Source organism: Vibrio sp. LQ2 (assembly GCF_023920125.1).
Classification (GTDB): Bacteria; Pseudomonadota; Gammaproteobacteria; order Enterobacterales; family Vibrionaceae; genus Vibrio; species Vibrio fluvialis.
In genome coordinates this window covers 2,934,393-2,991,800 of sequence record NZ_CP085308.1, presented here as the reverse complement: position 1 = coordinate 2,991,800, position 57,408 = coordinate 2,934,393, and the positions used below count along the sequence as shown (strand labels likewise).

At 50.3% G+C, this 57,408-nt stretch carries 57 protein-coding genes (2 of these 57 running past the window's edge); 32 read left to right on the top strand and 25 right to left on the bottom strand.

Features of this window, described 5'->3' with window-relative positions; translation table 11 throughout:
* Both LGV68_RS14015 and LGV68_RS14010 read left to right on the top strand, forming a co-directional pair.
* On the top strand, positions 1-1,626 hold the 3' portion of the coding sequence (locus tag LGV68_RS14015; RefSeq protein WP_252535494.1) for a VIT and VWA domain-containing protein. It extends 444 nt beyond the left edge of the window; 1,626 of the gene's 2,070 nt are visible here — the last part of the coding sequence; its start codon lies off the left edge, out of view; its stop codon occupies positions 1,624-1,626.
* A gap of 98 nt (positions 1,627-1,724) precedes the next feature.
* On the top strand, positions 1,725-2,348 hold the full coding sequence (locus LGV68_RS14010; RefSeq protein WP_222751974.1) for a triacylglycerol lipase: 624 nt from the start codon (positions 1,725-1,727) through the stop codon (positions 2,346-2,348).
* 89 nt (positions 2,349-2,437) lie between these two features.
* Here LGV68_RS14010 and LGV68_RS14005 read toward each other — a convergent pair whose 3' ends face one another.
* The 3 genes from LGV68_RS14005 to LGV68_RS13995 all read right to left on the bottom strand — a co-directional run bounded on the left by LGV68_RS14005 (position 2,438) and on the right by LGV68_RS13995 (position 5,019).
* Positions 2,438-3,160 carry a methyl-accepting chemotaxis protein gene (locus LGV68_RS14005; RefSeq protein ID WP_252535492.1) on the bottom strand — a complete coding sequence of 241 codons (723 nt, stop codon included), beginning with the start codon at positions 3,158-3,160 and terminating at the stop codon, positions 2,438-2,440.
* Positions 3,144-4,061 carry an MCP four helix bundle domain-containing protein gene (locus LGV68_RS14000; protein WP_252535490.1) on the bottom strand — a complete coding sequence of 306 codons (918 nt, stop codon included), beginning with the start codon at positions 4,059-4,061 and terminating at the stop codon, positions 3,144-3,146. Before LGV68_RS14000 ends, LGV68_RS14005 begins: the two co-directional genes overlap by 17 nt.
* A gap of 148 nt (positions 4,062-4,209) precedes the next feature.
* A complete protein-coding gene (locus LGV68_RS13995; RefSeq protein WP_024375029.1) occupies positions 4,210-5,019 on the bottom strand; it encodes a class III extradiol ring-cleavage dioxygenase in 810 nt (269 codons plus the stop codon).
* Positions 5,020-5,152: 133 nt separating this feature from the next.
* Between LGV68_RS13995 and LGV68_RS13990 the strand changes: the two genes are divergently transcribed.
* Positions 5,153-6,049, top strand: a complete 897-nt coding sequence (locus tag LGV68_RS13990) for a LysR family transcriptional regulator (protein ID WP_252535488.1) — start codon at positions 5,153-5,155, stop codon at positions 6,047-6,049.
* A 122-nt stretch (positions 6,050-6,171) separates the two neighbouring features.
* Positions 6,172-6,783 (top strand): outer membrane beta-barrel protein, encoded by a 612-nt coding sequence (locus tag LGV68_RS13985; protein WP_172558394.1) that lies wholly within the window; start codon positions 6,172-6,174, stop codon positions 6,781-6,783.
* A gap of 53 nt (positions 6,784-6,836) precedes the next feature.
* On the opposite strand, the gene LGV68_RS13980 is transcribed toward LGV68_RS13985, so the two are convergent.
* The 3 genes from LGV68_RS13980 to LGV68_RS13970 all read right to left on the bottom strand — a co-directional run bounded on the left by LGV68_RS13980 (position 6,837) and on the right by LGV68_RS13970 (position 8,987).
* Positions 6,837-7,136: a DUF134 domain-containing protein gene (locus LGV68_RS13980; RefSeq protein ID WP_047461499.1), complete on the bottom strand. Its 300-nt coding sequence runs from the start codon at positions 7,134-7,136 to the stop codon at positions 6,837-6,839.
* Positions 7,137-7,231: 95 nt separating this feature from the next.
* Positions 7,232-8,011, bottom strand: coding sequence for a nitroreductase family protein (locus LGV68_RS13975; protein ID WP_100268200.1), 780 nt, complete (start codon positions 8,009-8,011; stop codon positions 7,232-7,234).
* 88 nt (positions 8,012-8,099) lie between these two features.
* Positions 8,100-8,987, bottom strand: coding sequence for a LysR substrate-binding domain-containing protein (locus LGV68_RS13970; protein WP_024375024.1), 888 nt, complete (start codon positions 8,985-8,987; stop codon positions 8,100-8,102).
* 183 nt (positions 8,988-9,170) lie between these two features.
* Here LGV68_RS13970 and hisC point away from each other — a divergent pair, with 183 nt between their 5' ends.
* From hisC to LGV68_RS13950, 4 genes are all read left to right on the top strand, one after another.
* Positions 9,171-10,244, top strand: coding sequence for a histidinol-phosphate transaminase (gene hisC / locus LGV68_RS13965; protein ID WP_252535486.1), 1,074 nt, complete (start codon positions 9,171-9,173; stop codon positions 10,242-10,244).
* A gap of 23 nt (positions 10,245-10,267) precedes the next feature.
* Complete coding sequence (locus LGV68_RS13960; RefSeq protein ID WP_024375022.1) at positions 10,268-11,041, top strand: ABC transporter substrate-binding protein; 774 nt, start codon at positions 10,268-10,270, stop codon at positions 11,039-11,041.
* Positions 11,042-11,550: 509 nt separating this feature from the next.
* Positions 11,551-12,447 (top strand): DMT family transporter, encoded by an 897-nt coding sequence (locus LGV68_RS13955; RefSeq protein WP_024375499.1) that lies wholly within the window; start codon positions 11,551-11,553, stop codon positions 12,445-12,447.
* A 42-nt stretch (positions 12,448-12,489) separates the two neighbouring features.
* Entirely contained in the window at positions 12,490-13,104 is a 615-nt protein-coding gene (locus LGV68_RS13950; RefSeq protein ID WP_202660168.1) for a glutaredoxin, read from the top strand.
* Positions 13,105-13,170: 66 nt separating this feature from the next.
* On the opposite strand, the gene LGV68_RS21465 is transcribed toward LGV68_RS13950, so the two are convergent.
* The 3 genes from LGV68_RS21465 to LGV68_RS13940 form a co-directional block, all read right to left on the bottom strand.
* A complete protein-coding gene (locus tag LGV68_RS21465) occupies positions 13,171-13,305 on the bottom strand; it encodes a hypothetical protein (protein WP_260678492.1) in 135 nt (44 codons plus the stop codon).
* Between the two features lie 109 nt (positions 13,306-13,414).
* Positions 13,415-13,765: a hypothetical protein gene (locus LGV68_RS13945; protein WP_020329660.1), complete on the bottom strand. Its 351-nt coding sequence runs from the start codon at positions 13,763-13,765 to the stop codon at positions 13,415-13,417.
* 90 nt (positions 13,766-13,855) lie between these two features.
* A complete protein-coding gene (locus LGV68_RS13940) occupies positions 13,856-15,061 on the bottom strand; it encodes a multidrug effflux MFS transporter (protein ID WP_024375497.1) in 1,206 nt (401 codons plus the stop codon).
* A gap of 87 nt (positions 15,062-15,148) precedes the next feature.
* On the opposite strand from LGV68_RS13940, the gene LGV68_RS13935 reads away from it, so the two are divergent.
* Both LGV68_RS13935 and LGV68_RS13930 read left to right on the top strand, forming a co-directional pair.
* The gene (locus tag LGV68_RS13935; RefSeq protein ID WP_020329658.1) at positions 15,149-16,042 is read left to right on the top strand and encodes a LysR family transcriptional regulator; all 894 of its coding nucleotides are present in this window, start codon (positions 15,149-15,151) and stop codon (positions 16,040-16,042) included.
* A gap of 212 nt (positions 16,043-16,254) precedes the next feature.
* Positions 16,255-18,087: an EAL domain-containing protein gene (locus tag LGV68_RS13930; RefSeq protein ID WP_024375496.1), complete on the top strand. Its 1,833-nt coding sequence runs from the start codon at positions 16,255-16,257 to the stop codon at positions 18,085-18,087.
* 30 nt (positions 18,088-18,117) lie between these two features.
* Here LGV68_RS13930 and LGV68_RS13925 read toward each other — a convergent pair whose 3' ends face one another.
* The 3 genes from LGV68_RS13925 to LGV68_RS13915 form a co-directional block, all read right to left on the bottom strand.
* Positions 18,118-19,431: a peptidoglycan DD-metalloendopeptidase family protein gene (locus LGV68_RS13925; RefSeq protein ID WP_024375495.1), complete on the bottom strand. Its 1,314-nt coding sequence runs from the start codon at positions 19,429-19,431 to the stop codon at positions 18,118-18,120.
* Between the two features lie 176 nt (positions 19,432-19,607).
* Positions 19,608-19,907 (bottom strand): isoamylase early set domain-containing protein, encoded by a 300-nt coding sequence (locus LGV68_RS13920; RefSeq protein ID WP_024375494.1) that lies wholly within the window; start codon positions 19,905-19,907, stop codon positions 19,608-19,610.
* 151 nt (positions 19,908-20,058) lie between these two features.
* A complete protein-coding gene (locus LGV68_RS13915; protein WP_252535485.1) occupies positions 20,059-20,685 on the bottom strand; it encodes a hypothetical protein in 627 nt (208 codons plus the stop codon).
* Positions 20,686-21,004: 319 nt separating this feature from the next.
* Between LGV68_RS13915 and LGV68_RS13910 the strand changes: the two genes are divergently transcribed.
* From LGV68_RS13910 to LGV68_RS13895, 4 genes are all read left to right on the top strand, one after another.
* Entirely contained in the window at positions 21,005-22,681 is a 1,677-nt protein-coding gene (locus LGV68_RS13910; RefSeq protein ID WP_158125993.1) for a SulP family inorganic anion transporter, read from the top strand.
* A gap of 377 nt (positions 22,682-23,058) precedes the next feature.
* On the top strand, positions 23,059-24,438 hold the full coding sequence (locus LGV68_RS13905; protein WP_158129531.1) for a YjiH family protein: 1,380 nt from the start codon (positions 23,059-23,061) through the stop codon (positions 24,436-24,438).
* Between the two features lie 188 nt (positions 24,439-24,626).
* Complete coding sequence (locus LGV68_RS13900; RefSeq protein ID WP_020329651.1) at positions 24,627-25,094, top strand: hypothetical protein; 468 nt, start codon at positions 24,627-24,629, stop codon at positions 25,092-25,094.
* Complete coding sequence (locus tag LGV68_RS13895; RefSeq protein ID WP_038156739.1) at positions 25,091-26,188, top strand: GGDEF domain-containing protein; 1,098 nt, start codon at positions 25,091-25,093, stop codon at positions 26,186-26,188. The genes LGV68_RS13900 and LGV68_RS13895 overlap by 4 nt, the downstream gene beginning before the upstream one ends.
* A gap of 50 nt (positions 26,189-26,238) precedes the next feature.
* Here the strand turns inward: LGV68_RS13895 and pstB are convergent, their stop codons facing one another.
* The 4 genes from pstB to LGV68_RS13875 form a co-directional block, all read right to left on the bottom strand.
* The gene (gene pstB, locus LGV68_RS13890) at positions 26,239-26,988 is read right to left on the bottom strand and encodes a phosphate ABC transporter ATP-binding protein PstB (RefSeq protein WP_020329649.1); all 750 of its coding nucleotides are present in this window, start codon (positions 26,986-26,988) and stop codon (positions 26,239-26,241) included.
* A 36-nt stretch (positions 26,989-27,024) separates the two neighbouring features.
* Positions 27,025-27,888 carry a phosphate ABC transporter permease PstA gene (pstA, locus tag LGV68_RS13885; protein ID WP_020329648.1) on the bottom strand — a complete coding sequence of 288 codons (864 nt, stop codon included), beginning with the start codon at positions 27,886-27,888 and terminating at the stop codon, positions 27,025-27,027.
* 5 nt (positions 27,889-27,893) lie between these two features.
* Positions 27,894-28,826 carry a phosphate ABC transporter permease subunit PstC gene (gene pstC / locus LGV68_RS13880; RefSeq protein WP_024375556.1) on the bottom strand — a complete coding sequence of 311 codons (933 nt, stop codon included), beginning with the start codon at positions 28,824-28,826 and terminating at the stop codon, positions 27,894-27,896.
* 89 nt (positions 28,827-28,915) lie between these two features.
* Positions 28,916-29,737, bottom strand: coding sequence for a phosphate ABC transporter substrate-binding protein (locus tag LGV68_RS13875; protein WP_020329646.1), 822 nt, complete (start codon positions 29,735-29,737; stop codon positions 28,916-28,918).
* A 379-nt stretch (positions 29,738-30,116) separates the two neighbouring features.
* Between LGV68_RS13875 and LGV68_RS13870 the strand changes: the two genes are divergently transcribed.
* The gene (locus tag LGV68_RS13870; RefSeq protein WP_020329644.1) at positions 30,117-31,760 is read left to right on the top strand and encodes a methyl-accepting chemotaxis protein; all 1,644 of its coding nucleotides are present in this window, start codon (positions 30,117-30,119) and stop codon (positions 31,758-31,760) included.
* Between the two features lie 62 nt (positions 31,761-31,822).
* Here LGV68_RS13870 and LGV68_RS13865 read toward each other — a convergent pair whose 3' ends face one another.
* Positions 31,823-33,163 carry a DEAD/DEAH box helicase gene (locus tag LGV68_RS13865; protein WP_081035126.1) on the bottom strand — a complete coding sequence of 447 codons (1,341 nt, stop codon included), beginning with the start codon at positions 33,161-33,163 and terminating at the stop codon, positions 31,823-31,825.
* A gap of 314 nt (positions 33,164-33,477) precedes the next feature.
* Between LGV68_RS13865 and LGV68_RS13860 the strand changes: the two genes are divergently transcribed.
* A complete protein-coding gene (locus LGV68_RS13860; protein ID WP_020329642.1) occupies positions 33,478-33,747 on the top strand; it encodes an Lpp/OprI family alanine-zipper lipoprotein in 270 nt (89 codons plus the stop codon).
* A 67-nt stretch (positions 33,748-33,814) separates the two neighbouring features.
* Here the strand turns inward: LGV68_RS13860 and LGV68_RS13855 are convergent, their stop codons facing one another.
* Genes LGV68_RS13855 through LGV68_RS13840 form a run of 4 tightly spaced genes read right to left on the bottom strand, consistent with a single transcriptional unit; the run spans position 33,815 to position 37,911 of the window.
* A complete protein-coding gene (locus tag LGV68_RS13855) occupies positions 33,815-34,741 on the bottom strand; it encodes a L,D-transpeptidase family protein (RefSeq protein ID WP_020329641.1) in 927 nt (308 codons plus the stop codon).
* The gene (gene phrB / locus LGV68_RS13850) at positions 34,731-36,158 is read right to left on the bottom strand and encodes a deoxyribodipyrimidine photo-lyase (protein WP_252535483.1); all 1,428 of its coding nucleotides are present in this window, start codon (positions 36,156-36,158) and stop codon (positions 34,731-34,733) included. The genes LGV68_RS13855 and phrB overlap by 11 nt, the downstream gene beginning before the upstream one ends.
* 9 nt (positions 36,159-36,167) lie before the next feature.
* The gene (locus tag LGV68_RS13845; RefSeq protein ID WP_020329639.1) at positions 36,168-36,968 is read right to left on the bottom strand and encodes a MerR family transcriptional regulator; all 801 of its coding nucleotides are present in this window, start codon (positions 36,966-36,968) and stop codon (positions 36,168-36,170) included.
* Positions 36,958-37,911: a DUF523 and DUF1722 domain-containing protein gene (locus tag LGV68_RS13840; RefSeq protein WP_020329638.1), complete on the bottom strand. Its 954-nt coding sequence runs from the start codon at positions 37,909-37,911 to the stop codon at positions 36,958-36,960. Before LGV68_RS13840 ends, LGV68_RS13845 begins: the two co-directional genes overlap by 11 nt.
* A gap of 316 nt (positions 37,912-38,227) precedes the next feature.
* On the opposite strand from LGV68_RS13840, the gene deoD reads away from it, so the two are divergent.
* The 6 genes from deoD (at position 38,228) to LGV68_RS13810 (ending at position 45,396) form a co-directional block, all read left to right on the top strand.
* Positions 38,228-38,938: a purine-nucleoside phosphorylase gene (gene deoD, locus LGV68_RS13835; RefSeq protein WP_020329637.1), complete on the top strand. Its 711-nt coding sequence runs from the start codon at positions 38,228-38,230 to the stop codon at positions 38,936-38,938.
* 67 nt (positions 38,939-39,005) lie between these two features.
* Positions 39,006-40,475, top strand: coding sequence for a hypothetical protein (locus LGV68_RS13830; RefSeq protein ID WP_020329636.1), 1,470 nt, complete (start codon positions 39,006-39,008; stop codon positions 40,473-40,475).
* A 161-nt stretch (positions 40,476-40,636) separates the two neighbouring features.
* Positions 40,637-42,124: a hypothetical protein gene (locus tag LGV68_RS13825; RefSeq protein ID WP_024375442.1), complete on the top strand. Its 1,488-nt coding sequence runs from the start codon at positions 40,637-40,639 to the stop codon at positions 42,122-42,124.
* A complete protein-coding gene (locus LGV68_RS13820; RefSeq protein ID WP_024375441.1) occupies positions 42,105-43,685 on the top strand; it encodes a GGDEF domain-containing protein in 1,581 nt (526 codons plus the stop codon). The genes LGV68_RS13825 and LGV68_RS13820 overlap by 20 nt, the downstream gene beginning before the upstream one ends.
* A 203-nt stretch (positions 43,686-43,888) precedes the next feature.
* Positions 43,889-44,266, top strand: a complete 378-nt coding sequence (locus tag LGV68_RS13815) for a DUF3302 domain-containing protein (protein WP_212572147.1) — start codon at positions 43,889-43,891, stop codon at positions 44,264-44,266.
* Entirely contained in the window at positions 44,266-45,396 is a 1,131-nt protein-coding gene (locus LGV68_RS13810) for an HlyD family secretion protein (RefSeq protein WP_055452272.1), read from the top strand. The genes LGV68_RS13815 and LGV68_RS13810 overlap by 1 nt, the downstream gene beginning before the upstream one ends.
* A 57-nt stretch (positions 45,397-45,453) precedes the next feature.
* Here the strand turns inward: LGV68_RS13810 and LGV68_RS13805 are convergent, their stop codons facing one another.
* On the bottom strand, positions 45,454-46,629 hold the full coding sequence (locus tag LGV68_RS13805) for an MFS transporter (protein ID WP_020329631.1): 1,176 nt from the start codon (positions 46,627-46,629) through the stop codon (positions 45,454-45,456).
* Between the two features lie 143 nt (positions 46,630-46,772).
* Here LGV68_RS13805 and LGV68_RS13800 point away from each other — a divergent pair, with 143 nt between their 5' ends.
* The 3 genes from LGV68_RS13800 to LGV68_RS13790 all read left to right on the top strand — a co-directional run bounded on the left by LGV68_RS13800 (position 46,773) and on the right by LGV68_RS13790 (position 48,565).
* The gene (locus LGV68_RS13800; protein WP_222748137.1) at positions 46,773-47,735 is read left to right on the top strand and encodes an endonuclease/exonuclease/phosphatase family protein; all 963 of its coding nucleotides are present in this window, start codon (positions 46,773-46,775) and stop codon (positions 47,733-47,735) included.
* 83 nt (positions 47,736-47,818) lie between these two features.
* Positions 47,819-48,310 (top strand): GNAT family N-acetyltransferase, encoded by a 492-nt coding sequence (locus tag LGV68_RS13795; protein WP_020329629.1) that lies wholly within the window; start codon positions 47,819-47,821, stop codon positions 48,308-48,310.
* 69 nt (positions 48,311-48,379) lie between these two features.
* The gene (locus LGV68_RS13790) at positions 48,380-48,565 is read left to right on the top strand and encodes a hypothetical protein (RefSeq protein ID WP_202643335.1); all 186 of its coding nucleotides are present in this window, start codon (positions 48,380-48,382) and stop codon (positions 48,563-48,565) included.
* On the opposite strand, the gene LGV68_RS13785 is transcribed toward LGV68_RS13790, so the two are convergent.
* Entirely contained in the window at positions 48,553-48,837 is a 285-nt protein-coding gene (locus LGV68_RS13785; RefSeq protein WP_222751966.1) for a GNAT family N-acetyltransferase, read from the bottom strand. The genes LGV68_RS13790 and LGV68_RS13785 overlap by 13 nt on opposite strands.
* A 235-nt stretch (positions 48,838-49,072) precedes the next feature.
* Here LGV68_RS13785 and LGV68_RS13780 point away from each other — a divergent pair, with 235 nt between their 5' ends.
* On the top strand, positions 49,073-49,720 hold the full coding sequence (locus tag LGV68_RS13780) for a flagellar brake protein (RefSeq protein WP_020430156.1): 648 nt from the start codon (positions 49,073-49,075) through the stop codon (positions 49,718-49,720).
* Positions 49,721-49,773: 53 nt separating this feature from the next.
* On the opposite strand, the gene gltS is transcribed toward LGV68_RS13780, so the two are convergent.
* Positions 49,774-51,000 (bottom strand): sodium/glutamate symporter, encoded by a 1,227-nt coding sequence (gene gltS, locus LGV68_RS13775; RefSeq protein WP_020329625.1) that lies wholly within the window; start codon positions 50,998-51,000, stop codon positions 49,774-49,776.
* Positions 51,001-51,583: 583 nt separating this feature from the next.
* Between gltS and LGV68_RS13770 the strand changes: the two genes are divergently transcribed.
* The 6 genes from LGV68_RS13770 to sstT all read left to right on the top strand — a co-directional run bounded on the left by LGV68_RS13770 (position 51,584) and on the right by sstT (position 56,977).
* A complete protein-coding gene (locus tag LGV68_RS13770; protein ID WP_252535480.1) occupies positions 51,584-52,504 on the top strand; it encodes a DUF368 domain-containing protein in 921 nt (306 codons plus the stop codon).
* 208 nt (positions 52,505-52,712) lie between these two features.
* Positions 52,713-53,141, top strand: coding sequence for a hypothetical protein (locus LGV68_RS13765; RefSeq protein ID WP_020329623.1), 429 nt, complete (start codon positions 52,713-52,715; stop codon positions 53,139-53,141).
* Positions 53,138-53,734, top strand: a complete 597-nt coding sequence (locus LGV68_RS13760) for an SCO family protein (protein WP_252535479.1) — start codon at positions 53,138-53,140, stop codon at positions 53,732-53,734. The genes LGV68_RS13765 and LGV68_RS13760 overlap by 4 nt, the downstream gene beginning before the upstream one ends.
* 4 nt (positions 53,735-53,738) lie before the next feature.
* The gene (locus tag LGV68_RS13755) at positions 53,739-54,179 is read left to right on the top strand and encodes a copper chaperone PCu(A)C (protein ID WP_024375488.1); all 441 of its coding nucleotides are present in this window, start codon (positions 53,739-53,741) and stop codon (positions 54,177-54,179) included.
* Positions 54,180-54,480: 301 nt separating this feature from the next.
* Entirely contained in the window at positions 54,481-55,524 is a 1,044-nt protein-coding gene (gene rsgA / locus LGV68_RS13750) for a ribosome small subunit-dependent GTPase A (protein WP_172571538.1), read from the top strand.
* Between the two features lie 235 nt (positions 55,525-55,759).
* Complete coding sequence (gene sstT / locus LGV68_RS13745) at positions 55,760-56,977, top strand: serine/threonine transporter SstT (RefSeq protein ID WP_020329619.1); 1,218 nt, start codon at positions 55,760-55,762, stop codon at positions 56,975-56,977.
* A 59-nt stretch (positions 56,978-57,036) separates the two neighbouring features.
* On the opposite strand, the gene LGV68_RS13740 is transcribed toward sstT, so the two are convergent.
* Positions 57,037-57,408 carry the 3' portion of a tetratricopeptide repeat protein gene (locus tag LGV68_RS13740; protein ID WP_172571539.1) on the bottom strand. The gene runs 798 nt beyond the window's last position, so 372 of the gene's 1,170 nt are visible here — the last part of the coding sequence; its start codon lies off the right edge, out of view; it ends in the stop codon at positions 57,037-57,039.

The following is a 57,408-nucleotide window of genomic DNA, read 5'->3' as shown; positions in this document are numbered from 1 at the left end:
GTGAAAATTCGACTGGTTTACTTACAGGATGCTCTGCTTGACCACGGCGTCGGTCGCTACGTCTATCCGATGGAAGAGGGTGGCGTCGATGAGCAAGCGCAGTCTTTCTGGCAGCGCAACGATGTGGTTGAGCAGGCTTTCTCTTTCAATCTGGATCTCAAATCGTCCTATCCGGTTGACCGCGTTCGCCTGCCCGCGCATCCACAAGCCACGCTGACTCAGCGGGATACATCGCAATGGCAGGCATCACTGACATCGCAGACAACACAACTGGTCTCTGGCGACGAATCCGATGGCAGTACGACCGCTGTTACCACTGGCTTTAAACTCAATCAGGACGTAGTGTTCTACTGGCGTCTTCAGGATGGTTTACCCGGCCGAGTCGACATGGTGAGCTATCGCGATCCGACTCGCAGTGAGCGCGGGACATTTAAACTAACGTTTACCCCCGGCGATGATTTGGCGGCCGTCACACAGGGACGCGATTGGGTCTTCGTGCTGGACAAATCAGGATCGATGCGCGGCAAGTTCGCCACGCTGGTTGAAGGAATGCGCATGGGACTGAACAAACTGCCCGCCAGTGACCGCTTTCGTATTGTGCTGTTTAACAGCAATGCGTATGAGCTGACCAACGGCTATATCAGCGCCTCACCAGACAATATTCAACGTGTGATGGATCAACTGGCCAACATTCAACCCGATCAAGGTACCAATCTCTATGAGGGTCTGGACACTGGCCTGCGCCAGCTCGATAGCGACCGCACCACCGGGTTGGTGCTGGTCACTGACGGCGTGGCAAACGTAGGACTGACGGCGAAAAAAGAGTTTCTTGATCTGATTCGCCGCTTCGATGTGCGTCTCTACACCTTTATTCTCGGCAACAGCGCCAACCTGCCGCTGCTTGAACCGATGACTCAGGTCTCAGGCGGATTTTCTGCTGCTGTTTCCAACGCAGACGATCTGATGGGACACCTGATGAACATCGGCAGCAAACTTACCCACCAGGCGTATCGTGACATTGAACTCGATATCGATGGCGTCAAGGTGGCCGACCTGACGCCGCAGCAGTTCATCAGCCTGTATCGCGGCGAACAATTGGCGGTGTTTGGCCACTATTTCAAACCCGGTGAAGCCAAAGTTACGCTGAAGATGAAAGTTGACGGTGAAACACGCCGCTATCACACCACCGTCACGCTGCCAGCGCAGGCTGATAGGAATCCGGAACTGGAACGTCTGTGGGCCTTTTCCGCCATTCGTGATCTTGAAAACCAGATGGATTATCTGGAAAGCAAAGATGCCGACAGCGAACAGGCGATTGAGTCACTGGCGTTGGAATACGGCTTGCTGACCGATTACACCTCGCTGATTGTGACCGAAGAGGGTGTGCTGGAAGGCATGGGGTTCAGCCGCAACAATCAGCAACGGGTCGAACGCGAACAACAAGCGCGTGAACAGCGCCAGCAGCAAATCGCGCTGCGCCCAACCCGCGTCGACAACAGCCAGCCGATGTTCAATAGTCCATCACCAAGTCACAGTCGCGGCAGTGGTGGCGGCAGCCTCAACTTGTGGCTGGTTAGCCTGCTGCTCGGTTGCGCGGTTTGGCGACACCGTTCACGCCGTTCCTAAATAGAAACCAGATGGCTTGCAATGAGCCATCTTTGCATTTTGGCCACAGATGAGTAGATTAGCAGTTAGAGCACTCACTCCAATCGTTCAGGAGTTCCATGAAAATTATCATCCTCCACGGTCTGTATATGCACGGTTTTGTAATGCAGCCACTGGGGCAACGTTTGAGCAAACTGGGCTACGATACCGAAGTACTGAGCTACAACACCGTGGCGATCAAAGACGAAAAGGTATTTCGTGCCATTGACGAAGCGTTGGCTGCAGACCAGCCAAATGTGTTGGTCGGCCACAGCCTCGGCGGTTTAATGATCAAACACTATCTGGCATCACGCCACCCGAGTGCAGCGCAAATCTCCCATGTGGTGACCATCGGCTCACCGCTCAAAGGCGCGTCGATCGTGGGAAAAATTCAGCAAATGGGTTTCGGCGCGATACTGGGGAATTCCACCCAATTCGGTCTGGAAACTCATGAGGACGAATGGCAGTTTGAACAGAAACTGGGCAGCATTGCCGGCACCGTTGCCTTTGGCATGCGCCGGGTATTAATGGGCAACCAGCTGATGTCGGATGGCACAGTGACGGTCGATGAAACCAAAATCGCCGGCATGACGGATCATCTGGAAACGCGCACCACGCATACCAGCATGATTTATAGCACTTATGTTGCCCGCCAAATTGACCATTTCATTCGCCATGATCAGTTCGAACATCAGGCCACCTGAGCCCAAAACGAAAAAGCCCGAGTAAGCGCGCATGGAAACAGGGAACGCTTACTCGGGAACCAGGTGAATAAGTGGATAAAAGTCGGGAATTAGACGCTAAAAGCACCGATATACTGTTTTAAATGTTCAGTTTGTGTTTGTAGCGCATGATAAGTCTGCGTGGTGTCGCTCGCTGTGGATTCAATCTCCTGCGACGAATCGGCAATGGCATCAATGCTGTCGCGAACATGGCTCGACAACTCTTGCTGAGACTGTGCTAATGCGGCAATCCGGCTGTCCATTTCTGCAATCGCTTCTGACGCATGCACAATGTGGTGATACGCCTCGCCCGCCTCTTCGACCTGCTGAAGATTCTCGCCAATTTGAGACTGGCATTGCGCCATCATCCCTTGGGCACTGGACGCCTGTGTTTGCAGGTTGTTAATGATGCCACCAATTTCATCAATGCTGCTTTGGGTTTGCTGCGCCAACTCTCGGACCTGATCCGCCACCACCGCAAAACCGCGCCCTGCCTCTCCAGCGCGTGCTGCCTCAATCGCGGCATTGAGCGCCAGCAGGTTGGTCTGTTTGGTGATGTTGCTGATGACATCCGAAATCAAGCCGATGTCGGAGCTGCGCTGATACAGCGCATCGATGACCTGCCCGGTATCGCCAATCAGTTGCGACATAGTCTGAGTGCGCGCAATCGAACTGACGATGCTCTGCTCGCCAATTTGCGCTTGTTGTTTGGCCTGTGCGCTTTTCTGCGACGCTTGTTCGGTCACCGCATCGATGTGCTGGGTGTTGTCCACCAGCTCACGGGAGGCCCCCACAATCTGACCGATTTCCAGCTTCTGCGCGTCGACACTTTGCTGTGTGCGCCACTTTGGCGGCCAGTTCTTCAGAGGCAAGATCCAAGGAGTGCACACTCTCTTTCACCGTCAGGATCAACTGGGTCAGATTGTTCTGCATCTGCATAAAGGCTTGTGCCGCCTGACCAAACTCATCTTGCTTAAACTCTTTGACGGCCAGTGGCGTCTGCAGATTCCCCTGCCCCACAACCGACATATGTGCTTTGAGACGATTGAGTGGCAGCAGTACACGGCGAGCCGTAAGATAACCACTCGCGAGCAGCAGCAATACCACCACCACGGCGGATGCGACCGTCCACTGAATGGCACGCTCGATCTCCGCCTGCTTGTCATCTTTCAGACGAATCGCTTCCTGCTGTAAGTTATGCTGAAACTCGGTCAGACGCTCAACAATAGTGTTGAACGGCGCGAGCATCGGTCCGAGCATCTCGCGACGCGCCGCATCAATTTGCCCGGCATCAATCAGGGTCAGATAATGGCGCTGCATCGCGCGATATTCTTCAATGCGGTGCTCAAAATCAAATACCGCAGACTGAATCTCAGCGCTATCTGCCAGCGATTTCATGCGCTGCAACGTGTTGGCAACCGCCTCATCGTTGAATTCGATTGTACGTTGAATCGTCAGATGCTCCTGACTGTCTGTGGTGAGGCCGTAATCCAAGGCAAAACGTCGGTAAGTCACCGTGTAATAACGCATATCGGAAATGGTGGTCAGCAGTTGTACATTACGATCGACCACCATCCCGAATTGCTGTTGCACACGGGTTAAGGTAACAATCAGATAAAAGCTCAGTGCAATAATCGCGGCCACAGCCAATATGGCATTGGCGCGCACGAGGCGAGTGATAGAAAGTGAACGCATGAAAAGATAGCCCGTCCGGTTGGTGAGTCTATGTGCCACTTTACCCAACGCAAGGTAGCAAGGCAGGCTGCTTTTCCCTATTTGATTAATAGATAAAAACAATAACGCCCGCGATTTTAAGTCGCGGGCGTTATAAACAATGGCCTAATTACGCAGCGGCCATACCAAAACCGTAGGCATCCAAGGCGAGGATTTCCAGGTCGATGGCGCGGTGAAGCACTTGCCCAATTTCGTCCTCATAGCTGGTACCCAGCACACTTGGCAGTGGCAGATAATGATCCGGCGTCGGGTGATTGAAACGAGCGTGTGGCCCTTGATCGAGATAATCCAGCAAAGCATCGACATTACCCCGCGCCAGTTGCTCGCTGACCCAGTTGGTGAACTGGTTCACCTTGCTGACGCGATTGGGATCCGGCATCGGCGAGAAGATCTCCCGCAGGTTATGGCTGATGCCACCCGAACCGACAAACAACACGCCTTCTTCACGCAAAGGACGTAACCAGCGGCCAATTTCAAAGTGCGCTACCGCGTCCATCGCGCTGTTGATCGACACCTGAATGATCGGCACATCAATATTCGGATACAGATACAGCATCGGGATCCAAGCGCCGTGATCCAGTCCTTGATCTTTATCCAACTTAACCGGAATACCTGCATCTTTGAGCATTTTCTCCGCTTTTAACGCCAATTCCGGAGCACCTTGCGCCGGGTATTCGATGTCGTATAACGGTTGCGGAAAGCCGTAAAAGTCGTGAATCGTGCCCAACGTATGCCCACTGGTGATCACCACCGGACCGCGGCGGTCAAAGTGCGCGGAAAAGATCACGATCGCTTTCGGTTTCGGCAATTTCGCCCCCAGTTGTTGAAAGAACTCGGTCGTTTCTGAATGTTCTATCGCCATCATCGGCGAACCGTGGGATAAGAACAGGGCAGGCATGCGTTGTGTTTGGTTCATCATGGCAATATCTCCAGAAAGCTGTTTCAATCGCCAGTGTCGTCACTGGCTTATCGCTATGTAGACAATATACCTATCCACTAAACTATGATAAAACCCGTTATCATTGCGTCATTATCAACGGAGCGTTGCTAATATGGATAAGATCAGCGCCATGCGTGCCTTTACAACAGTGGTGAACGAAGGCAACTTTGTCAAAGCCGCCGAAAGGCTGGATTTGTCGCCGCAACTGGTGAGCAAATACGTCGCGCAGCTTGAAGAAACACTGAAAGTACGGCTGCTCAATCGTACCACGCGTCGGGTCAACCTCACCGAGGCGGGTCAGGCCTATTTCGAGCGCTGCCAGCAGGTGTTGCAAGATATCGACGACATGGAAAATGCGCTGTCGAACTTACAGAGTCAGGTGTCGGGCACGCTGCGCGTCAGCGCACCGATGTCGTTTGGTGTGCACCATTTATCCAAACCTGTCGCCCTGTTTCAGGACAACTATCCCGACGTAAAGGTTGAATTGCTGCTCACGGACCGGAAAGTGGATTTGCTCGATGAAGGGGTCGACATTGCGCTGCGTATCGGTCACCTGAAAGATTCGGCACTGGTCGCCAAAAAAATTACCCCGATTCATTTGTCGATCTGCGCCTCGCCGCACTACTGGCAGCGGCATGGCAAACCAACCCAGTTTGAGGCGCTGAGCAAACTCAACTATTTGCGTTTTACCTATTCCGATCCGCGCGCTTGGTTTCGCGACTGGCCCAAACACGTCTCCATTCATGACTTTGCCAGTGATTTTTCCAGTAACAACGGCGATGTGATCGTCAATGCTGCCATTCTGGGTCGCGGCTACGCCATTCAGCCCACGTTCCTTACTGGCGCAGCGATCAAACGCGGGGAGCTAGAGGTGTTGTCATCATTTTCATTGGAGCCGCTGGGACTGTATGCGCTGTACAGCCATCGTGAATTTCTCGCCTCTAAAGTGCGCCACTTTATCGATTTTCTCTCCAGCTACTTTGGTGATGTCCCTTACTGGGACCGCTAGCTGTGTCACCGACAGCAGAGTTACCTCGCTCCAACCGTTGCAGTGCAATTGGTTGGAATTATTTGAAATCAGCGAGTTCAGGGATTATAACTGGACAACACTTCTAGCAATGAACGCCTCTTATGAGAAAGTCTGACATCGTAAAATTCGCCGCTGGCACCGCTCTGCTCCTGCCCAATCTCGCCCTGGCTTACGGTATGGCGCCACGCGGTGCGCCAATGGGTTCGCCGAATATGATGTATGGGCATCCCTATGTCGGCATGAGCTTTAACTTCGCCAATGTCGATGCCACGGTTGAAAACAGTAGCGGCAGCCGCCTTTCCTTTAATGTCGATAACAACAGTCTGGCGGGCGTAATGTTAGGTCTGCGTGTCACGCCCAACGTGGCTTTTGAGCTACGTGGTTATGGCAATGCGTCTGAAGGCGATTATCAGGGGCAACGTGTGTCGGTTGATTATTACTACGGCGCATTTACCAAGTTTATTCTGCCGCTGATGCCGTTCTTCGAAACATACGCTCTGATGGGGTTTGGCAACCAAAAGGTAACGGTGCTGGATTACAGTGCGAGCAGCACTGATATGGCGTATGGTTTGGGCGCGTCGTTTATGTTGGTTCCGCAGGCAGAAATTCAGCTGGAATGGCTGAAGACCTATAACGACAAGTTTGAGGATAGTGGCTACAAGGTGGATGTGGATGAGTCCAACATCAACCTCAATATGGTGTTCAACTTTTAGCGCCGACAAACAACCTCTTCTCAGTCATGCCGAGCATTGCAAACTCGGCATGACTATTCAGCGTCACTCTCCGCACGACTGTCCGCCATCACCAACGCTTTACCGTGCAACAAACAATCGGACACTTTGCGCCGCGCGGCCTTGACTAAATTCGCCAGCGTCTGACGGGACACGCCCATTTCCACCGCGGCAACCTGCTGCTGCATGCCTTGATAGTCCACCAGACGCAACGCCTCAAATTCATCAGCCTGCAACGTGATTTTGTCCAGTTGCGACATCGGAATACCATTGGGTTTAAAGCAGCTTTGCGCCGGTGTACCGCAAATTTGTCGAGGGATTTTAGGCCGGGCCATGAAGGTTCCTTGCATGCCGTTGAGGTAAAGTTGCCTTATTGTGGCGAAATCTGCCGGAAACGCAACGGCGGCGCAGGTGTACGCCGCCGCTGGCACTATTCGTGATTCATAAAACCCTGTTGATGCAGATAGTTCAGTACGGTTTGCGAAAACTCTAAATGGGACTCACGGGTGTATTTCAGTTGAGTGTAAATCTGGGCCAGATTGTTCACATCCGACTGCTCAATCATGGCGCGCAGTTCAGGATAGGACATATAGCGCGCCCACCCGGCCTGCTCGCGTTCGCGGTAGATGGCTTCAATCTCTTCGTCACTGTGATCGTGATACACCTCATGATGCACCAAACCACTGAGCGGCAAGCGATCACGCACGTCCGGTTGCTCTGCCGGATAACCCAGTGAGTAACCGACCACAGGTACCACACCTTGCGGCAATTTGAGAATTTCGCCAATTTTATCGCAATTGGCCAGCGTCGAACCCATATAACACAGCCCCAACCCTTTCGCTTCTGCGGCCAGTGCGACGTTTTGCGACACCAGCGTCGCATCAATCGCTCCAATCATAAAACTCATGAAGTTGTCGAAATTCAGCGGTGCATCACTCAGTTCGAGCCATTTGCGCATGCGGCGAAAGTCCGCGCAGAAGGTCAGCAATACTGGCGCGTCCACCACCATGTTCTGTTCCATGTGCGGAGTATACAAGGCGTCGCGCAGCGCTTTATCCTGAGTAACGATGATGGAATAAGACTGCATGTTGCCAGAAGAAGACGCGCGAATACCGGCTTGAAGAATCTCCTCCAGCAGCTCTGGAGCGATGGCATCCGGGTGATAACGGCGAATAGAACGGTGGGCATGCAGAGCCTGTAAAACATCCATGTGTAGTACCTTGATAATACAAACAATAAGCGGCCAGTATCCACCCCGGTTCGCACTGGCACAAGCTGCGTGCTCACAGTTCCATGAATTACAGGTTGGTTTGCGCTTTATAGCCGGAGACCAGCCAGTTCTGCAATCTGTCCAGCATCGGGTTATCGCTCTGTTTCGGGAACAGGAAATAGTAGCTGTGGCCGGAGAGCACCGTGTCGTCAAAAGGCATCATCAGCCGCTTCATCGCCAAGTCCTGCTCCGCCAGCGTGACGTCGCCGACAGCAATGCCAAAACCTTGCTGCGCCGCATTCATCGCCTGATCCAAGGTAGAAAAATGCTGATTGAGTTTGCTGGCCAGCCCGCGTTCACCGTGATGGGTCAGCCACAGCTTCCAGTCACTCTGCTCGGTATTGGCATGCAGCCAGGTAAATTGAGTGAGCTGTTTCACCGATAGTTCCCCGCCATAAGTCTGCAGCAGCTCAGGTCGGCAAATTGGCGTCAAGCGCTCTTCAAACAACAGATGGCTCATCACCGATGGCAGCTTAGGCGTTTTGCCATAACTGATCACCGCATCGAACAGGTCAAAGTTAGGGTCAGGATGGTGTTTGATGGTTGAGGTCAGTTCGACGTCGATATCCGGATGTGCATCCTGAAACGCCATCAGCCGCGGCAGCAACCAAGAGGTCACACAGCTCGGTGCGTTGAGTTTAATGGTCGACGGCGTGCTGGAAACATCATCGATGGCCATGCGCAGACGGCGCAGCACATCTTCGGCATGCGGCACAAACTTCACCCCTTGTTGAGTCAGCGACAATCCGCGCGCATGACGGAAAAACAACTTAACACCCAACAGATCTTCTAACGCCAGAATCTGGCGGCTGATCGCCCCCTGCGTCAGGTTCAGCGCGTCAGCGGCGCGGGTAAAATTGAGATGTTCTGCGGTGGCAAGAAACGCCTGCAGTGTTTTGGTCGATGGAAGATGCATAGTGGCCTACAAGCTATGAATTTTTATCATGGCTAGTATGTGTTTATTTCGATTCTTTTTACAAACTCTTTTTGTTTGAATAAATCCACTGCTGATGAAATTGAAAATAAACGCACACCAAGTGCAATTATCAGCATAAAAAATCATTTACTGCGACTAAATAACAGCAGAACGAGGTCACACATGTCTTCCATTGCATCGACACTGGCACCAGAGGCCATAAAAAAATTAATACCTTATCAATCTGCACGCCGTATCGGTGGTTCCGGTCGCGTGTGGCTTAACGCCAACGAACTCGAAAGCGCGATTCACTACGGAGCTCACGAGCAGAGTTACAACCGCTATCCGGATTTTCTGCCCCACGACGTCGCCAGTGCTTACCAACGTTATTGCCAGGTCGACACGCCCGTTATGGCCGTGCGCGGCGCGGATGAAGCGATTGATCTGCTGATCCGCACCTTCTGTCAGCCAGGCAAAGACAAAATCGTCGTCTGTTCACCAACCTATGCAATGTACGAATTCTGTGCAGACGCTCTGGCTATTGATACTTTGCATGTGCCGCTGCTGGGTGATGATTTTGCGCTCGATACTCAAGGGGTGATTGCCGCCGCCAAAGACGCCAATCTGGTCTTCCTCTGTTCACCGAACAACCCGACCGGTAACCCGCTGGCCAGCGAGGCGATCATCGAAGTGCTTGAAGGCACCCGCCATGACGCTTTAGTGGTGGTCGACGAAGCCTACATTGAATTTGAACTCAATCAGAGCGTGGCTTCACTGATTGCCACTTACCCGAATCTGGTTGTGATTCGTACCCTGTCCAAAGCCTTTGGTCTGGCGGCGGTGCGCTGCGGTTTTATCATCGCCGATGCCAGCGTGATGGAGTACGTCGCCAAACTGATCCCGCCTTATCCGATGCCGGACTCCAGCGCGACCATCGTGCTGCAAGCTTTGTCTGAACAAGGGTTGGAGAAGGTTCGCCGGGTGACTCAACAACTGATTGATACCCGCGAATGGTTTATCGGTGAACTTCACACTCTGGACTTCATCGCCAAGATTTACCCTTCCTCCACCAATTTCGTGTTACTGCGCTCGCGCACAGGTGAAGATCTGTTTGCGTATCTGCTTAAGCACGGTATTGTGACTCGTAATCAAAGTCATGATCCTGCGCTGAGAGACTGCGTGCGTATCACTATCGGTAGCCTAACGAGCATGCAAGAAGTGGTAGAAGTGCTCCGTCGTTACCCGTCGCAATCATAGATGTACAGAAAAGGAATTTGACCATGAAAAAATTTGCTGTTGGTATGGCGTGTGTCGCCACTCTGTTCTGCGCTGCGGTTTCTGCTAAAGAAGTCCGTCTGGCGTCCGACTTTACCTATCCACCGTTCAACTACAAAAACAGCGCTGGTGAACCGGTTGGCTTTGATATCGAAATCGCCGATGCGTTGTGTAAAGAAGCCAAACTCGATTGTACCTGGGTCGCTCAGAGCTGGGATGCACTGATCCCTAGCCTGTTGGCCCGTAAATCTGACGTGATCATGGCTTCAATGCGCATTACTGACGATCGTAAAAAGAAAGTGCTGTTCACCAACAAATACTACCAAACGCCAGCGCGTTTCGTGACCCGCAAGGACGCGACCTTCACGCTGGATAAAGCAGGCCTGACCGGCAAAGTGATTGGCGTGCAGCAAGGCACCATTCACGATCGCTACGTGACCGACAAATTTGGTTCAGTGGCTGAGATCAAACGCTATACCGGTCAAGATGAAGTGTACATCGACATGCAAAACGGTCGTCTGGACGCCACGTTTGGTAACGCGGATCAGCTCTCACTCGCTTTCCTGGATAAAGCCGATGGCCAAGACTTCGAATTCAAGGGGGAAGCGGTGACCGATAAAGCCTACATTGGTGAAGGCACTGCACTGGCACTGCGTAAACAGGATCAGGAACTGGCCGCCAAATTCAATCAGGCGATTGAAACCATTCGAGCCAATGGTACTTACGACAAAATCGCAGCGAAATATTTCAGCTTTGATATCTACGGTGAAAACCTGTAAGTCCGCATCCATGTCGCAGGGTGAAGGTCGGTTGAACCTTCACCCGAGCCGCATTGAGCTTAACTCCAAGTCTTAGCCACGCCATGCCGCGTGGCTTTTTTTATTTTATGCACCAGATCACAGCAGGCTGCCCCAAGTCGAAGCATCTTAAAGATAGAAAAATAATTGTGCGGAAACGGAGAGTAGATATAACTCATTGATTTTATTGAACTGAAAAAGTTGGCACGCTGCCTGCATTATATAAATTACAAATGCAGGCAGCGTTTGTGCTTCTTTTCAGTGATATGGCAGAAATCACTGGTCACTTCATGTTCTTTGACCTCCCTCTGGGAGGTCTTTTTTTTTGCGCCGTTGCAACAGCGTCTGGGCAAAGATACTAGTCGCTTTCTATTGCGCATGATTTGAGCATCGTCAATTTTTTCGAATTATCTCAACAAAGATGAGTCATTGGTTTCATAACCATTCGCGCGTATGATGCCGTCACTCTTTTCCCACATTTTGATAACTTTATGTCGAACCGTCATTCTCCTGCAAAGGGTGCATTCTGGATGCTGACCGCTGGCCTTGCGTTTGCGCTGGTCAACAGCGTGACACAAATTGCCAGTATTCATTTTGGCCTGGCCTCCACCACAGTCGCGTTTATTCAGTACGCGGTCGCTATCGTTGTGATTCTGCCTTATTTGCGCTCGCTCGGTATTCGCCGTTCACTGCGCACCGCCCATTTTAAATGGCACGTCCTGCGTGTCCTGCTGGCCGTGATTGGGATTCAGTTGTGGCTTTGGGCTCTCGCGTATCCTGTACCTATCTGGCAAGGTATCGCATTGCTGATGACATCTCCGCTGTTTGCGACACTCGGTTCCGGTCTGATTCTCAAAGAGCGGGTCGGAACGGCTCGCTGGTGTGCCACGCTGGCCGGATTCATCGGTGCGATGATCATTCTTGAACCGTGGGCTGACGATTTCAGTTGGGCGGCGCTATTACCCGTTGGAGCTGCGCTGTTCTGGGCCAGCTACTCGTTGATGGTCAAACACCTTTCGGCACAAGATTCACCGTCCACCATGGTGGTTTACCTGCTGCTACTGATCACGCCATTCAACCTGCTACTCGCCATTCCGGAATGGCAGACACCGCAAGGCACACAAATTTGGCTGCTACTGCTCGCTGCAGGTGTGATGACAGCGCTGGCGCAATGGGCCATTGTTAAAGCCTATTCACTAGCTGACGCTTCTTTTGTTCAGCCGTTCGACCACGCCAAACTGCCCTTGAACGTCTTGGCAGGTTGGATGGTGTTTGGCTGGGTTCCACCGGGGCGTTTGTGGCTGGGCGCAGCGATCATCATCGCATCGGTCGCGTTTATTACCCATTGGGAAACAAAAAAGACGGCGCGTGAAATAAAAGCGGCGTAAAACCTTTCCTATGCTGTAAGAAAGTGATTCCGAGGAACAATGATGGCAACGCCGATTAAAGTCACCCTATACCGCTGGGCCGGGCAGTTTGGACCGTTTAAGGTCAACATTCCCTGTGGCGAATGTACGCTCACCAAAGACATACTCAATGATACCTTCAGCAACGAACTGGCAGGTATTCCGATTGAGCTGGAAGTCAAAGATTGGCTGAGCCATTGGTGGGAGCCTTTACGTTTCGGAGCTTGGCACGCACCGATTGTTATCGTAGAGGGCAAAGTGGTCAGTCAGGGTGAAGCACTTAACCGTGGCATGCTTGTGCAGTCCGTGATTCAGGCATGGACCCCCAGAGACACGCTCATCGGCAATATTGTCTTTGGCAAAGCGAGTTGCCCCTACTGCACCAAGGCGAAAAACTTACTGCAGTCGGCGGGTATCGATTACGACTACCGGGATGTCATCAAAGACAGCGCAGCCCTGTATCGCATGATCCCAGAAGTGAAAGCCATCATCGGCGAGAAAACACCAGTAACCGTGCCGCAGATATGGCTGGATGGCCAATACATCGGGGGGTGTGATGCATTGGAGACCTGGTTGGCAGCCAACCCTCACAAGGCCAAGCAAGGCAATGTTGTCGAATTAACTGGCAAAGTTCTGTAATTTAGTTTCAGAAAAGCAAAAGGCCCCAAGAACATTCTTGAGGCCTTTTTAATTCTTTGAGGCGAATTACTTCGTCATTTTCTTCCACATGGTTTTGATGAAAGATTTTTTCTTAGGCTGGGCCTTGCCGTAAAACGTTTCATGCATCATCTGTTTCGCGATGATTTGACCGACGTACGCAGCACCTAAATCGTTACCCATGACTCTCTCCTACATTTGGTTGTTTTTTAACTACCTTTTGTAGTTAATATAGCACCAAAATCGGATATAACAAGACATGCGTCACATTTTTACGTAATTTATTTTCATGTTAACTACGTTTTGGCTGTTTGTAAGTTTTGCCTGCAGCCTGATAGGTGTCTTTCACTTTCACGTCGAACATCATATCGAAGAACCACGCGACAAATTTCACCACATCATCACCTTCGTTCATGATGTGCTCAACGTACTCTTGCTCAACACCCTGCTCGTCTTCTTGCACAGTGACATGATAAATACGCTGCTCCCCTTCCACATCGGCGAGAGCAAACTGTCCGGTCAGCGACTGAGCGGCTTCCGCGACATCAGCATCTTCACTGGCGCGCAGAATATCCAACGCTTGGGGTAGGCTCGCTTGCGCACACAGCTGTTTTACTAACGCTTCAAATTCGTTCTGTTGCATGATCATTCCTCTTAGTAGCAGCGGCGGATTATACCCACAACCTGCACCGACTGCACTAGCGTAACGTCATGATCATCAGTGCAGAAGGGGTCAGGTAGACGGCTGAGTTGAGGTTTCTGGTTGGGAAACCGACAGCATCAGTACGAATAGCATGCTGGAGCTGGTTGCCAGATAGAACCAGCCGAGCGACGACTGCTGCGTCACGCAGTGTTCAACCAAAAAGCCACCCAGCAGCCCGGCAATCAACATCTGAATGGAACCCGACAGCGCCGACACCGACCCGGCCTGAGTCTTATGCGGTGCCAGTAACAGCGTGGTAGAGAGCGGGAAGGAAATGCCTTGCGCGACCGTTAACCAGGTAAACGCCCACACCAAATTGAACACATTAAACGGCGTAATGAGCAGCCAGACGCCCGCAAAAATCATGATGCCGATCGCCGTACCTAGCAACTGACGGCTGGAAAAACGGCGATGAAAAATATTCACCAGTACGCTTCCCACCAGCAAACCTGCTGACGGAATAATCATAATGCTGCCGTATTCTGCGGCCGTCATGCCCAGCTGCTTTTGCAGCAGAAATGGCAACACAGACAACGTAACCAGACTGGAGAGATAGCTGATCCAGTTATAGCTCGCACTGCTCAGCACTTGCCAGTTGCGCAGCAGCGCCCAGTAATTCTTCGCCACTTTGGACGGTTCAAAGCGCTTTTTCGCATAGGGCAGGGTTTCCGGCAGAATAAAGTAACCCAGGGTAAAAATGGCACTGATGTACACCATGACAAAAATGAACACCGCCTGCCAGCTGAAATGATAGGTCATCCAGCCGCCCACAACCGGGGCAACGATCGGCATGATCGACGCGGTAATGGCGATGTATGACATCGCTTTGGTCAGATGGTGGCCATCGTAACTGTCTCGCAGCACACTGCGCCCCAACACGGACGCACTCCCCGCACCTAAGCCCTGAAGTAGGCGCCCCATTTCCAGCGAACTGAAGCTGTCGGAAAACGCAACGCATAATATGGTGCCCAGCAGGTAAATGCCCTGACCCAGAATAAAAGTCGGACGTCTCCCTACCGCATCAGACAATGCGCCGTAAAAGAGTTGTGAACCACCAAAACCCAGCAGGAATAAGGTGACCAGCATCTGGACACTGGCCTGATCAACCTGCAAATCCTGGCTGATCATGGGGAGCGACGGCAGATAAATGGCAACACCGACCTGGCCAGTGGCGATGATCATCATCGCTAACAGCATTGGCGTTTTTTTAAAGGAATCTTGTGCTTCTCTGTTCATACGCGCAGTGTATATTGGTAACCTACGCTTGATAATGTCGCTTTCAGGAAATGAATTAGTTCCAAAGTGGAACAAACAGGAGAAGGAATGGACTGGCTACAAAGTGCAAAAACATACATTCGAGTAGTCGAAGAAGGCAGCTTCAACGGCGCAGCACGAAAGCTCAATACCACGAGCTCGGCGGTCAGCAAGCGAATTCACTGGCTGGAAGAGCGCATCGGTGTACAGTTATTGAAACGCACAACTCGCTCCGTCACCCAAACAGAAGCGGGCGTTCTGTTTTATGAAAGAGCCAAAGCACAACTGGAAAGCTGGCAGTCCGTGGTCGACGAGACACGTTCACTTAACCAGAATCCGGCCGGGCTGCTTAAGATCGGTGCGACCCTTGCGGTAGGTTCGAAATTCCTGATGCAGTATGTCGATGAGTTTCTCCAGCGTTATCCGGACATTCGAATCCAGCTCACCACCACCACACCAGGCCAGTTGCCTGAACTGCATCTCGACCTGTTCATCAGCCGTGAAATCGACCAGCTCAATTCACTCAGTTTCAAAGCCACTCCGCTGTTTGTGCACAAAGCTGGCTTCTATGCCTCGCCACAATACCTGCAGCGCCACGGCACGCCGACCAGTTTGCACGATCTGACTCGCCACAATGTGTTGTGTTGGGGTGAGCAAACCAGCCGCGAGGTCAAAACCAACAACAATAAGCGCCTGACGCTGTCTGGTAACTTCGCCACTACGAACCCGGAAGCGCTGTTCTACGCCGGAAAATGCGGCATGGGAATCGTGGTGTCTAACCATGTGATGTTGAAAGAAGATCTCAGACAAGGAACTCTGGTGCGGATTCTGCCGGACGTCACTATCGATCAGGCGACGGTGTTTGCCTACTACCCGAAACTCGATTACCAGCACACGCGCACGCATCTGTTCCTGAATTTCCTCAAAGAGAAACTGGCTCAATCGCAGGATGGAGAGATGTAACCACGCTCATTTCACATGAGAATGAACAAAAAAGTACCAATGTTAACCTGCAAGTTAACCTCTTGATCAACATTATTTTTCTAGAATATACATCTAAAGTCGTACGCCATTCTGGTGGAAAAAAGTGTCAATCTCAACCATAGTGTCTAAGCGCATATCAAGAGATCAATAACTTAGTTCTCTACATTATTAAACAACGTGAGTACTGAATTATGACTACAACATCACTGGCTAGAGATGCAGTTAGTCTGGATACGATTTCTGAGCTGATATTGTTGGATGGTAAGGCTTTGTTAGACAGGGTAACGTATACCCTGCACACCCATTTGGGCTCATTTTGTACCTGTATCATCGAACTGGATAAGTCACACTACAAAGCTCACAGTATTTCGTACGCAGCTGAACAACAACTGGTTGACAATGTGTGCTATCAAATGAAGGGCACGCCTTGCGAGCAAGTGTCCAAATCAAAGCAGGAATACTGCCTGTTTCCTTCCCAAGTTAGCAAAACGTTCCCCTACGATGACTTTCTGCATGATCATGGCATCGAAGCCTATCTCGGTATCCCTCTGCGCAGTAAAAGCGGTGAAGTGCTAGGAATATTGATCTCCACCTTCACCACTCCGGTGCGTGATGAAAGTGTGGTGGTGGAATATCACCGCATTCTGGCGCGGATCATTGTTCACAGCCTGAGAAACAAATGGCTCTCCGAACGTTCAGAAAGCCTGGTCAATCAGCTCAGCTACGAGGTTTCCCACGATAACCTCACCAATCTGATGAACCGCAACTATCTGTCCGACAAGTTGGAACGTCTGGTAGAAACCAGTAGTGAACCGTTCACCCTAGCCTACCTCGATATCGATAACTTTAAATCAATCAATGATTTATATGGACACTACATTGGCGACCAGATCATCAAGTTTGTTGCCAATGCCATTTTGCAATGTGTACGCGATGAGAACCTGACCTTTCGTATCGCAGGTGACGAGTTTGCTTTCATTACGTTTTCCAACGACCCACTCAGCATCTGTCGCAGCATTCTCGACAAACTGGATCAGGGCTACTTTGACCCGTCACACCGCATCAAGGTCAGCCTGAGTATCGGTATTGCCAAGAAATCGCACGAACCCATTACGGCGGATCAGTTGATCCTCAATGCCAGTCTGGCGCTCAAAGATTGTAAGCAGAGCAACAACAGTCACATTCGTTGCTACGATACCCACCTGAGCAGCCAGTACCACCGCCGCACTCAGGTCATCAACGCACTACGCAGCGAGCTGGATAAGCTCTCGGTGGCTGATTCTGAAATCTATGTTGTGGTGCAGCCTATCGTGCGCCGCTGCCAGAAAGAGTGGAATTACTTTGAAGTGCTCTCGCGCTGGAATAGTGCGACCTTAGGTTTTGTCTCGCCGATGGAGTTTATCGAAGCGGCGGAGCAATCCGGTTTGATCATTGAACTGGGTGAAAAGATTGTTGAGTTGGCCTGCCAGGCAAAAGCGGAACTTGAACGCCAGTTTGGCTACAAAGTGAAGCTCGGTCTCAACTGCTCGGCACATGAACTGGCGAACTCTACCCGTTACCTCAACCACTTGATGGCAACCATCACACGCTACCATTTTGAACCGCGTGAATTCACCATTGAGCTGACCGAAACTGTGTTGCTGTCGCAGACCAATGAAGTGAAATACATCCTCGATAAACTGCGCGAACTGGGCTTTACGGTGGCACTGGATGACTTCGGTACCGGCTATTCGAGTCTGAACTACATTCACAGCTACCCGATCGATTGCATCAAGATAGACGCAACATTCATTCGTAACATGCTGTGTAATGAAACGGCTGAGCGTGTAGTGTGGTTGATTGTGCAATTGGCGAAGCAGCTCAATGTCGACCTGATTGCAGAAGGGGTGGAAGATCAGGAGGCGCTCAACAAACTGTATGTGATGGGGTGCGATCAAATTCAGGGCTACTATTTTGCCAAACCGGAAGTCCCGACCAAAATTGTTCAGCAATGGCGTTCACTGCAGAGCCCCAAACAGGCATAAAAAAGGCCCTGCTCAGCAGGGCCTTTTCGTTTAACTTTCCGGATTGTCAGGTGAGCTGTTTGAAGCCAGCAAACTCTCCTGATGGGCCAGCATTTTATCCAGTTCGTTGCGGCGAGAGACAAAACTGGCCATCTCTTTCTTCGGCACCGAATTGGCCATCGGAATGTTGGCTTTCATCGCATCGACCGGACGACCGCGCACAATCAACTCATAGTGAATATGCGGCCCGGTCACGCGACCTGTTGCGCCGGACAAACCGATGCGCTGACCACGTGATACTTTCTGACCTTTACGCACCAGAATCTTGCTCAGGTGCAGATAGCGAGTCATGTAAGTACTGCCATGCTGAATCACCACGTAATTCCCCGCATAAGGGTGGTTCCGGGTCATCACAACCACACCATCGCCCGTCGACACGACCGGAGTACCAATCGGCGCAGCAAAATCCGTCCCGTTGTGTGGCGCAATGCGTCCAGTCACAGGGTGATGACGGTTAGGGTCAAAGCCCGAAGACATACGCCACTTCTGCGTGGTTGGATAACGCTGGAAGGCACGTTGCAGGCTTTCACCATTTTTGTCGTAATACTGGCCATCTTTGTACAAGTAAGCCGTGACTTCATTGCTACGACTGAAAATCTTAATCGCCTGAATTTCACTGTTGCCGGTCATCTTTTCACCGACGAACTGACGCGACAGCACCACTTCAAAACGATCGCCGGCACGAATATCGCGCACGAAATTAATTTTATCTTTCAGCAGCGAAACGATCTGATCGATATCTGAGCTTCCTAACCCGAGTTGGTTCGCAGACTGAGAGAAACTGCCCTGAATCTCACCAATCAGCGGATACTCTTTCCACTTACCCGGGATTTTTACATCCTTGAACTCAAAACTGCCATCGTCAGTTCGAGCATACACCGCGCGTTCTACCAGGCTGAATTCCAACTCCATTTTGGCCAGAGAGTGTCCATCCTGACCTCGCCAAAAACGAAGAATGTTGCCCGGTTTTAGGGTATCTAACGCGAGATAGTTTAAATCGGTTTCCATTATCTTCATCAGCTCTTGGTAGCTAAAGCCCAACTGATTGAAGATTGTGCTCAGATTATCGCCAGATTTAATCTCATACTCATAATCCGGATACGAGCGTCGTGGTTCGGCCGTTTCCGACAGAATCGACTCCACGATTTGCGATTCAGGAATCGACAATTCGATTTTTCGTGGGTAAGACGGATTGCTGATTGAGGATGAGATAGCTGCCACTACCAGTAGGGATACACCTACAACTGAGACTTTCTTACGTTTTGAAAGCTCAGAAAATCGCAAATATAGAGACTTGGGTAGCACAATCTAACCTGTGGATAATGTTAAAAGAGCCCAAAGAGTAAGACTTTCTTACCAAATTGTCACCTGTGAAGTGTCAAAGAACCATTAAAAAAGGCACCAAAGTGCCTTTGTTTTTATCAGATTTGCTGCATAAGCAAGCACTTATATGGAGATTTAGTGCTTTTCCATGCTTACGCTCACTGATAGGTCTTAACCAGACAATTGTCTTCACCAAACCCATTGGGAATGTACTGATCAGCGTGGGCATCATTGACCCATTGCTCAGCATCCAGCAAATAGCGGAACTGGAATTCACCATCTTTTGGCAGGCGGGTTTTGAATTTGAAGGTGCCGGATTTGGCGACTTTCGTCATGGCTTCCGGTTGCCAATCTAAAAAATCGGCGACAATTTCAACCTTGGATGCCTCTTGGGGCGCCTCCAGTTCAAATGTCACTTCTACTTCATCTTTAGTTTTAAAGAAACGCTTATTAATCATGGTAAAACTCCGTTTTCGTATGAATCATTCAGCTCGGCAGATTATAGAAAACCTGGTGCACATGCTCAATAAAGAACCACATTCTGATTAACAGCGTGTCAATGACAAACAGCCATCCCGACGCGTCCAAGCCGCTCCAGCAAGTGCAAAATTATTGTCGAATTAACTGATATTTCTGCGATATCAAAAACATTATAGACACAAATTTTGTGGGTGGATTTGCAAACGCCTCATTCTCGCCGCGTGTGAGCAGAGAAACGTTAAGCTGAGCGTTGTTTTGCGTAACGGATTGTATCTCCACGCGATCTCCCAACCACTGGCTGTCGACCATCACCATACGCAAGCGCAGTTCATCATACTGGAACAGCCCCAGATAGTTCATGACACCGGAACCCTGATTCGATACGCGAATGATGCCAGCGTAGCCATAACGCTTCTCCTGCCCTTTCAGCGCCAACAAAGAGTGAGTGTCCAGCAGCACTTGTCCGCGCTCGCTGCCGGAATCGTAGTTCCCCATCACCCAGCGGTGTTGATCGTCCCAGCGGTCGATCAGCGCAAAACTGGCGGCTTCTGGCACCGGGATGGTCAGCGGAGTCGTCACTCTTAACCCAAACAGCTGCTCAACAATCGCATCGGCTTGCGCTGACTGAACCGGAAACTTCGCCAGGATCTCTTCATCTGACAGCGAGAAACGGTATACCCCGGCAGCAATCACCAGTACCAGCAACACGATCGGAGTGAGTAAAACCAGAGGAATGGGTAGCCAGCGTTTTTTCATGTTCTTTCCGTTACAACAACTCTAAATGGCCCGCACTATACCCGAATCCGAACCAGATGCAGCCTCAGGTTTGGCAGAATGTGTACCACCCCAGATTTTTCCGCACCAGATTCTGATAAACAAATCATAACAAGAGTAACGTATCGGTTATCGATTCGATGAAACCAGGTTAATCAACTGATATTTAAGATAATTACCCTTGATGAATTGCCATGTTTCAGTCACCAGATTAGTGATATGGCTCCCACTTTACAGGGACAAAAATGAGCGTAGAATCCACCACGTTTTCATTTCCCTATTTTTAATAAGGTGATCGTTTATGTTTGCCATCTATGAATCCTATAAGGCGGGCTTACTTAAGCCCAAACAGTGGGTCACAAACATCAGTGCTGGATTGATAGTTGGGGTGGTTGCGCTACCGCTGGCGATGGCATTTGCTATTGCATCGGGCGTTAAACCAGAGCAGGGAATCTACACCGCCATTATCGCCGGTATCATTGTGTCGCTGTTTGGCGGCTCCCGCGTTCAGATTGCCGGCCCGACCGGCGCCTTCATTGTCATTCTGGCAGGTATCGTCGCGCAATATGGTGTCGCCGGGCTGCAAATCGCGACCATGATGGCCGGGGTCATTCTGCTGATCCTCGGTGTTGCCAAACTGGGCAGCATCATCCGCTACATTCCTGATCCGGTGATTGTCGGCTTTACCAGTGGTATCGGCGTGATCATTTGGGTCGGCCAGTGGCAGGAGTTTTTTGGTCTGCCGGCCATTCACGGTGAACATTTTCACCAGAAGCTTATCGCCATTTTCCATGCTTTTCCGCAGTTTGATCTCACCACCACTCTGCTGGCGCTGTTTTCACTGGCCTTAGTGATTGGCGGGCCGAAAATTCCCAAACTGAATAAAATTCCCGGGCCGCTGCTCGCGCTGGTCGTCGTAACTTCGCTGCAATTTATTATTGGTTTTGACGGTGTTCGCACCATCGGTTCTGCCTTTGGCGGGATTCCACAGGGTTTACCAGAGCTGTCGATTCCTGAGGTGACTTTCTCACAGATGATTCAGTTGATTGGCCCTGCCTTCGCGATTGCCATGTTGGGCGCGATTGAATCCCTGCTGTCTGCCGTCGTCGCCGATGGTATGGCGGGTACCAAACACAATTCCAATCAAGAGCTGGTTGGTCAGGGCCTGGCCAACATCGTCGCGCCACTGTTTGGTGGCATCGCCGCTACGGGCGCCATTGCTCGCACCGCCACCAACATTCGTAACGGCGGTACCAGCCCGATTGCCGGTATCGTGCATGCGGCGACGCTCATCATCATTCTACTGGCATTAGCGCCACTGGCCGTCAACATTCCGCTAGCGACCCTGAGCGCTATCTTGTTCGTGGTGGCGTGGAACATGAGTGAAGCGCCCCACTTTATTAAGCTGGTAAAACGCGCACCAAAAGCTGACGTCGTGATCCTGCTGCTCACCTTTGGTTTGACCGTATTTGCTGACCTTGTGGTAGCGGTCAATATCGGGGTCATCATCGCCACACTGCACTTTGTAAAACGCATGGCATCGAGTGTCGAAGTAAAAGCCAACACCTCACACGAGCTTGGTCGTGAGCTGCAAAGCCACAATATTTCACAGTTACCCCGTGAAATTGCCGTTTATGCGCTGGAAGGCCCTTTCTTCTTTGCGGCCGCAGAAACCTTTGAACGCGTGATGAGCAGTATTCAGGAAACACCTGAAATCCTGATCATCCGTTTGAAATGGGTACCATTTATGGATATCACTGGCCTGCAAGCTCTGGAAGAGATCATCGAAAGCTTCCATAAGAAGAATGTTAAAGTGCTGATTTCCGGTGCAAATCCTCGTGTTACCCAGAAACTGCGCCGAGCAGGCATTGTGCAGCTGGTCGGTGAATACCATTTCTACGAAGAGTTTGATGCTGCATTAAGTGACAGCCTGGCCGAGGTAGAGAGCCGCCACGCGGCAGCGCCCCAGACCTCATAACTTTTCACTAAATATCCATAGATAATCGCAGCCCTTAAGTTCACAACTTAAGGGCTTTTTTCTGTCCTTCTTGTCGATAAATCGACCTCTCCTGTCCCCTTGCTTCATAAAACCCTTTAAGTCTGTGCCCAGGATCACACAAAATACACAAAGCGTTTTAAACAAATAATTAACCAGTGTAACAATGGCAAAACAAATCACTATGATTTGCACATCTCGCAGTGCAATGGAATGAATATTTAGCCCTTTTTAATGAATAGTATTGCAGACGCATTAAAAAATGGATATTCTTGCACGTATGAGTAAATACGGATGTTTAGTGAATTAATATGCCAGGGATTTGGATTTAATTGACTAGTGGTAACACGAGAGAAGTAATGCAAGATAACGCTCAAACCTTAGAATCACCGGTAGAGACCCGCTCTTCCGGCAACCTTTGGATGTTCCTGATCCCTTCACTGATCGGGGTATTCCTGTTTATGGCACCGATCAGTTACGACGGTTCGCTGACTATTCCAGTCGCCATTCTGGCTAAATCCATTCAGGCTCTGTTTGGTGACAGTCTGGTTGCTATCGTTACAACCATCATCGCTTTTATGTCGGTTGCCTCCGTTTTGACTAAAGTTTTCAAACCGGCATTCATTACCCAAAGCGCGTTCCTGAACAGTCTGTTCAACCCAAGCTGGGTTTGGCTGTGTGTACGTGTGATCGGTGGTGCAGCAGTGATCATGACTTTCTTCCAAATCGGCCCTAAAGCGATTTGGGAAGAAAACACGGGTGGTCTGGTCCTGGAAGGCCTGCTACCAACCCTGTTCTCTGTTTTCATTTTTGCTGGTCTGCTGCTGCCACTGCTGCTGAACTTCGGTCTGCTGGAGCTGATGGGTGCGCTGCTGAGCAAAGTGATGCGTCCGCTGTTTAACCTGCCGGGCCGCAGCGCAATCGACTGTGTGGCATCATGGCTCGGTGATGGCAGCGTGGGTATCCTGTTGACCAGTAAACAGTACGAAGAAAAATTTTACACGCAACGTGAAGCGGCTGTCGTGGGAACCACGTTCTCTGCTGTATCTATCACGTTCAGCTTGGTTGTTATTGCTCAGGTTGAGCTGGAACACCTGTTCCTGCCGTTCTACGCAGCCATCTGTCTGGCAGGCTTTGTTGCAGCGATCATCATTCCTCGCCTGCCACCACTGAGCCTGAAAAAAGACACCTACATCGACGGTAGCAAACCAAACCCAGATCAAGATGCGGTACCAGAAGGTCACACCTCATTCTCTTGGGGTATGGAACTGGCGCTAAACAAGGCGAGCAAAGTAAACTGCCTGAAAGCGGTATTCGGTGAAGGCGTACGTAATGCGGTAGACATGGTGTTCGGCGTGCTGCCTGTGGTTATGGGCCTGGGTACCGTGGCGCTGGTTATCGCGGAATACACTCCAGTATTCTCTGTATTGGGTCAGCCGTTCGTTCCTTACCTGGAACTGTTGGGCGTACCAGAAGCAGTGCAAGCGTCACAAACTATGGTTGTCGGCTTTGCGGATATGTTTATTCCAGCCATTCTGGCAGCATCTATCGACAACGAAATGACACGCTTTGTTATCGCTGCGATGTCTGTTACTCAGCTGATTTACATGTCTGAAGTGGGTGCACTGATGCTGGGTAGCCGTATTCCGGTTAACATTCTGGAACTGTTCATCATTTTCATTCTGCGTACTCTGATCACACTGCCTGTGATTGTGGGTGTTGCGCACCTGATTTTCTAAATCAGTTATTACCGCTATCAATGAAAGGCTCCTGACTGGGAGCCTTTTTTATATCTAAGTCATCCTAACCAGCCACTTAAACTAATCATTTAATCAATAATTCGTTTCATTGCTCAAACTCTCGCCTTATACTGCACAAAGAAACACAACAATAATGAATAATTCATCACCTGCAGAGGAACATCCTTATGGTGAGACGCTTGTCTATTATCTGGTTGCTGCTGTTTAGCCTGCACGCCGTTGCTGCAGATTTGACCATAAAAGTAGGGGAACAAGCATCACAGACGCTGAGCCTTGATCAGTTGCAAACTGTGCTGCCGGTAAACGCGTTTACCACTAAGCTGCCCTGGCTGCCCGAACCCCACACCTACACCGGGTTTACCATCACTGATTTACTCGATTACCTCAAGATTAGTCACGCCACGTCCGTCTCTTTGATTGCGTTGAATGATTATGTTGCCAAGATTGAGATGGCAGACTTGCGCCAATATCAGCCCATCGTGGCGTATTTTATGGATGGTAAGCCCATGCGAGTGCGTGATAAAGGCCCCTTCTGGCTGGTGTATGACCTGACCACGCACCCTGAAATTGATGAACCTATGCACTACACATTAATGGTCTGGCAGATTAAAGAGATACAGATTCACACGCGATGATTAAGCCGATACAAAACAAGATGCTCCATCCCCTGGTGCATCGTGCCAAGACATTACTGATCCTCGTGTCTGCTGTGCTCGTGGTGGCCAACCTCTACACGCTCAACAGCACGCGCGAGTTGGCGCGCTCCTATACTGACCGTCAGAATCAGGCCACGTGGTTTCTGTTTCAGCTGACCAAAGAGTTCACGGAAATGATGGCCGAGACGCCTTACGCACTCAACTCCAAGAAGAAAATGGAGCATGTGTGGCTCAAATACGAGCTGACCTGGAGCCGCTTTGATGTGATTCTGAATAGCCGTGAAGCCGAGGGCTTTATGGGGCTGGAAGGGACTTATCCGTTTTTTAAAAGTGCATTTGAAGACTTCAAACTGCTCGAACCATTGCTGATGGCGGCTCACGACAAGCCATCCATGGAACGTTTTCTGAATAAGTCGCAGGATCTCTATCAGCGCATCATCAGCTACATCAACGAAAACTTTAAGATTCAGAGCCCGATTTATCTACACCAGAAGCAGCAGGCATACACCCTGACGCAAATTCAGTTTGTGCTGATGTTTGTGCTGTTTTCGTGCATAGGCTTGGTGAGTTACATACTGCACGCCGAAGCGCGTTTTCATAAACTGCTGGCGCTGACTGATCCATTAACCGGACTTTCTAACCGTCTGGCGATGTTTGATGCTCTTAAGCGCTATACCGCGCAACAGTCGTTCTCGTTGTTGCTACTTGACCTGAACGGCTTCAAAGCCATCAACGACACACTTGGCCATCAGGCAGGGGATTCCGTGTTACGTCAGGTCGCGCATCGTTTGGCGCATATTCCGACGTTCGATTACTGGGTATTTCGTATGGGCGGTGACGAGTTTGCCATCATTCTCGACAGCGTCGACCCCGATGATCTGGCGGGAATCCAGACGCTGATTGCAGAGTGTTTTGAAGCAGCTTTTGTGCTGCCGAGTAACGCTCCCTATCCGCTCAGCACCAGTATCGGCGTCAGCCGCTACCCTTACGACGCCATCGACATTAACCAACTGGTGCACATCGCCGACAAGAACATGTACCAGATGAAGTTCCAACAAAAAAGCCCCTCATAGAGAGGGGCAAAGTTACCATCGCTTTATAGTTATAATGAGGTCCTTCTCGCTTAACCGAAGTCACCATTTACGTAACCACGTGTACGGTCGTCTTTCGGTTCGTTGAAAATGATCTGGGTATCATTGTGCTCCACCAGTTCTCCCATCAGGAAGAAAGCAGTGCGGTCTGAAATTCGGCGAGCCTGTTGCATGGAGTGCGTCACGATAACGATCGTGTAGTTCTTCTTCAGCTCTTCCATCAGCTCTTCAATTTTGTGGGTCGCAATCGGGTCAAGTGCAGACGTCGGTTCATCCATCAGGATGACATCCGGTTCCATCGCGATGGTGCGCGCGATACACAGACGTTGCTGCTGACCACCCGACAAACCGAACGCGTGTGACTTCAGGCGATCTTTCACCTCGTCCCACAGTGCGGCACTGCGCAGTGAACGCTCAACCACTTCATCAATGTGTTTCTTGTCTTTCACGCCCTGAGCGCGCAGGCCGTAAGCCACGTTCTCATAGATACTCATCGGGAATGGGTTCGGCTTTTGGAATACCATGCCGACTTTGATGCGCAGGTCTGCAACGTCCACGTTGCCATACACATCTTCCCCATCCATGGTCAGTTTGCCGGTAATTTTTACGCCTTCGATCAGATCGTTCATGCGGTTCAAGCAGCGCAATAACGTCGATTTACCACAGCCAGACGGGCCGATCAGCGCCGTCACCTGACGCGTAGGAATCGGCAGGTTGATAGATTTCAGGGCTTGGTTTTCACCGTAAAACAGGTTCAGGTTTTCAATGCTAAATTTGTTCATTGTCTTAATCTCGTAAAATCTGTCAGTCGTGTTGGTTTAGTAAGTCGCCGTATTGAATCGCTTGGCGATCAATTTGGTAATCATGTTGATGAGCAACACGACGACGATCAGGACGGTAGCCGTACCGTATGCCTGATTCCACTCTTCGATAGTGAACAGCTCAGTGGTCAGCTTGTACAGGTGCACGGTAAGCGTACGGCCTGAATCCATCAGGGAGTCAGGAATACGCGCTACCATACCCGCGGTCAAAAAGACCGGAGCCGATTCACCGATCACACGACCGATACTGAGAATGACTGAAGTCATAATACCTGGCATTGCGCTTGGCAAAATCAGACGCCAGATAGTGTAGATTTTTGATGCGCCAAGGCCGTAAGAGCCTTCGCGGTAAGTTTGTGGCACAGCCATCAGCGCTTCTTCTGTGGTACGGATAATCACCGGCAGAATCAGAATACTCAGGGTCAGCGCGCCCGACAGAATCGAGAAGCCAAAGCCCAGAATCGCCACGAAGAATGTCATACCAAACAGACCAAAGATGATCGACGGAATACCCGCCAGCGATTCAGTACAGAAGCGAATCACTTTCACCAGTCGGCTGCCGACTTTGGCATATTCGGTCAGGTAAATCGCGGTCATGATGCCGAGTGGCGCTGCCACCGCAATCGATGCGATAACCATGTAGATGGTCGAGATGATCATCGGGAAGATACCGTGCTCATCGCCAGTACGTGTGTAGTTATCCGAAATGAAATGCCAGTCTACGTGCTGCAGGCCATTCGACAGGATGTACCAGATGATCCAGAACAGGAAACCGACCGTCAGCGCTGCCGCCAGCCAGATGAAGCTACGCAGCACGTTGTCTTTAAATTCACGAACTTGTTTTAGTTTTGCGCGATCCATGGTGATTACCTCGCTTTCTCACGGTTCAGGTACAGCAGTGCCGCGTTCAACATCATGATGAACACCAGAAGCACCACACCAGTCGCGTACAACGCATTTGCGTGCACACCGCTGGCGTACGACATTTCGATCGCGATGTTCGCGGTCAGCGTACGCGCTGAGTCCAGAATGCCCTGAGGCATCGCTGGCGCGTTCCCCATCACCATGATGATGGCCATGGTTTCGCCCAATGCACGACCGATACCCAGAATCACACCCGTCATAATACCGGAGCGAGCCGCAGGAACGAGCAATTTGAAAATGGTGTAAATGTTTGAAGCGCCGAGCGCCAGTGAACCTTCTTTGTAGGTTTTTGGTACCGCGCGAATCGAGGTTTCCGATACGGTAATCACCGTCGGCAGAATCATCACACCCAGTACAATGATCCCTGCGAGAATGGTGTTACCCGCCGGAACCTGAAAGATGTTTTGAATCAGTGGCACAATGATGACTAGGCCAAAGAAACCATAGACCACTGAAGGAATACCCGCCAACAGTTCCACCGCAGGGCGAATCACATCAGCAACGCGTTTTGGCGCAATTTCAGCAATGAAAATGGCAGTGAGCACGCCAATCGGCACGCCTACGATAACCGCACCAAAGGTCGAAACGACAGAAGCGACGATCATCGTCGCCACACCGTACAATGCCGGTGGCAGCCAATCCTGGCCGAGGACAATACCCACAACACCCGCTTCTTGGAATGCCGGAATACTTTCCCGAATGATGAAATAGGCAATAACGGCTAAGGAAACAATACCGATTACTGCACTGGTTAAAAACAAACCGTGAAAGAGACGCTCTTTCCAGTCGATACGCTTTTTAGCGCGTAAACCGCGCTTTGATACTTGCGTCTTTGCACCGTTCATAAGCTTGTCACTATTGGTCGCGATGGTCATGTTCATCTCACTTGTCGAACGAGTCGAGGTGGATTGAAAACGCTCAGCCCTAATTAAGCGGGCTGAGCAAACTTATTAAATTTTGTTTCTTAGTTCACAGAGATGTAGTGGTGAGAAGCAACGATCTTTTGCGCTTCTTCAGACAGCATCCAATCCAGGAACTTCTGAGTTTCAGCCGATGGTTTGCCTTTCTTGTAAAGAACCAGGAACGGACGTGCTACTTTGTAAGAGCCGTTCTTCACGTTGTCTACAGTTGCATCAGTGCCATCTACTGACAGAGCGTGAACTGAACCGTCTACAGTACCCAGAGAGATGTAGCCGATTGAGTATGGGTTAGAAGCAACCATAGTTTTCAGACCGCCGTTACCGTTAGCAACTTGAGCGCGTTGAGAGATTGCTGATACTTCTTTACCAGAAATTTTCTTTTTCAGTTCCATGATTTCTTCAAATGCACCACGAGTACCTGATGCAGTGTCGCGAGTGATCGCAACGATTGGCTTGTCTTCACCACCGACTTGTTTCCAGTTAGTGATTTCGCCTTTGTAGATTTCTGAGACTTGTTCAGCTGTCAGACCCTTAACTTTGTTGCTTGGGTGTACAACAACTGCGATGCCGTCACGAGCGATAACTTCTTCAACCAGGTTCGATTCTTTCTCAGAGTCTTTCAGACCACGAGAAGACATGCCGATATCTGCGCTGCCGTTTTTCGCCGCTTTGATACCTGCAGAAGAACCAGGACCTTGAACTTCAATAAACACTTCCGAATTTTTCTTCATGTATGTTTCAGAGAAAACTTCCATCAGTGGAGTAACACTGCTAGAACCCACTGCAGAGATGGTTTCTTTTGCTGAAACTGGGTTAACTGCCAGAGCGCCTAGAAGAGCGATTGCACCGATTACTGTCTTTTTCATCACAATTTCCTTAAGTGGCTTTATTGCCGTTGTGTTTCACTTGAACGAGGGTCACTTTAGGCCTCGAATATGACAGTTGTGTTTCAGTTAATTGAAAAGTCGATGACAGGTTGAAATATTTGCAGCAGGGGAAAATTCTCTGGTTCGTAGATTTTTTTCTTCAAGTTGTTGAACTAACTCAAGATCACCAGCGTCATAGTGATAAATCACTCTTTTCAACCACATGAAAAGCATTGATTTTATTTCAAGTCATACCGCTAGAACTGAAAAGAATAAGTCAGATAAAAATCCGATTGAAATCTGACAGTTAGCGGATATTATCTTCAGCCTACTTATAAAAAAGATAATTATTCCCAATTTATTTCAGAAGAGGATCACCATGCGCCAGTTACTGAGCGGTTTGTCCATCAAACTGCAGGTTGTAGTACCGGTGTTTATCACCATGCTATTGCTGATTTCAGGGATCAGCTACAGCACATCCACACTCAAAGACGCGTTCCGCCAGATGTCACAATCCACGGAAACCCTAATCAACCACAAAGATGAACTTACCGAGATCATCGACAACACCTACGCCATGCGCATCAGCGCTATCTATAGTCTGTTCCAGCCAGAAGAGGTCAAAGTACTGCCTTCTGTTCTGCAGCAACGTCAAAGCGAAAACCTGAAACATCTCGATTCACTGGCTCGCGTACCCGGCATGACAGCAGAGATTGCCGAACTGCGCCGCGCGATGGAGCGCTACGTCGATTACTCAGTCAACACCATGATTCCGCTGTTAAACACCAAGCACAATCAGCAACAAACCTCGGCCTCGTTTGAAGCCGAATACGAGCGCGCCACCGATGTCTACCGTGACGCCGGCCGTGACATGGTGAAAGCGATTCAGGCGCTGTCCGACAAGCTGAACAATATCGCTCTGGACGATATTCACGCTAATGAAGCGCACAACCACAGCGTGATGGATATGTCGTTGATGGGACTGATTGTCGTGTTACTTTTGGCAGCGGCCAGCAGTTGGCTACTGGCGGGCATCATCGTAACGCCAATCCGTAAATTGCAGCAGACCGTGCGTGAAGTCGCTCACGGCAACCTGCAAATTCAGGCTGAGGAAGAGGGAAACAACGAGATTACCGAACTGGCGCGTGATGTAAACGCCACCGTTTCTCAACTACGCAAAACCGTGGATGCCCTGATTCGCATCAGTGTGGATGTTGCGTCAGCCTCAACCGAACTGGCAGCAGTGATGACTCAGTCGAGCGTCAATTCAGATCAGGAAAAGCAGGAAGTCGAACAAGTTGCTTCTGCAGTTAATCAACTGGAAATTGCCGCAGGCACCGTCACGGATAACGCGACACGCGCCGACAGTGCAGCCCAGCACGCCAACCAACTCGCACAAAACAGCCTGACAATGTTTGAGCAGAGCAACCGCGCCAACGCCTTGATGACCGATAAACTGAGCGATGCAGCCCATGTGGTCACCAGCCTGAAAGAGCAATCGGAACGCATCGGGAAAGTCATTGAAGTGATTCAGGGCATTTCCGAGCAGACCAACCTGCTGGCCCTGAACGCCGCCATTGAAGCGGCTCGAGCAGGCGAAAGTGGCCGCGGATTTGCGGTGGTCGCCGACGAAGTACGCATGCTGGCAGCGCGTACGCAGGATTCAACGAAAGAGATTCAGGCGATCATTGAAGAGCTGCAGGACAAATCCGGTGTAGCGAACGACAGCATGACCTCCAGCCTGAAAATGCTGCAGGATAACCAAGCGTTGGCGGGCAAGGTTAGCGGGGCGCTGATGGAAATCAACCAGTCGATTGCCGAGTTGAGCGCGGTGAATACGCAAGTTGCCTCGGCTTCGGAAGAGCAGAATCAGGTGACCTCTGACATCAACCGCAATCTGGGTAACATCTATGAACTGGTGAGTCAGAACGTCACCGGCATTACTCAATCTGCCGCAGCCGCTCAGGAGCTGTCACAGTTGGCAGAGCAACAGAAGCAGCAGCTAAACTACTTCCGCGTGTAAAACGTTGCCTCCATTTAGCAGACACAAAAAAGCCGCCAACTGGCGGCTTTTCTTTATCCGTATTACTCGTCGTCGACTTTCGGCGCCACTTTCTTCTTCGGAATGAAGACGGAATCACCCACGGCCACGTGGTCGTAGAAACCTTTATCGCGTTTAACCGGTTTCTTCGCAACCTTCTTCGCCTGCGGTTTCGCTTTACTACTTTGCGGTTTAGCCTTGTTCACCGGCTGACGTACTTTCAGACCTTTGAACTTGCCTTCCAAACCATCCAGCACATCAAATTTAATGTCTTGCTTCAGGTAGGCTTCCACACGTTTAAAGCTGTCCCAGTCTTTCGGGCCAACCAGAGAAACGGCGTCACCTTTGTTACCCGCACGACCAGTACGGCCCACACGGTGGACATACTCTTCGGTGTGTTTTGGCATGTCGAAGTTAATCACGTGCGTCACGTTGGCGATATCCAGACCACGTGATGCCACATCGGTCGTCACCAGAATCTTAAACACCGCACGTTCAAACTGGCTCATGATGGTATTACGCTGCATCTGGTTCAGGTTGCCGCTCAGCGCCACCGCTTTGAGTTTTTTCTCGTTCAGTTTGTTGGTCAAACGTTCGGTATCGTCACGGGTAGCGGTGAAGATGATCACCTGACGGTAATCCGCATCATCCAGCACGCGCTCCAGTAGCGCTTCTTTGTGATCCAAATGGTCACACAGGTAGAAACGTTGCGTGATGTCTTTGTGTTGCTCATTCGCACCACCGACCGCGATGTGCTTGGCATCGTTGAGCATCTCATACGCGATGTCGTTGACTTGTGCGTGATCCAGCGTCGCGGAGAACATCAGTGTCTGACGACGACGGTGTTTCGCGGCGTTGTGAATGTGGCGCAATTGCGGCGCAAACCCAAGATCCAGCATGCGGTCCGCTTCGTCCAGAATCAACGTTTCCAGTCCTTCCAGGAACAGAGAACGATGCTCCAGATGGTCAGCCAGACGTCCCGGTGTTGCCACGATGAATTTCGGGCCACGACGCAGTGCTTTTACCTGATCGTTAAAGTTCTCACCACCCGTAATGAGGGTCGCGGTGTAGCTCAGCCCAGCCAGCATCGAGCGCAGCTCACCATACACCTGTTTCGCCAGTTCACGGGTCGGAACCAGAATAACACCTCGCGGATCACGAGCTGACAACGCTTTGGTCTTCAATGCTTTGTGAAGCATTGGCAGCAGAAAGGCTAGCGTTTTACCCGAACCCGTTTTTGAAGAAGCCAGAAGATCTTTTCCGGCCATGGCAACAGGAATGGCCTGCTGCTGGATTTCGGTCGCTTTCTTAAAATCAAAATGTGCCAGAGTCTTCAGTAAGCGATTATCTAAACCTAATTCTTTGAACTGCAAAGGATTCTCCAATATTGTTGTAGCGCCTTATACCGCAAGGCTAAGGTCAAAATAAAAAACGCAGTATGATAGCGCGAATAGTGCACAAATAGATAGAGATCACACAAAATAATCCCTACCCGGCGTTGAATGTACATCTGGTAACGACAGATCTACTCTCAGCTTTGAGAGTAAACTTCAATTAATTGATTACTGGATAAAATTTTGGATTATTTTGACTTTGCTTAAGTAGGCGAAGATTAAAATAGTGTCTACACTTTAAATCGTCACTATATGGACAAAAAGGTATAGGGCGTAATTTGATAAATGTAAACAAGGAGTTCAATATGAACAAAATGTTAATCGCAGCTGCAGCGTCATCTGTACTTCTACTGGCAGGCTGTGCATCAGGTCCAGACGAAGCAACCACAATGAAACTGGATGAACTGAGCAACCAAGTCAGTCAGCTAAGCGATGAAGTGGCTTCTCTGAAAAGTGACCATGCCGCTGTGATGTCGAAACTGAATGCAACTTCTGATGCAGCAATGGCCGCTCAAGAAGAAGCAGCACGTGCAAACGAGCGTATCGACAACATCGCTCAGTCGTACACCAAGTAAATCTTGTTGAATTAAAAAAGAGTCTGCGAATGCAGACTCTTTTTATTTGCTCAGAAACCGTAACCAGTCAGTCTGTTTCTGTGGCCGAGAAATCCGGGCTGACCACTTCAACGGGCACCCCATTCTGGGCCAGAATCACCGCTCGGGCTTTGGCATCCGATTTATTAAACTCCTGCATCCACCAGCTCAGTTCAATCGGCAGCGCGAGATCTTTTTTACTGCCATCGCTGCGGGTCAGAGGCTCATGCGCTTCGACAAATACGCTGCGATCCGGCTCCAGCGCCACTTTAACCGGTTCATCAATGATACGCACTTTTTCGCCGCGCTGTACCTGTTGGAACAGCCATTCAATGTCTTTCGGATCCATACGAATACAGCCGGAGCTCACCCGCATCCCGATACCGAAATCTTTGTTGGTTCCGTGAATCAGGTATTCCCCATTGCCATACCCCAAACGCAACGCGTATTCACCCAATGGGTTATCCGGCCCCGCAGGCACTACAGCCGGCAGTTCGATACCTTTGGCGAGATACTCTTTGCGAATCGATTGCGGTGGAGTCCAGGTCGGGCTTGGCCGTTTCTGGCTGATGATGGTTTCCATCTCCGGCGTGTCACGACCAATACGGCCAATCCCAACCGGGAAAATATGCACTTTGTGGATTTGCGGTTCAAAGTAGTACAACCGCAGCTCGGCCAGATTAACAACGATGCCTTCATACGGCACTTTCGGCAGGATGATTTGTGACGGGATCGTCAGCACAAACCCTTCCTGAGGTAAAAACGGGTCGACGCCTTTATTGGCAGCCATCAACGCCAGAAAGCCGACATCGTAACGTTTGGCAATGTCGGACAGCGTTTCGCCTTTCTCAATCACATGATACTGCGTATTGCCGACCATGCTGCTGCCTTCCATCGGGAAGTCATAAGTGGCTGCCCACACATTGGAGGCAAAACTGGCGGCAAGGGCCCCAATCACCAATAACTTACGCAACATGCTCTACATTATCCTTCGCTTCTTTATACAAGCGTAAGGTTACTTCTCTTTCAGCTTTGTGATCAACTATCGGCTGCGGATATAACAGAGAGTTAACACCGGACCATTTCCACGGAGCATGAATGTGCGCTTCAGGCACATTGGCTAATTCCGGAACCCACTGACGAATGAAGCTGCCGCTTGGATCGAATTTCTCGCCCTGAGTAATCGGGTTGAAAATACGAAAATAAGGCTGACCGTCACAACCGGTTGATGCACACCACTGCCAGCCACCATTGTTGGCAGCATAGTCGCCATCAACCAGTTGCTGCATAAAGTAACGTTCACCCCAGCGCCAATCGATATGCAGATCTTTAGTGAGAAAACTCGCCACGATCATGCGCAGGCGGTTATGCATCCACCCTGTTTGATTGAGTTGGCGCATCGCTGCATCAACAATCGGATAACCGGTTTTACCTTCGCACCAGCGTGAGAATTTAGCCTCATCCTGCCACCATTCAAGCCGCGCTCCCCACTCAAGGAAGTCTTTGCTCTTTGACAGCTTTGGTTCAAACATCAACAAGTGTTGATAGAACTCACGCCAGATGAGCTCACTCAGCCAGGTTTGGGCACCTTCCGACAAAACGCCCATCTCAGTTTCAGCATAAACGCGCGCAATACACTGCCGTGGTGACAACGCGCCGATCGCCAGATACGGAGATAATGCACTGGTCCCCGCTTTGGCCGGAAAATCGCGCTGCTGTTTATAGTCGTCCAGCTGTTCCTGACAAAAGGCGCGCAAGCGGCGGCGCAGAGTGTCAAAATCCACTGGCCACAATTCGCTGCTGATGCGAGGGTGTGTAAACGGCTGCGCGGCATTCCAGACCAGAGCTTGCAGATCATCAGGCAGCGCGTGCTCTGGCGCTGCGCGGCTGGCACGAATAACCGGCGGAGTGAACTGGGTAAGCCAGGCGCGTTTAAACGGAGTGAACACTTTGAAATATTCCCCCTGTTTGTTCAGCACACTGCCCGGCGCCATCACGCACTTGTCATTAAACGACTGCCAGTCGATGCCATGCTGCTGCAGACGTTCCGCTGCCAACGCATCACGCTTTTGCTCGTTGAGCTCATAATCGCGGTTTGCCAGTACTTGGTTGGCACCTGATGCCACAGCCACTTGCTGCACCGCATCAACCGAATCGGCAAAGGTCGCCACTTCACGATAGAGCAACGGCACATTAAGCGCAGACAACTCTTCCTGAAGGGCAAACAGGCGACGATAAATCAAGTCAGCCTGAATGGGTGCCAGATCGTGCTGTTGCCACTGCTGAGGCGTTGCCACAAACAGCGCACACACAGGTTCGCCGCTGATCAGTGCCTCATTGAGAGCCGCGTTATCCACCGCACGCAGATCGCGGCGTAACCACACCAGTTTCATTGTCTGCTCCTAATCGTTGGCCAGCGTTTGCAGTACATCGGACAAAAATAGCTGGTCTCCAAACTGCGCTGCCAAACGTTGCTTGGCCTGCCATTGGTTTTCCGCTAAGCCGCGATGTGAGAACAGCGCCACCGCGTTGTAGGCTGCCAATGATTCATGTTCAGCCAGCCCCGTCATGTCTTCGACGCCGTCTAACAATGTAACGTTATAGCCCTGCTCAGCCCACGTGACAGCCCACAGCCAGGCCAGCAGGCTGCCAGATGGATCAAAACTCACAGCCAGGCATTTGCCCTTGTGGGCCGCTTTATTTTCCGATTCCAGAATGGTTGAGAGTTTGCTCAGCATGATGCCGTTGAGCAGTCCTTTCTGTAGCGAACGTAGCGGCCCTTTCACTTTCTCCAAGGCATCAATCACTGGCAGCACAAACTGACGTTCAACGATGTCGAGCGGGTACTCTTTCATCACCGTGCCAATTACATTCTCGGCTTTGCCGCGATTGAGTTGTGCCAGCGCACTGAGTAGTGCTTCGCACTCTTCCAACTCAGCGTGCAGTTCAGGTTCGTTGCCCACCTCAGCCGCATTGCCTTGCAGCAGTTGGCTCACTTTACCAATCGACACCCCTTTAAGCAGCCAGCTTTGGATCTGGCGAATGGTCTGAATGTCGTGGTCGGTATAAAGGCGATGCCCTTTGGCCGTGCGCTGCGGCTGAACCAAGTTGTAACGTCGCTGCCAGGCGCGCAGTGTCACCGGCTTCACTCCGGTGATTTCTGACACTTCGCGAATGGCATACAACTTCTCTTCACAAGCCATAACGTAATTTCAACTCCTGAGGATGAGGATCCAGATAGCGCTGCTTACTCAGATACGCATCGGGATACATAGATAAATAGTGTTTGATTAAGGTCAGCGGCGCCAGCAGTGGCAAGGTACCACGTCGGTAATCGTGAATCAGTTGTGCCAGTTCGGATTTTTGTTCCCGGCTCAGTGAACGCTTGAAATAACCTTGCAGATGCATCAGCACATTGGTGTGATTTCTGCGGCTGGCGCGATAAGTCAGCGCCTGCATCAGCCCCAAGCGATACTCGGTAATGAACTCTTCCACAGAGTAGCGACTGACATTGGCGACTAAACGCCCGAGCGATTGATAAGAAAGCGGATGATGCGCCATCAAGGATAATTTGTAGCGGGTATGAAACTCCACCACTTTGCGCGCCGTCGGTTCATCGCCCAGCGTACGGTAGAAGTCGTCGAGACAGAATACACGAGTAATGAAATTTTCGCGCAGCACAGGATCATGCAAGCGCCCATCTTCTTCAACGGGTAACCAAGGCATCGCCGTGCGCAGTTTCTGGGTGTATAAGCCGACTCCCTCTTTTTCCGCACCATGCTCTTTGTACACTTTGACTTTTTCCATTCCGCATGTCGGTGACTTGGCGCAAACGATATAGCCGCGCAGGTTGAACTGCTGCAGCTGCGCGACTTTTGCCTCGGAAAACGCCAGCAGAGTATCAGTGTGATCGCGGCTTGCGTCTTTGGTTTCCACCAATGCAATGCGCTCTTCATTCGAAACAAGGCGAATCGTCGGACGAGGCACAGGTAGGCCCATCTCTACTTCCGGACACACAGAGACAAACTCAAAGTACGGTGCTAGCTCCTCTGTCACAAACTGACTCCGTTTGTGCCCGGCATCAAAGCGAACTTTCTCACCGACAATACAAGCGCTGACTCCGACACGAATAGCTGTTGATTCCATACTGGCCCCCAACTTATACAAACGAAAACTTTGTATAACATATAGCACGAGCCATTAATCTTGTACAAACTAATTTTTTGTACAAACAATTTTCAGCGGTCAACTAAACGTTTACCCGAATCGATTGCCTTACCACTTTCAACACATTTAGTTATCAATAACCACAACCCAGCACGACTAGACTCATTTTGTGACAAACTTCTCAAGGATCCTTGGGGTAACTGGCTAGTATTGCCGCAACAGATGATTCATCAGTCAACAGAAACCGTAATTTATCTCGGTAACCCATTTGACTGACCTACTTTGGAGAGAAACGATGGCAACCCCACACATTAACGCACAACCTGGTGATTTCGCTGATACTGTGCTGATGCCAGGTGACCCGCTACGCGCTAAATTCATTGCTGAAACTTACCTGGAAGACGTAAAGCAGGTATGTGACGTTCGCAATATGTTTGGTTACACCGGCACATACAAAGGCAAAAAAGTGTCTGTGATGGGCCACGGTATGGGTATCCCATCTTGCAGCATCTACGTACACGAGCTGATTGCAGAATACGGCGTGAAAAACATCATCCGTATCGGTAGCTGTGGCGCTGTACGTGACGACGTTAAACTGATGGACGTTGTGATCGGCATGGGTGCTTCGACCGATTCCAAAGTAAACCGTATCCGTTTCAGCGGCCACGATTTCGCAGCGATTGCCGATTACGACCTGCTGGAAACCGCCGTTAACCAAGCTCGCGCGCACAACGTACCCGTAAAAGTGGGCAACGTGTTTTCCGCTGATCTGTTCTACACACCAGAACCTGAAATCTTCGAAAAAATGAAGAACCTGGGCATCCTGGGTGTGGATATGGAAGCCGCTGGCATCTACGGTGTTGCCGCAGATCTTGGTGCACGTGCACTGACCATTCTGACGGTTTCTGACCACATTCTGCGTGGCGAAAAACTGAGCTCAGAAGATCGTCAAAAATCATTCCACGATATGATGCAAGTGGCGCTGGAAACCGCCATCAATATCTAATTTGACGACTCAACATCCGCAGCCGGGTCACAGACCCGGTTGCCAGAATTACCCCGAGGGGGCGATCGTGTCTAACGACCAATTACCGGCGGATGCTGATGGTTTACAGCTCAACTTTTGTAAAACATTGGCGTGTGACAACTTTGGCTTGAGTGATGCAGAACGTTATGTTTTGCAGCGTGCGAACCCCAAGCGTCCAACGATGGTTTGTCGTGAATGTGGAGCTTTCCCCCCCTTACTTAACAACCGAGAAGTGTTAAACGAGCTGCACCGTCTGCGTCAGTTACATAGCGAGGGGTTGCCTGCGTGTCGGAATAACGACTGCGCGAACTTCGGCTTGTCGGTTCATACGCACAAACATCTCTACCATGCCTTTGGTTACAGTGGCGATCGTCAACGCTACCGCTGTAAGCAGTGCCAGTCGACTTTCGTTGATAAATGGTCCGGCGCTAATAAAAAGCTCAGTTTTCAAGAGACCTTGCTCGGTCTGCTCTTTATGGGCTACTCCGTGCGCGAGATCTGTCGCAAGCTCAGCATCAATCCGAAAACCTTCTATGATCACGTGGATCACATTGCCAGCCGCTGCCGACGCAAACTGGCGATGATTGATGCCCGCTGGGTGAACCATGCAGATTCGTTCCAGTTTGCCTCCCGTTATATGCCCCTCCAGCCTCGCAGCAACAACGGCGTATTGTGGATTGCAACTGGCGATGCGCGCACTGGCTACATTCTGTGTCAGCACGTGAACTACTCTGCACAGGAAGAACCAGCCGGGAGTGCCGATCACAACCCTTACGACTACCCTGCGCGATTTGTTTCGCGTGAGCACTCCGCCGAAGCCAATCTGCCCGTTCCACCGCCATCACCTGTACTGCGTGAGCGCATCGATCAGAAATACCAAACCATTCTGGCACGAGGTAATGTGGAAGACCCGATGGGCAACCTCACCTCGTTCCATTATCCGTCCAAAGGGGCGCTGATTCGTCCACCGTATACCTCCTACGCCCACTATCTGCATGTACTGGATATGTGTGAGAGCGAAAAACGGGTTTCGATTTTCATGCCTCAGGATCCGGTACTACGTTCTGCGGCGCTCAGTGTTTGTCTGCCGCGTATCCGCAACAACACCGTGGATCTGATGTACGTGGAAGAGGACAGCGGCTGGAATTCGGAGCTGAATTTCAACAAAATCGACATTGTGCTGATGGGATGGTGGCGCGACCGCTGGGCGATTGCCAGCCAGAATCAAGGCGACAAAGGGATCTGTTATCTCGCCGGAAACAACGCCGATCCGCAGCAGTGGCTGCAATCGGCTTCCATTCGCCAGATAGAGTTTTACCAACAACGTTTCCAGTTGCTGTTTGAGTCGTTCATCAACGAACCACGACGCAAACTGCGTCCGGGTGGCCTACAACCGCTGCTGGATATTTTCCGCGCCTGGCACAACCTTTGTTATCAAGATAAACAAGGATTTACCGCCGCTCAGAATCTGGGCGTCACTCAGCACCCACTGACGCTGAAAGAACTTTTGTCCTAAACGTTTTGGCGATTTGTCTAGCATTAAAATGTGAACTAAGGTCAATAAATGCTTAGACGAATTGTAAATAAACTCAATTTATTGCAGTAATGGATGCGAAAAATTAGCAGCTCAATATAATGAGTCTGTCGTTTGGACCGTAACGCCAAGGATTATGCAGTTTGGATAAAAGCCAGTACCTTCTCGAACTCGAAATCGACCAGCTCAGGCATCGCATAGAATCTGAACCGCAGCAAGTCCTGGCGGTGGCAGAACAATGTCTGAGCCGAGCAACGCAACTCGGGTTTTCAGACGGTATTCTGCAGTCTCTGATCATCATGTCGCGCTGCCTATGGTGCAATATGGATTATCGCCGCGGCCTCAAAACCATCAAACAAGCATTCACCTACCAAAACAGCCTCGACACCGACGACTACTTGCCCGAAATTCTCCACGTGCATGCACTGCATTTCTGGGGGCAAGCCAAATACTATACTGCTCAGCAATTCTGGATTAATGCCCTGGAACAGGCCGCCTTGGTTGATGAAAACGAAATTCTCATCGAGTGTCTGATTGGTCTGGGCAATGTGTGGCGCATTACTAATGAATACAAGCTTGCGGCATCAACCCACGAGCTCGCCGTTAAAGTCGCCAACAACACCCGCATTCACTGGCTGGAAGGCAAAGCGCGCATTCTGTGGGCTTGGGACCTGTATCTGCTGGAGCAATACGTCGACATGCTCACCGTGCTGGATGGTGCCGAAGAAGTGCTACGCGGCCATTCGGATCGCACGTGGCAAGCGGAAGTATGGGACTTTCGTGGCTTGGCGCTGCTGGGTCTCGAACGCTTGGCAGATGCTGAAGACGCCACCCAGCGCGCCCACGAACTGGCGGTCAAACACGATCTCGTGTGGATGAAAGCGCACTCTTACATCAGCCGCGCGCGACTGGAGCTGCTGCGCAAAAATCTCGACAAAGCGAGTGAGCTGCTGCATGCCGCTGAAGTCTCCGCAGAGAAGTTTGACAACGGTGAATTGCTGTCTCAAATCTGCTTTCAGCAATCCAGAGTGGCTGAAGAGAGCGGGGATTTTAAAAGTGCACTGGAAGCTTTTCGCAAATATCGCAAGTTTTCCATCACCATGCTGCGAGAGCAGACGATTCTGGTCGGCCGTGACAAAGCTCGCGCCTCGAAACGACAGATGGAGCAGCGGGCGCGCAAACTGATTAACCGGGTGCGCAGCCAACACGAGTACGATCCGGAAAAACATCTCTCCAACGTGGTGTCCGAAACCTATTGGTGGGAACAGATGATGGAGTTCAAAGCCGAATTGCAACACTCCAGCCATTCGGTGATTGTGATTCAACACCGCGACCCACATTTTCTCGATGTGTGCACAGAACTGGTTCACTCGTTGTGTGCGCACAACGATTTGCTCTCGCGGATCAGCAGCCAGCGTCTTGGCTTACTACTGGCTGAGAAGGATGAGGCAGCAGAGCAGGTTTACCAGACTTTGCTGAACATGATCGAAATTTATCCTTGGCAGCGCAAAGAGTTGAGCGGCGAGATGCCCAATGTCACGCTGCACAGCATTCTCAGTTTCCCGTTTACCCTCGAACAGCTCGAAGAGATGTCATTACAGGAAGAGTCGTATGGAAGTCCTACTCAATAAGATTCAAGATGCCGGGCTGGATGCGACTGCTGTCTCGGGGGATGAGGCGATCAATTTCTGGAATCATGTGCGCCAGCATATTGCGACCACGCCGGAAGAAAAGGCGCTCAGCCTGACGTTCAGCGCGGAATACCACGCCGAAATGAATCGCCTTCAAGAAAGTATCGACGAGCTCAGTGCGGCACTGAAGTTGTTATCAGGTAGTCAGCATATTGAGCTTATCCTATCGCTGAAAAACAGTTTAAGTGATCGTCTGGTCGAGCACGGCGATTACAACGCCGCCCTCAACGAATATGTGTCTGCCTCCAATCTCGCGGTAGAACATGGTTTCATTGATGACTATGTACTGGCAATTTTAGGTATGGGCAACCTGTGTGATGCCTATGGCGACCATAACCGAGCGCTACGTTACTACCAAAAAATCGACAGCATCGATCACGCTATCTCCAGCCGCTCGCTGCGTCTGCGCTACAAACTCTATATGTTGGCGTGTTACCTGCACTTGCGCCGTTTTACAGCCGCCAACGATCTGATCAAGGAGTGTGAAGAGCTGAGTATTCTGGTCAGCGACAAAACGCTAAGCGGCCAAATTCTGCTTTATCAGGCAAAACTCTATCGTGAGCAAGGCAAGTTGGCGCAGGCCATCTCGACCCTGAGTAATGTGCAGTACACCCTGGGCAATGTGCATTCGACCTGGTTGTCGAACATGATCCGGATTGAAAAAGTATATTGCCTTGTAGAGATGGAAAAGCCTCATTTCTCCACTTTCCTTCTGGAGTCAACAGAGAAGCGTCTGCCCAACTTGGTTGCGCCGATTCTGGAAAAGCGCCTGTATGAAGCGTTCAGTCATGTATGCGAGCGTCAGGGCTTGTATCAAAAAGCGCTGACCTACGAGAAAAAGGGCTTTCAAATCGAATCCGATTTGATGAAACACATTCCGATTGGAGAGCTGGGCGCCACTCAGCTGCGTCGTCTGTCGCGCTTTGAATTACAGTTAAAACTGATCCTCTCAGAGCTGGAAAACCGCGAACTCAAAGAGACCACGGAAAATCAGAAAAACACCGTAGCACAGCTGCAACAGGACGTATTTACCGACCCGATGACCCGGCTGCACAACCGACGCTGGCTGGAAGTTAAACTCAAAGACCTGCTGCTTAACGAAGCTTCATTTGCATTTCTGGTTGTCGATATTGACCATTTTAAATCCATCAACGATGAGCTGAGCCATTTGGTGGGAGACAAAGCCATCGTCAATGTCTCGAATGAAATCGCGAACTACTTCGATTTCCAAGGCACCTCTTGCATCCGCTTTGGTGGCGAAGAGTTTCTGGTCATTCTGGAAAACGCGACACTGGAAGAAGCCACTAAACATGCGGAAGCGTTTCGCGAGCGCATCTACCAGTTTAACTGGCCGGAGATTCTCGGCGAGCGCGGCCTGACCGTCAGTATCGGCATTACTTTGCATCGTGACGGTGAGAATACGCAACGCACGTTTTACCGCGCAGACAAAGCACTTTACCGGGCCAAAGCAAATGGCCGGAACCAAGTCTGCACAGAATAGTCTCACCACTCTGGCGACACGAGGTTGCAGTGTCGCCACTTGCATTCCCACTCTTGGATGTGAAGCATGGCCCAAATTAGCGTCATTATTTACGTTATTTGGTCATTTTATTCAGATTAAATCACTAAAACTTGTTTAATATAAATAGGTGTTATCTCTCATGATTACGCCCACTTTTCTTACTTGGTTACAAGGACTCTTTCATGTTTTTAGATTATTTTGCCCTCGGGGTATTAATCTTCGTTGCCTTGGTTATTTTTTACGGCATTATCGTCATCCACGACATCCCTTATGAAATATCCAAAGAGCGCAACCATCCGCATCAGGATGCGATTCACGTTGCGGGCTGGGTCAGCCTTTTCACGCTTCATGTCCTGTGGCCATTTCTCTGGATTTGGGCAACGCTGTGGCGCCCGGATCGCGGCTGGGGTTTTGCCAAACTACAAGAAGAACAACACGATATTCATCACCGCGTCGATGAACTGATCGACGAAATCGCGGCACTCAAGGCCGAAGTAGCGGCTCTCAAACGGCCTAAAACCAGCGCGCAACCGTCAGAAAAGAATGAGGAGCACAACTAATGGATTTACTACTCATTCTGACCTACACCGCTATCTGTATCGCGATTTTCAAAATCTTCAAAATTCCGCTCAACAAATGGACGGTGCCGACCGCAGTGCTGGGCGGCGTGGTGCTGATCGGTACGCTGATCCTATTGATGAACTACAACCATCCGTTTACCTCGATTGGTGGTCAGGTGTACAACACCACACCTATCGTTTCGAGCGTGCGTGGTAAAGTCATCGAAGTCGATGTCGAACCGAACACACCGCTGCATAAAGGCGATATTCTGTTCAAACTTGACCCTGTACCCTTTGAAGCCGCTGTCGTGCAGAAGCAAGCTGCGCTGGCAGAGGCGGAGCAAGATGTGCTGAGACTGGAGTCTGCATACAAGCAAGCGACGGCATCGACAGTAAAAGCCGAAGCTGAACGCGATAAAGCCAAACGCGAAGCCGCCCGTTACGAGAAAGGCTACAAGCGCGGCGCATTTACCGCGCAACAGGTCGATACCACTCGTCAGGCTTACAAATCCGCTCAGGCTGCACTGGAAGTCGCTCAGGCTTTGGAAAATGAAGCGAAACTGGCATTTGAATCTCAGATCGACGGTGAGAACACCACGGTTGCACGTATCCGTGCAGAATTGACACAAGCTCAGTTTAATCTTGATGAGACTGTCGTTCGCGCGCCAACCGATGGCTACGTCACCCAACTGGCCCTGCGCCCGGGTATGATGGCAGTTCCGCTGCCTCTGGCTCCGGTGATGACCTTTGTGCATACCGAAGAGAAATACTACGTGGGAGCATTCCGCCAGAACTCTCTGCAACGCCTGCATCCGGGTTTTGAAGCAGAATTTCTGTTCCGCGCACTGCCCGGCAGAGTGTTTAAAGGTGAAGTGGTTGAAGTCATTCCCGCGATTGCAGAAGGCCAGATTCAGGCACGAGGTTCACTGCTTGGCACTCAGGCGCTGAATACTCAGGGCCGCGTGTTGGTGAAACTGCGCATCACTGATGACATGAGTGAGTTCAACCTACCACTGGGTACCAATGCCGAAGTGGCGGTGTACTCCGATACCTTTGAGCATGTATCCATTATGCGTAAAGTTTTGATTCGTATGAAGAGCTGGCAAAACTACCTCTATCTGGATCATTAATCCGGACTGACAAAAAAACCGCCGAACTTCGGCGGTTTTTTCTTATCCGTGAGAACGTCAGCTCCAGCGCAGCACACGTACTTCGTTACCCTCTTCCGGCTGACGCGGAATGTTCAGCGATAGCACAAAAGAAACACCCGCCATGCCGGCGCCAATAAAGAATACCGCTGCCGGCGATACCAGCCACAACAACCCAAAGCTGACCGGAATCACGACGGCGGCAATGTGGTTGATGGTAAAAGCTACTCCGGCGGTAGATGCCATGTCAGCCGGATCGGCGATCTTCTGAAAATAGGTTTTCACAGCCAACGCCAGCGCAAAAAACAGATGATCAACCACATACAGCCCAGCGGCCCAGTGCGCATCGGTAACCAGACCATATCCGACGAACACCAGAATCAGTCCCGTGTACTCAAACAACAGCGCTTTACGCTCCCCGACCACACCGATAAAACGACCGATACGTTTGGCAAACAGGAAGTTGAATACGTAGTTGATCAGGAATAACAACGTGATATCAGCAGCCGTATAGCCAAATTTTTCCACCATCAAAAAGCCCGCAAACACGGTAAAAATCTGACGGCGCGCGCCGCTCATGAAAGTCAGCGCGTAATAGAGCCAGTATCGCTTGCGTAGCACCAACTTTTTATTTTGCGGGGTTTCCGATTTAAACTCCGGAAACGCAAAAGCAATCACGACCACCAGCGCAAACGCCACACCACCAGTAATGCCATACACCCATTTAAAACTCAGTTGCAGCTGTTCCAGCATCACCCACAGTGCGCCGTAAGTCAGCAGCGACGCCAATGCACCGACTGAAATCAGCTTGCCGAGCATCTCCGGCGCTTCATCTTTCTTCAACCACTGCAGCGACAGCGACTGCTTCAGCGTCTCGAAATAGTGAAAGCCGGTCGACATCAACAATGTCGTCAGCAACAATCCGGTCAGTGTCGGGAACAAGCCAGTAATCGCCGTACCAATTGTCAGCATTCCCAGCGACAAGACCAAAAAACGTTGCTCACGAATGAACAGCAGCACAAACACCGCCGTAAAAGACAAAAAGCCGGGGATCTCCCGCACGCTTTGCAGCAGGCCGATATCGGCACCGTTAAAGTTGGCTTTCTCGATCACGAAATTGTTGAGCAGTGCCATCCAGCTGGAAAACGCAATGGGCACAATAATGGATATGATCAGCAGAAAGTTTTGTGGCGTACGCCAAGTCTTCGCTTCCATGAGAATTATTATCATCCTTATCAATCGGATTGCCAGTTTACCCAAACTTATCTCCGGTGTAACCTTTTGTAACACATCCTTCTTTTCCAGCGTGTCGTCGCAACGGCACCATAAGGTGATAACGCTGAATTCCGAGGTATCGTATGCAGGTTCGTTTTGCCACCGCCAACTTATTGAACTATCTCGCTCCGCCTAATGCCTTCTATGAGTTCAACAACATCTATGAGGTTACACAGTGGCAGCAAAAACAGCGTTGGCTGAATCATAAACTGATTGAGCTGAATGCTGATGTGATTGGTTTCCAGGAGATTTTCAGTGCCGACGCCTTGCGTGAGCAGATGCATGATCTGGGCTATCCATACTTCGAAGTCATTGACACGCCGCAGGTCAGCGATGACTACATTTACTCATCTCCGGTTGTTGGCATTGCCTCACGTTATCCACTCAGCGACGTTGTCGCGGTGGACGCCCTACAGCCGGACTTTCACTTTCACCGCAAACCGCTTCGCGCGACGGTGCATCATCCGGCTCTGGGTCATATCGATGTGTATGTGGTGCATTTCAAATCTCAGCGCCCGATGCTCAATGAGCCGCAAAGTGATGACTTGGTGAATGCCTGGCAGCAGGAACTGTACGGCCGTTGGCAGTCGGCAATGCAGCGCGGACAAGAAGCACACCTACTGCACAAAGCAATCGTACAGCGTAAGCAACAAAGCCGTCATCCGGTGGTGTTGATGGGGGATTTCAATCAGGTACTGAGCAGCATTGAATTTTCCGCTTTGCGTTCCACCCATCGTTTCCGCCAGCCAGATAGCTTCGCACCGCTTATGCCGTATCATCTTTTTGACAGCTGGGAACTGTTCAGCCACACGCGTGACGAGCTGCGGAAACCGACCCATTACACTGGCGCTTCCGGCCAGGTACTTGACTACATTTTGCTGTCGAGCGATTTCAGCCGTGAAGCCGATTATCCGGTCGCTTTCGTGTGTGACTTTCACGTGGAAGATCAGCATCTGATCAATCCGCACTTTGAGACCGATCGCTATGCCAGCGATCACGCTCTGGTCGCCGTCACCTTACAGTGCGCCAAATCACCCGGAATTTGAAATTGATATGCATCAAAGTGCTTTCCATTTCTTGCGTAACTCGTTAGATTGGTTAAAAAACAACAGATAAAAAGAAGGAAAGCATGGAAATTCATATTCGGCCAACAGAAGTCAGTGATGCTCGCGCACTATGCGATATTTATTCTCAACCGAAAGCGCAGCGAGAAACGCTGCAATTACCCCATCCATCAGTAGCCATGTGGCAGAAACGACTGGAAACCATCCCCGCTGGCGTATTCAGTTTTGTGGCTGAGGTGGATGGCCGCGTCGTGGGTAATATCGGTATGCAGGTTTCGCAACGTGAACGCACCGCCCACTGCGCCAGTTTTGGTATTGGCGTGCATGACGAATTTCACGGTCACGGCATTGGCAGTCAACTGATTGAAACCGTGCTCAATCTGGCCGACAACTGGCTTAACATCAAACGCATTCAAATCGAAGTGAACAGTGATAACGCAGCGGCTATCGCATGTTATAAGAAGTTCGGATTTGAAATTGAAGGCGAAGCAAAATGCTCGGTATTTCGTGAAGGCGAGTTTATCAGCACCTATTACATGGCGCGCATCAAAGCCTGATTGAGGCAACAGCACTTCCCGGGGTTTGTCACTATACTTACAGCAGTGAACGTAAGGAGTGGCAAACCCATGGACTTTGTCGAAATGATGCGTTTACGCGGTCAGGCCGCTGAGAATATTTATTTTGCCCAGCGTGACCGCGAGTTGATCGATGAGCTGCACGCTCACCCGGAAAAGCTGCAAAAATCCGCCCCAGATCCGAGTGATAGTGAAACCGATGAGCACAGCGATTCAAACAGCAATCAAGCGCGGTGACGCAGATGCTGCCATTGAGCATTGCGGGTCAGATAGTGACCCACATAGCTGCATACCGGCACAATCGTCTGGCCTTGCTGCTCAATAAGCGGTAACACGGCCTCCATCATCACCTTTCCGTACCCTTTCCCTTGCAGGCTATCTGGCACGCGTGTTGAGGTAATATACAGCACGTCGTCTTCTTGCTGATACTTCACCACTGCGTACTCCTCACCTTCCAAATGCACCTTAAAACAGTGGTTTTGTGCATCATGTGTCACTTTATGTTCCATCTAAGCTCCAAATTTGATAATTAACTCAAATAAATTGTGGCAGAACTGAATTGAATCTCCCGGTATCAAATCATAAAATCGTTAAATCTGCAGGAAAAATAAAAATAAAGCAGTACGTTATACGGAGAGATCAATGCGTTCACAGTCAGTAGCTACCCAACCGGAGACCGGAAGTTCCAAATCGAACTCACGGCATAAAACCGTTTCCACGCTTAATAGCACCGATGCTCTGGCTATGGTCGAACACGGCAGTGAGCTGACGTTGAGCATCACAACGCCAGTCGGTACCAAATTCATCTGTAAGACCCCTTTTATTGGTACCCATTCCGACACTTACCTGCTGATAGAAATTCCTGAAATTTCCAGTGATGATCTCGCCTACTTCTTTCAGGAAGGCTTCTGGATTAACGTTCGTGCGATTTCACCGCGTGGTGAAGGCGCGATGCTGCATTTTCGCAGCCAGTTGCTGCATATCCTGCACGAGCCAGTCGCTCTGGCGATGCTCTCGATTCCCAACACCATGCAAGTCACTCAACTGCGCAAAGAACCGCGTTATGAAGTGAACCTGTCGGGCAAGGTGCATCAAAGTGAACGTAAATCAGAATGTGAAGTGCGGGATCTGTCGAAAAGCGGCTGCCGTTTTATCACCGCGCCACTGGGCCGCTCCTACCAAGTCGGGGATCTGGTTTCGATTGAAATCTTTGCCGACAAGCGTGGATCCAAAGTGTTTGCCCCTTTGGTCGGACGTATCTGTAACTTACAGCGCTCCATGCACTACGCACGGTACGGACTTGAGTTCAATGAGCAAGGCCGTACTAACGCCAAAAATCTGCTGAGCCAGCTCAAGTTCAATGGCACCAAACTGACGCTTAATATTGAATAGGATTTATCGCCCTTAGCATTAAAAAAAGGCTCTGCATTGCAGAGCCTTTTTCTTTATCCCAGAAAAGAGATGTAACCTTGCAGGATAATCAGATTCACGATGTCGATAAAGAATGCGCCGACAATCGGAACAACCATAAAGGCTTGAGGTGAAGGTCCGTACCGGTTGACCAGCGAGCCCATATTCATGACTGCCGTAGGCGTTGCACCGAGGCCAAATCCACAGTGGCCGCCCGAGATCACGGCCGCATCATAGTTGGCGCCCATCACCTTAAATGTCACGAAGTAAGCAAATATCCCCAGCACCGCCGATTGAACGGCCAATATCACCAGGAAAGGGATGGCCAAGTCGAAAATGTTCCACAGCTTAAGGCTCATCAAAGCCATGGCCAGAAACAGTGACAACGACACGGTACCAAGAATATCGACCGTTTCAGTATCCAGTTTATGAGCTTTGGTCACTTGCAGCACGTTGGTAATAAACACACCGATGAACAGTGCGTAAACAAAGTCCGGAATCATCAACCAACGGATATTCAATGCTTCGACCCAACGTTCCAGATACTGCGCGCCTGTCACACAAATCAGCAGGACGAACAACACTTCAATCACCTTTTTAGAGGTCACTTTGTCTTCTTCGTACTCGTTGTAGGTCACCAGCTCCGGGAAACGACTGTGCGCTTGCGTACCTCGGCCATATTCAGATTCAAAGTTGTGCTTATCGATCAGTTTTTTCGCCACCGGGCTACCAATCAAGCCACCCACGATCAAACCAAACGTCGCCGAAGCCATCGCGATTTCCAGCGAATTGCTTAAGCCATAGGTTTCGCTGAAAGTCTGCGACCAGGCCGCTCCCGTGCCGTGACCACCGGATAACGTAATTGAACCCGCAATCAACCCCATCAGCGGATCCAGCCCTAACGCCGTTGCGAGCGTCACGCCTACGCCATTCTGAATGATGATAAAGAAGGAAGCGACAGCAAGAAACAGGAAGACTTTGGCGCCACCTTTGACCAGTTGAGTGTAGTTTGCCGCCAAGCCCACAGTACTGAAAAACATCAGCATAAAGGTGTTTTGTAAAGGCAGAGAGAATTCCAGATCAATCCCATTGAAATGCAAAATCGTGATCAGAATAGCGACCAGCAGACCGCCCACAATGGGTTCAGGAATGTTGAATTTTGTCAGGACTGGTAACTTGGCATTGATGAAATGCCCGATAAACAGCACGCTGATGGCAATCAGGAAAGATTCCAGCGCGCCCACGGAGATAATGTGATTCATATAACCTCTTATATTCACACTCATCTTCCTTAATGAGCTACGAGCGACCCCGCCGAGCAGCGGCGCTCAAATAAACGACCATACCGGTGTCGTTATAGAAAACCTCTTAGTTGTGACAAAACGTCACGTCTCTGTATCAATGTTTAAGTGAGAACTGGTTCACTGAGCCGTATTCGTCAGTGAACTGAGGATGTGGAGTGGTGCTATCATACCTAACCAGAAAAAAAAGAGCCAATCGCAAAACCGCGATTGGCTTATGTATGGTGTGAACAAAAATCTATTCACTAACAACGTCAGTTGGCTAGGTGACCCTCGGCTTTAAGAAGGGTCGAAATGAATTATGCATTAAGCGTGCCATCTTTAAAAGTCCTTTTTTTGGGCTGAATAACACAGTTCCTGAGAAAACCCTGACTTATTTTTTGCAAATTAATAATTGCAATTTGCAAAAATGATCATGTTGCATAGTCATGCAATTGCTTATAAAGGTGCGAATGAAACTTTTGCGGATCCACATTTATCGATCGGATTTGGCTGGATTTTTTGGTTATACTGCACACTTCAGTTGGTTCGAATAAGGTTCTCAATGAATTACTTTAGTACGTTTTTGAAAGGCATGGCGATGGGCGCGGCGGATGTCGTCCCTGGTGTATCTGGCGGTACCATTGCTTTTATCACCGGCGTCTACGATACCCTGCTCGAAAGTATCCGTCGGGTAAACCCTAGCTTATTACGTTTGTGGAAACGAGAAGGGTTTGCCGCAGCGTTTCGTCATATTAACGGCTGGTTTCTTATCGCTTTGTTCGGCGGCATCTTCACCAGTATTCTGACGCTGGCAAAACTGATTTCCTGGTTGCTCGTGACCCACCCGATTCCTATCTGGTCGTTCTTCTTTGGCCTGATACTGGTCTCGGTTTATCACGTACTCAAACAGATAGAGCAGAAAAGCTTATCGCGCTGGGCGCTGCTTCTGGTCGGAGTGGCCTTTGCCTATTCCATCACTGTCTTGAAACCACTCGAAATGGAGTTCACCAGCCTCAATGTGCTGATCGCGGGCGGTATTGCCATCTGCGCCATGATTCTGCCTGGCATTTCCGGCAGTTTCATTCTGCTGCTGATCGGTATGTACACACCCGTTCTGGGCGCGGTGAAATCGCTTCAGGTCGACATTCTCAGCTTGTTCCTGCTTGGCTGTGTGATTGGTTTGCTGAGTTTCTCGCACGTATTGTCCTGGTTGCTCAAGCACTACCGCGATATTACGCTTTCCTTCCTGACCGGACTGATGCTGGGTACCCTGCCGAAGATCTGGCCATGGAAAGAGACCGTCAGTTGGCGTACCAACTCACATGGAGAACAGGTTCCGCTGCTGCAACACAACCTCAACCCGCTTGATTTCGAGGCTATCACCTCACAACCGGCACAACTTGGTATCGCCATCGTACTGATGCTGTGTGCAATACTGCTGGTATTGGGGTTAGAAAAATTCGCTCAGACACACGACGTGTAACGCGTTAAAACGCAAACAAAAGGTGGCTTTGGCCGCCTTTTTTGTTTGCTTGACTGCCAGCACAGTTTTCTCCTTCCTTTCCAGCCAGTTAAAGTGACCTATGCTACCATTCCCCTTTCTCCGTTGCTGGCCTGCAGCCCCTGCTCATCTCATGAAATGTCGCAGTGTTACCTTATTTCACGCAACGGATATGCTATCAGGAAGAAATATGCGTAGAGTCGTTCGATTTGTTGTTGTGGTTATCGCTTTACTGGCGGGGTTCTTCGCCAATGATATTGTCCACTATTTTCAGAACCCAGCGCCAGCCAGAGCCCTGAAGAGTTACTGCCACCTGTCCAGCCAAGCGTGTGAGCAGGATGGTGTCAGTATGACGCTGGCACAAGATACGGCTCATCCATTGGTTGCCACTCCACTTGATGTTGAATGGCCAGACAGCAAAGCCGATACACTGCTGCTGACGCTGGAAGGATTAGAGATGGACATGGGACAGGCGAAGTTTGTTCTGAAACGCTCAGCCAACGGGCATTACGCCGCAGATTTGATGTTGCCGGTTTGCACCACCGACAGCATGACGTGGGTCGGAACATTGACGGATGGGAATAAAACAGTTTATCCCGCAATAAGGATGCAAAGATGAGTAAGAATTGGTCGTTGATTTTGGTGGTGGCGTTTGCCTTGGGATTTGGAGCGAAAACGTATTGGGATTCACAAAACCAACTTTCTGCCTCACAGGACCCACAGACGGTCACTCTGTTCGGAGCCGACAATAAAGCGGTGAATATTTTCGATCCCAAAGACGATCGCATTCGCATTATCTATTTTGGTTTTACCCGCTGCCCGGATGTCTGCCCGACCTCACTCGCCATGCTGGCAGGGGCGTTAAATGAACTGGATGAAAAAACGCTGAACCACCTGCGCCCGATGTTTGTTTCATTGGATCCTGATCGCGACAACGCAGAGGCATCAGCCACATACGCCCACTATTTTCATCCGATGATTGAAGGTATGTCCGCACCGCTGGACGTAACAACTGCGCTGGCCCACCGCTACGGGGTGATTTTCAGAAAAACGGAATTACCGAATTCAGAACTGAAATACACCTTGGACCATAGCTCCTATTTCTATTTTCTTAAGCCAGACGGTACCTTGATCACCAAAGTACCGCATACCCAAAACCCCGCACCGATCGTGGATGCGATTAAAAAAACAATAAATTCATCAGAAGGATAGTGAAATGAAATTGAAGGCTCTGTGGTTAGCAGGATTGATGCTCAGTCCATTCAGTTATGCCCAAACGGACATCATGGCCCATCATCCGTATGCTCGCGCAACGCCACCCAATGCCCCGACCAGCGCGGTGTTTGCGGAATTGGTGAACAACAGCGACCACGATCGCTTTATCGTGGCAGCTTCCACTCCAGCGGCAGGCAAAGTTGAACTGCACGACGTTATCAAAGAGGGTGACGTGATGAAGATGCGTCAGGTCGAGGCGTTCACTATTCCGGCCAACGGCACTCTGGAGCTGAAACCTGGCAGTTTCCACATCATGCTGTTTGATCTCAAGATGCCTTTTCAGGAAGGCAAACAGATCGATGTTCAACTGACGTTTAAAGATGGCGAGCAAGTCTCGTTTACAGCGCCAGTGAAAAAGGTCATGAAAGGCATGCAACACTGATCACTCAGTTTGTACATATCGAGTGGCGAATGTGACTCGATCCGGCAAAAAGAGGTGGGCAAATCCACCTCTTCTGCTATTATGAAACCGCATTAGCAAAAAAACTAATCTCAGGAGGATTTTATGATTGTACTTACTCACCACCGCGCAAATTCAGTGAAGAAAGCATAACCCAAAATTTCACCTTTCCTTCCCTAGAATTGCCCGGTGTTCTCAACCGGGGTCACATCACACAATTTAGACCCTAGCCATATTTTAATGCGTTCAAGACAGCGTGATTACGCATGTCTGGGGTAAACCAATGAGTTTAACAGATACACACACTCTCTCACTGCCACAGTTAGGGTGGCGACCTGTATTTCAACAACAACTTAGCTTAGAAGACATGGAGCACAACGCTCTGGCCCGAGTTGCTGCGCACCATCGCAGTGGCTACGTCTGTTGGAGCGAACAGGGAGAATTTCATCTCAACATTCACGCCAAATTGCCCGCGATGACTGTCGGAGACTGGATTGTTATCGATCACAGCCAGCAGTTTGTGCGCCTATTGGATAGACAATCTCTGTTCAGCCGCAAAGCAGCAGGCAATCGCGCCTATGAGCAGTTGATTGCGGCAAACGTCGATACTGTCTTCATCGTTTCGTCTCTCAATCAGGACTTCAATCTCAGCCGCATCGAACGTTATCTGGCGCTGGCGCGAGAAGCTCAGGTCGAGCCTGTCATCGTGTTGTCCAAAGCCGATCTGTGCGATGACGCAGAAGACAAACGCCGTCAGGTGCAAGATCTCAGCCCCTTATTGAGTGTTGAAACCATCAACGCGCTCAATAATGAAAGCTGTCAGGTGCTGCACTCGTGGTGCAAAATCGGCCGCACTATCGCGGTGATGGGCTCGTCCGGCGTCGGGAAATCGACGTTGGTCAACACACTGATGGGTGAGCAGGTTCAAGAGACCGGAGGCATTCGCGAGCAAGACAGTAAAGGACGTCATACGACAACGGCCCGCTTCCTGTTGCCGATGCCAAGCGGCGCTTTATTGCTCGACACACCGGGAATGCGTGAACTGCAAATCGCCGATTGTGAACACGGTGTTGCACAAACGTTTGCTGATGTGGAGTCGCTGGCGCAGCAATGTCGCTTCAGTGATTGTCGCCATCAATCGGAGCCAGACTGCGCGGTGAATCGCGCCGTAGAGAGCGGGGAGCTGGATGCGAGACGATTGAAGAATTACCAGAAATTACTTGCAGAACAGCTATATAACAGTGAAACCATCGCCGAACGCCACGCCAGACATCGGCGCTTCAGCAAAATGGTACGTAATGCACAGAACGTCATCAAACAACCATAAAGCCTGATGACTACACAACAGAGGGTGAAATTTCACCCTCTGCTTTCAACCAAATATCTACAAATAATTAACAAATAACCTAAAATGTGTTGCATTTCAACATAATTGGTAATTTTTTGTTCTAACTATCAATTAATCCTAGACACATTATCCCGTGACGTTAATATTGGCTACCTTCAGTGGTATCCACTGAAATAACTACAAATCAAACCATATATTCATCGCAGGGATAACTATGCAAAGCAACAACATTTTTGCCCGTTTTGCTCGTGGTAACCTCGTGCTGCAAATTCTGGCAGGTATCATTTTTGGTGTCGTGCTGGCCGTTGCCGCTCCGGATACTGCGCAAAGTGCAGGGCTACTCGGAAGCCTTTTCGTCGGTGCTCTGAAAGCCGTAGCACCCATTCTGGTCTTTATTCTGGTTGCCGCATCTATCGCCAACCAAAAGAAAAACCAACACACCTACATGCGTCCTATCGTCGTGCTATACCTTTTCGGCACTTTTACCGCGGCACTGACAGCAGTGGTTCTGAGCTTCATGTTCCCAACCACATTGACACTGGTTGCTGGCGCGGAAGGTGCAACTCCTCCTCAAGGCATTACGGAAGTTCTGCAAACACTGCTGTTCAAATTGGTGGATAACCCAGTCAACGCACTGATGTCAGCCAACTACATCGGCATTCTGGCTTGGGCTGTCGGCCTGGGTCTGGCACTGCACCATGCATCGGCAACCACCAAAGCGGTTTTCGAAGATCTGAGCCACGGCGTGTCGCAAATCGTGCGCTTCATCATCCGTCTGGCCCCATTTGGTATCTTCGGTCTGGTGGCGTCTACCTTTGCAACGACTGGTTTTGGCGCGCTGGCTGGCTATGCACAGCTGCTGGCAGTACTGCTGGGCGCAATGGCGATCATCGCACTGGTGGTAAACCCGCTGATTGTGTACGTAAAAACCCGCACTAACCCATACCCGCTGGTATTCCAATGTCTGCGTGAAAGTGGTGTCACCGCGTTCTTTACCCGTTCAAGTGCAGCCAACATTCCCGTGAACATGGCACTGTGTGAAAAGCTGAAACTGGATGAAGATACTTACTCAGTATCGATTCCACTAGGCGCAACCATCAACATGGCTGGTGCAGCAATTACCATCACAGTACTGACTCTGGCTGCGGTACACACCATGGGTATTGAAGTTGACCTGATGACGGCGCTGCTACTGAGCGTGGTGGCTGCGGTCTCGGCTTGTGGCGCATCAGGCGTTGCAGGTGGTTCACTGCTGCTGATTCCACTGGCTTGTGGCCTGTTCGGTATCTCAAACGATGTGGCGATGCAGGTTGTTGCGGTAGGCTTTATCATTGGCGTGATTCAGGACTCAGCAGAAACTGCTCTGAACAGCTCAACAGACGTAGTGTTCACGGCAGCCGTTTGCCAGTCAGAACACAAACCTTCTGCATAATCTGTTACTCAGATAGTAAAAAGCCCCGACCAGTCGGGGCTTTTTTATGGTCGCGATTCTCAGAATTTATCCATCGACGTCTGAGAGAAGTTCAGCGCTGAAGGCTTCTCTTCTGCGGGAGTCTCCGCTGCGGAGGCTTCATCAAACAGCGAACCATCTAGTTCATCAAGCAGCGTGTCACTTACATTGTCCGCAATGCCCTCATCATCCATCGCTTCGCCTTTCTTCGGCACCGGAATCCCGCGTTTATACAGTTTGTTCAGAGCACGAATGATAGAATGTTTGCTAACCGTACCTGAGCTGATTTTCTTCTGCAGCGGTTTGGACAGCGATTGCAGGCCAACCACAGAATCCACACCAATACGGCCACCCACCTGATCGCGCAGCGATTTCGCTGGCTCGTAACCAAAAAAGGCAGACAGAAACAGCCA

Bases quoted from the DNA above. Each gene is read 5' to 3' on its own strand.
- LGV68_RS13875 (WP_020329646.1), bottom strand. From the start codon at position 29,737: ATGAAAAAGACAGTAATCGGTGCAATCGCTCTTCTAGGCGCTCTGGCA.
- LGV68_RS13955 (WP_024375499.1), top strand. From the start codon at position 11,551: ATGTCGAACCGTCATTCTCCTGCAAAGGGTGCATTCTGGATGCTGACC.
- LGV68_RS13975 (WP_100268200.1), bottom strand. From the start codon at position 8,011: ATGGATGTTTTACAGGCTCTGCATGCCCACCGTTCTATTCGCCGTTAT.
- LGV68_RS13785 (WP_222751966.1), bottom strand. From the start codon at position 48,837: ATGGAACATAAAGTGACACATGATGCACAAAACCACTGTTTTAAGGTG.
- LGV68_RS14000 (WP_252535490.1), bottom strand. From the start codon at position 4,061: ATGCGTTCACTTTCTATCACTCGCCTCGTGCGCGCCAATGCCATATTG.
- LGV68_RS13755 (WP_024375488.1), top strand. From the start codon at position 53,739: ATGAAATTGAAGGCTCTGTGGTTAGCAGGATTGATGCTCAGTCCATTC.
- rsgA (WP_172571538.1), top strand. From the start codon at position 54,481: ATGAGTTTAACAGATACACACACTCTCTCACTGCCACAGTTAGGGTGG.
- LGV68_RS13920 (WP_024375494.1), bottom strand. From the start codon at position 19,907: ATGATTAATAAGCGTTTCTTTAAAACTAAAGATGAAGTAGAAGTGACA.
- LGV68_RS13765 (WP_020329623.1), top strand. From the start codon at position 52,713: ATGCGTAGAGTCGTTCGATTTGTTGTTGTGGTTATCGCTTTACTGGCG.
- LGV68_RS13845 (WP_020329639.1), bottom strand. From the start codon at position 36,968: ATGGCTTGTGAAGAGAAGTTGTATGCCATTCGCGAAGTGTCAGAAATC.
- LGV68_RS21465 (WP_260678492.1), bottom strand. From the start codon at position 13,305: ATGGGTAACGATTTAGGTGCTGCGTACGTCGGTCAAATCATCGCGAAA.
- pstB (WP_020329649.1), bottom strand. From the start codon at position 26,988: ATGAACAAATTTAGCATTGAAAACCTGAACCTGTTTTACGGTGAAAAC.
- LGV68_RS13995 (WP_024375029.1), bottom strand. From the start codon at position 5,019: ATGATGAACCAAACACAACGCATGCCTGCCCTGTTCTTATCCCACGGT.
- LGV68_RS13970 (WP_024375024.1), bottom strand. From the start codon at position 8,987: ATGCATCTTCCATCGACCAAAACACTGCAGGCGTTTCTTGCCACCGCA.
- LGV68_RS13900 (WP_020329651.1), top strand. From the start codon at position 24,627: ATGGTGAGACGCTTGTCTATTATCTGGTTGCTGCTGTTTAGCCTGCAC.
- LGV68_RS13795 (WP_020329629.1), top strand. From the start codon at position 47,819: ATGGAAATTCATATTCGGCCAACAGAAGTCAGTGATGCTCGCGCACTA.
- LGV68_RS13980 (WP_047461499.1), bottom strand. From the start codon at position 7,136: ATGGCCCGGCCTAAAATCCCTCGACAAATTTGCGGTACACCGGCGCAA.
- phrB (WP_252535483.1), bottom strand. From the start codon at position 36,158: ATGAAACTGGTGTGGTTACGCCGCGATCTGCGTGCGGTGGATAACGCG.
- deoD (WP_020329637.1), top strand. From the start codon at position 38,228: ATGGCAACCCCACACATTAACGCACAACCTGGTGATTTCGCTGATACT.
- LGV68_RS13800 (WP_222748137.1), top strand. From the start codon at position 46,773: ATGCAGGTTCGTTTTGCCACCGCCAACTTATTGAACTATCTCGCTCCG.
- LGV68_RS13910 (WP_158125993.1), top strand. From the start codon at position 21,005: ATGTTTGCCATCTATGAATCCTATAAGGCGGGCTTACTTAAGCCCAAA.
- LGV68_RS13815 (WP_212572147.1), top strand. From the start codon at position 43,889: ATGTTTTTAGATTATTTTGCCCTCGGGGTATTAATCTTCGTTGCCTTG.
- LGV68_RS13960 (WP_024375022.1), top strand. From the start codon at position 10,268: ATGAAAAAATTTGCTGTTGGTATGGCGTGTGTCGCCACTCTGTTCTGC.
- LGV68_RS14010 (WP_222751974.1), top strand. From the start codon at position 1,725: ATGAAAATTATCATCCTCCACGGTCTGTATATGCACGGTTTTGTAATG.
- pstC (WP_024375556.1), bottom strand. From the start codon at position 28,826: ATGACCATCGCGACCAATAGTGACAAGCTTATGAACGGTGCAAAGACG.
- LGV68_RS13930 (WP_024375496.1), top strand. From the start codon at position 16,255: ATGACTACAACATCACTGGCTAGAGATGCAGTTAGTCTGGATACGATT.
- LGV68_RS13950 (WP_202660168.1), top strand. From the start codon at position 12,490: ATGGCAACGCCGATTAAAGTCACCCTATACCGCTGGGCCGGGCAGTTT.
- LGV68_RS13940 (WP_024375497.1), bottom strand. From the start codon at position 15,061: ATGAACAGAGAAGCACAAGATTCCTTTAAAAAAACGCCAATGCTGTTA.
- LGV68_RS13770 (WP_252535480.1), top strand. From the start codon at position 51,584: ATGAATTACTTTAGTACGTTTTTGAAAGGCATGGCGATGGGCGCGGCG.
- LGV68_RS13855 (WP_020329641.1), bottom strand. From the start codon at position 34,741: ATGTTGCGTAAGTTATTGGTGATTGGGGCCCTTGCCGCCAGTTTTGCC.
- LGV68_RS13760 (WP_252535479.1), top strand. From the start codon at position 53,138: ATGAGTAAGAATTGGTCGTTGATTTTGGTGGTGGCGTTTGCCTTGGGA.
- LGV68_RS13945 (WP_020329660.1), bottom strand. From the start codon at position 13,765: ATGCAACAGAACGAATTTGAAGCGTTAGTAAAACAGCTGTGTGCGCAA.
- LGV68_RS13990 (WP_252535488.1), top strand. From the start codon at position 5,153: ATGGATAAGATCAGCGCCATGCGTGCCTTTACAACAGTGGTGAACGAA.
- LGV68_RS13860 (WP_020329642.1), top strand. From the start codon at position 33,478: ATGAACAAAATGTTAATCGCAGCTGCAGCGTCATCTGTACTTCTACTG.
- LGV68_RS13780 (WP_020430156.1), top strand. From the start codon at position 49,073: ATGGTCGAACACGGCAGTGAGCTGACGTTGAGCATCACAACGCCAGTC.
- pstA (WP_020329648.1), bottom strand. From the start codon at position 27,888: ATGGATCGCGCAAAACTAAAACAAGTTCGTGAATTTAAAGACAACGTG.
- LGV68_RS13905 (WP_158129531.1), top strand. From the start codon at position 23,059: ATGCAAGATAACGCTCAAACCTTAGAATCACCGGTAGAGACCCGCTCT.
- LGV68_RS13870 (WP_020329644.1), top strand. From the start codon at position 30,117: ATGCGCCAGTTACTGAGCGGTTTGTCCATCAAACTGCAGGTTGTAGTA.
- LGV68_RS13915 (WP_252535485.1), bottom strand. From the start codon at position 20,685: ATGAAAAAACGCTGGCTACCCATTCCTCTGGTTTTACTCACTCCGATC.
- LGV68_RS13895 (WP_038156739.1), top strand. From the start codon at position 25,091: ATGATTAAGCCGATACAAAACAAGATGCTCCATCCCCTGGTGCATCGT.
- LGV68_RS13985 (WP_172558394.1), top strand. From the start codon at position 6,172: ATGAGAAAGTCTGACATCGTAAAATTCGCCGCTGGCACCGCTCTGCTC.
- hisC (WP_252535486.1), top strand. From the start codon at position 9,171: ATGTCTTCCATTGCATCGACACTGGCACCAGAGGCCATAAAAAAATTA.
- sstT (WP_020329619.1), top strand. From the start codon at position 55,760: ATGCAAAGCAACAACATTTTTGCCCGTTTTGCTCGTGGTAACCTCGTG.
- LGV68_RS13805 (WP_020329631.1), bottom strand. From the start codon at position 46,629: ATGGAAGCGAAGACTTGGCGTACGCCACAAAACTTTCTGCTGATCATA.
- LGV68_RS13840 (WP_020329638.1), bottom strand. From the start codon at position 37,911: ATGGAATCAACAGCTATTCGTGTCGGAGTCAGCGCTTGTATTGTCGGT.
- LGV68_RS13820 (WP_024375441.1), top strand. From the start codon at position 42,105: ATGGAAGTCCTACTCAATAAGATTCAAGATGCCGGGCTGGATGCGACT.
- LGV68_RS13935 (WP_020329658.1), top strand. From the start codon at position 15,149: ATGGACTGGCTACAAAGTGCAAAAACATACATTCGAGTAGTCGAAGAA.
- LGV68_RS13810 (WP_055452272.1), top strand. From the start codon at position 44,266: ATGGATTTACTACTCATTCTGACCTACACCGCTATCTGTATCGCGATT.
- LGV68_RS13790 (WP_202643335.1), top strand. From the start codon at position 48,380: ATGGACTTTGTCGAAATGATGCGTTTACGCGGTCAGGCCGCTGAGAAT.
- gltS (WP_020329625.1), bottom strand. From the start codon at position 51,000: ATGAATCACATTATCTCCGTGGGCGCGCTGGAATCTTTCCTGATTGCC.